The organism is Halalkalirubrum salinum (assembly GCF_005543295.1).
Lineage (GTDB): Archaea > Halobacteriota > Halobacteria > Halobacteriales > Haloferacaceae > Halalkalirubrum > Halalkalirubrum salinum.
This window is the reverse complement of the sequence record NZ_SRSG01000004.1, coordinates 1-50,805: the sequence shown is the minus strand read 5'-3', so window position 1 is coordinate 50,805 and position 50,805 is coordinate 1. Positions and strand designations below refer to the sequence as shown.

Sequence of the window (50,805 nt, the reverse complement as noted above, 5' to 3'; positions counted from 1 at the left end):
TCGCTATAGTTCGGTCAAGTTCTTCTACAGCCAGTACCCCTCAGTAAAATTTCACAAATAGGGTCTCCAGATTCACACTTCGCTTGGAAGTACGTCAGAGACGACCAGTACTAGTCCTCAGAAGAGGAAGCGTTGTCAGCCTCGCTTCCTTAGACAGACAACAGAATCTACTCTCGTCTACTAAGCAAATCTACTGACCGAATTAATCACAAGTACCTGAGCAGATTGCCATTCGGCAGGTCTGGTTCAGCGTGGCGTCAACTATTATTGATTCTAACCCATTATTTGTATATGGGCATCCTGGTCGCAATCAGCGATGACAGCCAGTTTGAGACCGTGTTAACCGTCGGAGTACGACTGGCCCCAGGGTTAGATGAAAAACTGTATGTGACGCACATAACAGAGACTGAGAGTGCATCGAACGACGAACGAGCGTTCCGCGATGAGGTTGGGGATTGGCTGTTAAATTCCGATCTCTCCGTTGACGCTGAACTTGAACTCGAGCATCTGAGTCGCGATGGACTCCGGTCAGGGACAACGATCGGCAAGCAGCTTCTCGAAATCGCAGAAAGCGATAATATCGACCATATTGTGATCGGGCATCGAGCAAAAAATCGGCTGGCCACAGTTCGTGAAGGACATACCGACTTCGTGGTTGCCGAAGAGGCAGCAGTCCCGGTAACGATCGTCCCGGAAGCCTTCGAACCGTAGCGATAGTAACGTTTGCAACTCTTTGCAACAACCACCTCGAAATGCAGTCTGAGAGTGCGTGAGCCAGTAGTTCCTGAATCGAAGCGAGAACATAAGTGCAAACGCTACTACAACTCAGTGGTCTGTGCTCGCAGTGAGGCGGACGGAAGTGGTATCGGGAGTCGATGACCCCACGTGAGAAACTCAATCTCCGGTTGCTCCCTCCCGAATCGCAGTGTTCGCGACCGTGACACCGCCCGAGAGTGCAGTATTTGGATAGGGAATGTCGATCCCCTCGGCGTCAAATCGCTGTTTAACCCGCTCGGTGAACTCCGCAGTTGTGACTCCGTAGCTGCTTTCGGAGGGGTCGATCCAGAGTCGTCCCGAGAGGATAACTGCTGAGTCACCGAGCTCCGTGACTGGTGCTGATGGCTCGGGAGTCTCAAGCACGCCGTCGATGTGAGTTCCCTCCTCGATGATGACGTCTCGTGCCTGGTTGATGTCCGCATCGTATCCGATTTGGAAGTCGATCGACACTCGCCGCCGATCGTTCGCCGCGTTGTTTATTATCGCTGCATTGGCGAGATCGGAGTTTGGTACGGTGACCAGTTGGTTATCGAACGTGTCCAGTTTCGTCACCCGCATTTGGATCTCTCGAACCACACCCTCGTTGTCGTCCCACTCGATCCAGTCACCGACCGTGAACGGTTCGTCTTTGACGATGAACACACCAGCAACGAAATTCGCGATGAGATCCTGTGCAGCGAAGCCGACTGCGAGCGTCAGTGCCCCACCCAAGGTTGCGAACGCGGCGAGGACAGTGCCAAAGCCAGCAACCGTCGCGGCCAGCGCGACCGCAAAGACCGCCGTCACCAACACGGTCATACTAACGGTAAATCCGATCAGCGTGTCGTCGAAGTTACGCCGTTGAAGTCCGTTTTTGACTGACCGAATCATGATTGACCGCCCAACCCGGTAGACAACCAGGAACACGATGAGGAATATCACTGTTGTCGTGACTGCGCTGAGAATTGTTGGGACGAACTGTTGCAGATCGATCGAGATGCCCTGTTGCATTGGTAACATTCTACGTGCGCTACGGCGGCAATTGGTAAGGTAATAAATGTAGAAACATTCGTCAACCCAGAAATTCAAGTGGCGATCAGTGGTCGTCGAAACTCCCGGCAGCCGATGTGGAATAGAATTCTTATACGTCCACTTAAATGTGTTCTTAATTGTTATATTATGCAGTCTAAGGACTCATAAACTGAATCTTGTTGGGTAAAAAGTAGGTTTGAGGGGATATTCAGTTGGCATTTGAACTCACAAATTTATGTTACTTACTGACTCTTATTATCAGAAAGACCACAACACGTACAGATGAAAGATCGTCCCAGTTCTTACCCTAGTAAAGCGAATTTAATTTGAGTTATGAACGCTATCACGGCGATCGAAACCAGGCCAACCCACGCGAGGAGTTACGCGATACGATCTTCGCTTGGCTTGCCTCATCCTTTGACACAAACACCCAGCACGCGTCATCTCGGAGCACCTATTTCAGGGCGCCAAACACCGCCAGTCGACGGCATGCTTCGCGGTCAGCGTCGCAACAACGGGTCTCGGGTATGAGTAGCCAACAACTGCCTGAAGAGTGGTTCATCAAGGACTCACGAATCAACGCGGCGGTCTCTTGGTTACTCGTCGGCGCGCTCGTCGTCGTCGCAATAACTGCGCTCTTCGATCTCCTGTTTGTCCGCATGGCACTGATAGCTCTCGCAGTATTCGTCGCTGTCATCCCGGCGATCGTCAGCGGAACATGGACCCGAACGGTCCCGTGGCCGCTCCTTTTGCTCTGTACGATCCCGCTTTCAATCGGGGGCATTGGTCTGAGTTTCCTCTCCGACTTCATCACTGGTCTCAGTGTCGCCGCGTTGGGAATGCTCGTCGTCGTATCATTGCAGTTGACGGGGCAGGTGCGGATGACGCCAAACTTTGCCGTGTTTTTTGTGGTGCTTGCCACACTGGCGACAGTGGGCTTTTGGGCGGTCGGCTCGGCAGCTTCGGCTCAGTATCTCGGAACGTCCTTTGTCGAGACCAACGACGAACTGATGATTATCTTCACTGCCGCGACGCTCGCAGGGTTCGTCGCTGGCGGCCTCTTCAGGGTGTACTTCGGACGCCGACTCCAGGCTAACCTCGATCGTCTTGGTGGGGAAGGGGTGAGTGCTTCATGAGCAACAGAGCTCGCGTGCTCGTCTCCAGACGCACACAGGCCGGACTCGTGCGGCTTCTCCAAGCGATGATGGTTGCACTGCTCGGTATCGGACTGTACGTTGGGGACGCCTCGATCATGACCAATGCCACGATCGGGCTTCTCGTCACGCAGTTACCAGCAATACTGGAGCGGAGGTACGAGATCACGATGAACGTGGGGCTCGTTCTCTGGATCACCCTGGCGATGTCGCTACACGCGCTCGGGACGGTGCCGCTTCCCGGCCTCGATTTCGAAAGTCTGTACGGTGCGACATGGTGGTGGGATCACATGACCCACGCACTGTCGTCGTCGCTGGTCGTCGGGTCAGCCTACGCAATAACGCGAGCTCTGCAAGAACACACCGAGCACCTCCACATGGGCCCGAGGTTTACGCTCGTGTACCTCCTGATTTTCGTGATGGCCTTCGGCGTCTTCTGGGAGCTGATCGAGTTCTACGTTGCGATCGGTGCACAGGTGCTTGGTATTCCCCGAGTGCTTACACAGTATGGCCTCGATGACACCGTCCTCGACCTCATCTACAACTCGATCGGTGGCTTGCTGGTCGCTATCTTCGGGACGACGTACCTGACCGGCGTCTCCGATCAAATACGGGACCGACTCGAGGCGGGGTCGGCGAATCGCTGATCGCTATTGCTCGTCGAGCTTCCGGCGCACGCTAAAGGCCTCGTCTCGGCCGTCCAGTCGATCGATGCCGTCGAAACGACGCAGCACGGCCGAGGCCCGTCACCAACCACTCCGTTTAGGAGTCGAACTCGATGTTGCGCGGGAGAAACGCTGAAACGACGAGCGTGAGCAACACGAAGAGGACGAGAAGGAGCAACGTCGCTCGCTGTGCGCCGACCATGGCAGCCTCGAAGATCCCTTCGAGCAGTTCTTGCTCGGCAGTAGTTAGTCCTGCCAGGAACGCCTCACGAGTTGCCTCCGTCGCCGTCTCGGAGGCTTCTTGAAGTGCCCGAGCGAGTTCGTCCCGTCGTGCGATCGACACGGCGACGTCACTCGCCCGGAGGACGCCGTCAGTAACACCCTGGTAGAACTGCCCGAGGAGGAACGCTCCCACGACGGCAGTTCCGATCGCGTATCCGAGCATCCCGGTCGCGTTCATGAGGCCGGACGCCTCAGCCGAGTTCGCCTGGGGGACCGATGACAGCGTCATATTGACCAGTTGTGGCATCAACAATCCGACGCCGATGCCGATCACCGCCATCGGAACCGCCATCCCCACGATCGTCTGATCAGGGGCCGTTCCTACAAACAGCAATGCCAGCCCGACACCGACGAGCACGATTCCAATTTGGATGAGCGTCTTCGGCGAGACGTAGGCGCGCCAGCCGGTGGTAAACGTCGAGACGAGCAGTGTCCCGACAGAGAACGGAAGCATGGCGACGCCGGCCGCGAATGCCGTGTAGCCGAGCCCGGACTGGAGAAACACCGGAACAACGAAAATGAATCCAGCCATGACCAACGACCGCACGCCGAAAGTGAGGGTTCCCGCGGTGAACGCGCGGTTTGTCAACATCGAGATCGGGACGAGCGGTGAGCCGCCGGCCTGTTCGAGGCGGCGCTCGTACTGAGCGAACGCGGCGAACGCAAGCAAGCTCAGCCCGACTAACCAGACAGCCGGCGATGTCCCAAAGGGATTGAATTGGACACCGAAGGCGACGAACGGCCGTGTCGCGACCAGCCAGCCGAACTTCCCAGCGAGAAGGAGGCCGACGACGAGCGACGTCGCAGCGATCATCGAGAATGCTGTCCCGCCGAGATCGAGAGAGTCGCGACCCTGACCCAATGGGGCTGCGCTCACGTAGCGGACGAACACGAGGGCGACGACAACAACGACCGCCTCAAGCGCAAATCCCCACCGCCAGCTAGCGAAGGTTGTCAGGGCACCACCGACGATCGGCCCGACAGCCGCTCCTGTTGCGTTTACGCCAGCCAGTAGTCCAAGTGCTTTCGCCCTATCCTTCCCCTCGTAGGTGACCACGAGTATCGTAAACGTCAGGGGCATGAGCACTGCCGCCGCAGCACCTTCGATGACAGACCAGCCCAGATACAGGACCACTGGACTCCAACTGATTGCAGCCAGCAACGTCCCGACGGCATAGATCACGAGCGTAACCTGCATCAGCCGCCGGACGCCGTAAATCGAGGGGAGTTTGCCAGCGGGCAGCATCAACGCGGCCATCACGAGCGAGTAGAGCGCGATCGCGCCCTGAACGACTGGGACAGTTGTATCGAAGTCTGAGACGATAGCGGGGACGGCCACGTTCATCAGCGTCGAGTCGATGACGGCGATGAACATCGAGAGACTCACTGCAATAGCTGGGCCCCAGTACGAGAGTGTGTCCTGAGACGATCTCGAGGGAGTGTCTTCGCCTTGCCGTTCTTCCCGATCAGCGCTCATTGGGACGCTCCGTCCGACTGGCAATCTGCCAGATGGTTCTGGTATCGAGACCCAGCGACACAGTCCTACACGCTGAAACAGTCAGTCCGTAACCGCCGCGGTTACGACAGTCCCCGCGGGGCCGTCGCAAGCGGATTCTCGAGCGATCGCAAAAGCCGGAGAGTCCACGTATCGAACCGGGCTGTGAGTGGTTAGACATCCGGGGGACAGACAGGCCGCGAGTGTAGTTTTCGAGCAATACCTGGAGCAGTTTTTGACTGAGACGAGTGTCTGTTTTTTTACCCTGAGAGTTCCTCTGCGGCGAAGGTCTCGCGCAGGTTGGTTTCGTCCTCTGGGGAGAGGTTCGTCTCGATAATCTCGAATTCGTACTCGAAGTCCGACAGCTCGTCTTCGATACGCTCGAGATTGCCGTCCCGGCTCAGCAGGAACAGCGCAGAGTTTCCGGGTTCGATCGCGTCCCGAACTTCTTTGATAAAGTCGTCGTCAATGCCGATGTCACCGAATTTACCGGCGATCGCGCCACTGGCAGCGCCGGCCAGGAGGCCGAGCCACGGGGCGAAAAACAGCAATCCGATCAGCATCCCCCAAAAGGCACCGCCGACAGCCCCTGCGCCGACGAGGCTGTGGGCTTGTTTGACTTTGGCGCGTCCTTTTTTATTGCGGACAACGACTGCAGCGTCCTCGAGGGTGATCAACTCCCGTTTTTGGAAGTGGTACATCCGGTCGCGCATCGCCTCCGCACCGTTCATGTCGTCGAATCTGAGTACTACAAGCGAACTCATCGCTCTGACTTAGCGGCCATTGAAAATAGTTACTATACTAATAACAAGGATATGGTAAAATTAACGCAAAACACGATCTCATTTTATTCTCTCAACAGGAGTTTATTCAGCGGACGTGTGGTTTCGGTATCGATATAGATCCGTGATCATCTTCGCTGCCGTGGCGATGCGTGCTGTTATTCCTCCGGGCCACGAATGGCCGAACCATGGATATAGACAGTGGTGTCAGTGCCGGCGCCGCCTGCTGGCCAGCGGATGCGGTCTCGTTACACTTGCCGGATTAGCCGGGTGTACAACGACAGAAGACACACCCACGAACAACGATTCGGATGCCGACGCAGACTCTGACACAGCGATCGTAAACGACGTAGATGCGGAGGATCTCGGTCTCCGTGAAGCCAATGTCGTTGACGTCACGTTCGAGCGTGAAAACGGATCGTATACGTTCGACGTAGCGCTGCATCACGATGACGATGGTGAGGACGGATACGCGAACTGGTGGCAGGTTGAAGCGCTTGACGGGACGCGACTCGGTCGGCGTGAGCTGCTGCACGCACACTCCCAGCAGCCATTCACCCGCTCTGAGACGATCGAGGTTCCCGACGAGGCGACCTGCGTCGTCGTCCGCGGACACGACCAGACACACGAATACGGCGGGCTGGCAGCAGTGGTCGATCTCACATCAGCAAAAATACAGCTGATCGATCAAGGCCCGGAAAAACAGCGGTTTGAGGCTGAGCAGTGCCCCTGAGCCCGGCAACTATTTTTTTGAAATCGCTCGCAGCAGCGGCGGGGCAAGCAGATCAGTCAGTTTGCCATACCCGACGTATAGGACGAGTGCCTGAATCAGGACGATCACAAGCACAGCGATCGCCTGGGCGGTCGGGCTCAATCCTTCGATTCCGATCATCGCGTGAACCCCGGTTGTATGTGACTTGATAGGTGCATAGGTCTGTTAATCCGCCTTGACAGCGTTTGTCTCGCTCGTGCTGGATTCGCTTCGCCAGACGCCCTGAAGGTACGCGCCGAGCAGCATGCCGGCGATCGCGACGAGGATCGGGTAGTTGCCGATCCCGACGCTGGCGTAGGCCGCGCCGGGACAGATCCCAGAGATTCCCCAGCCAACACCGAAGATCGAGCCGCCGATCAGGACGTTCCGATCGAAGGACTTCAGCCGGCGGGCGTAGCTCTTGCCGGTCAGGGGGGCACGTCGGCCGCTCCACGTTGCGATCGTGAAGACAATGCCTGTGACGATCGCCGCCCCGAACATGACGAACAACAGCCCGAAGTCGGTGAACTGCAGGAAGTCAAGGACGACCTCTGGGCGGGCCATGTGGCTGTAGCCGAGCCCAAACCCAAACAGCAGGCCGCCGAGAACGACTACCGGCATGAAGGCGGGATGTCGCCCGCTCATGGGCTCACCCCGGCAGCCATGAGCAGTTGTGCGGTGACGATCGCCGTCAGGAGGAACGTCACGACGCCGACGAGGGAGGTCCGAGACGCCGATCCGACGCCACAGACGCCGTGGCCCGAGGTACAGCCCTTGCCGATCCGGGTTCCGATTCCGACGAGGATCCCGCCGACGAACAGTCGGCCAAGACCGACATCAGTGGTCCAGATTCCGTCCTGAAATGCCAGCGCCCAGATCGCCGCGCCGGCGACCGTCGCGAGCGCAAAGACGATCCGCCAGTCACGGGAACTGCGGTACTTACTGAACCGGGAGCGATCGGAGACGTACGAGAGCGTCGACTCAAGCGTTGTGCTCGCGCCGGCGATGATCCCCGTCGCGAGGTAGATCGTCGCCACGCCGAGCCCGACGAAGAGGCCGCCGATCGCGTACCGGCTGATCCCGTTCGGGAACAGTGCCTCAAGCGAGGCCGCCTGGAGGAGTTCGACACCAGAGACTATCGAGAGCACGGTTTACTCCTCGGTTAGCGCGCCCTGACTCGCCGCACAGTTGTTCGGACCGAGTTCGAGGGTGAACGCCTCCTCGTCGTCGACAGACTGCTGGCCGAGGTTCGTCTCGATGATGTCGAGGTAGTTCGCGGGTCGTGGGGGCATGTCCGAGAGGATGAGCTCGACGAACGCGTCTTCATCCATCCGGAGTGCCTCCATCGACTCGACGAGGTCGCCGATCGTCGCCGTGTAGGTCTTGTCGGCCGCTGGCTCGGCCGCGTCGCTGAAGTGTGCCCCACCGATGAGGGTGTCATCAGGGAGCGTGAGCACCTGTTCCTGCAGGGACTCGTACAGCATGCGCGCGGCCTCAGGTGCGCCCTCGTCGCCCTCTTCGAGGTCTGGGCGGGCAACGCTCTCGGTGAACAGGCCATCACCCGTCGCGAGCAGGGAGTCGCCAACGAGATACGAGGTCATGCCAGTCGTGTGTCCCGGCGTGAACACCGTCTCGATATCAATCGAGCCGACCTCAAAGACGTCACCGTCTTCGGTCAGCGTCATCTCGTCGGCGTAGGTTACACCGCGATCGACCGCTGCCTGTGAGATCACTCCTTCGACGCCTTCTGCAGCCAGCGCGCGGAGCCCGCTGATGTGGTCGGCGTGGATGTGCGTGTCGAACGCGTAGTCGAGATCGACGCCTAACTCCTCGGCATCCTCGAGATAGCGATCAGTGAACGCCCGCAGTGGGTCGATGACTGCAGCCGCCTCGTCGTCGTAGACCATGTACGCGAGACACCCACTCGAGGGGCGCTGGTACTGCAGAAGCGTCCCTGGTCCGTCGTAGTTCGTCACTTCGACGGCCTCGTAGATGCTCGCCCAGCCGTTCATCCCCTCTGCGAGGTTATTCACGTCGTAGCCGAGTTCGAGCAGTTTTCCGCCGACAAACTCGCTTGCGCCACCTTTCGCGCAGACGATCGTCACCAGACGGTCATCTGGGATCGGCTCGAGGACCGACTCATCGACTTCTTCGTCGAGGAAGTGGAAATACGGAACATTAATTGACTCGACAGACTGGCCGTCGATACGCCACTTTTCGTACTCTGATTCCATTCGGACGTCCAACAGCGTGATCGGTTCGCCAGCGTCGATCGCGGCTTTCAGTTCGTGGGGCTCAACCGATTCAACTGGCTCTGCCGGCGTCGGGAAATCCATTTCTTGCATTGACAGTAGTGTCTATACTGCACAATAATATAAATGTTGTGTACTCGGTGCAAGATAACACGAGAGCTTCAAATCCTCCCATGAAAGAGGAATGTATGTTAATAGAGGCATAGATCGGGAAATTTTGGGACTGCGTATTGCAGCATGGTTTTGTTTTGTGGGCACAATAATTATACCGCTCAGCGCGTACACACGCACATGAACGCGATCGAGTACGCCGAGACGATCGACGCAGATCGACACGTCGAGACGCTGTTATCGCTGTTGTCGATCGACACGCAGAATCCCCCGGGGACGACGCGGGAGAGTATCGACGCGATCGGCGAGCGGCTCGGATCGCTGGGCATTGAGACCGAACGGATTACGGTCGATCCAGAGAAGCCGAACCTCCTCGCGCGGATTCCCGGTGCGAGCGATCGGACGCTCCTGTATCAAGGCCACGTCGACACCGTGCCGTTTACCGCCGAGGAGTGGGCCTTCGACCCGCTTGGTGACAGAGACGACGATCGGATCTACGGCCGCGGCGCGACGGACATGAAAGGCGCTGTCGCGTCGATGCTGCTGGCGGCCGAAGCGTTTGTCCGCGTGGACGAAGTACCACCGCTGTCGATCGCATTTCTGTTCGTAAGCGACGAGGAGGTCGCCGGCGATGCAGGTATGCCAGCTGTGCTCGAAGCAGGGGCAATCGACGCCGAAGCCTGTGTAGTGGGCGAAACGACGAGTACAGACGGCCGATACTCGACGACCGTTGCCGATCGCGGCAGCATCTGGCTTACGCTGACGGCGACTGGAGAGGCGGCTCACGGCTCGCGACCCATGCTCGGGACAAATGCGATCAACGCGCTGTGTTCGGCACTTGAAGCCCTTAACCGACGGCTCCCTGCACGCCGGTTTGAGTTTGATCCGGCCGTGCGAGCCATCATCGACGAGTCGATCGACTACTACGCAGACACTCTTGGCGAGGCGGCTGCGCGTGAGCTCTTCGAAGGGCCGACAGTGAACGTGGGGACGATCGAGGGCGGCGAAATGGTCAACAGCGTTCCAGAGCATGCGACCGCGCGCGTGGATATCCGCCTGAGCGCGGGTGTGGATACGCCGACGATTCTCGGCGATATCCGCGAGTGTCTCGACCAGTTCGAACAGATTGAGATCACTGACGTTTCCTGGAGCATCGGCACCTACGAACCGATCGACGGGCCGATCGTTTCGGCGATTTCGGCGGCCGTAGAGACGGTCGTAGGTGAGCCGATTGTCCGTCGCAGCGCAACCGGCGGCGGCGACGTCAAGGCACTCAGAAACGCCGGGATAGAGACGGTTGAGTTTGGCGTCGGGACTGATACCGCGCACGCTGTCGACGAGTACACGACGGTTGCTGCGCTCATTGAGAACACAACGGTGTTCGTCAGACTGCCGTGGGCGCTTGCGAATGCGTGGGGGGTCTCGTCTGATAAGGAACGATCACTATCCAAATCGTAATTGACTCACTCCACGCGCCTAATATTCTCGTATGAACAGTCAACGCTCCCAACGCAAAGTCGAACAATGAACCCTCGTCAAGCAGATACGATCGTTGGCGGACTGCTCGCAATTGTCCTCGCATTCGGCGGGGCTCTGAGCTGGCAGGCCTACCAACAAGGTCGTGCGATCGAAGAGTCGATGGGTTCGATGATGGATTCGTCGATGGGAACAATGCACGGCCCAGATCCGTTGTGGTACGTGTTTGGGACGCTCCTTATCGTAGCCGTGATTGGGAGTGTCTATGCGTTGATTCGGAGCAACCTCTCTGATGCAACAGAGACCGAAAACACCGCACATGCGGATCGGAACCTACCCTCCGAAGAGACGGGCTCGTCGGTCGGTCCTGAAGGAACGGCTTCGACAATGGATATTGCAGACGCACAGGATGGATCGACCAATCTTGAATCAAATCCACAGACGCGTGTCCTTGATCTCTTACCGGATGACGAACGACGCATCCTCGAGCCTGTTTTGCAGTCTCCCGGAATCACACAGATCGAATTGCGCGATCGATCCGATTTCTCAAAGAGCAAAGTGAGCCAGACAGTGCGATCGCTCGAAAAACGCGGCCTGTTGTACCGAGAACGACAAGGTCGGACCTATCGCATCTATCCGAGCGATGACCTGCAGCAACAACTTGACTAGACCACATTGGGCCTAGCAGACCGACGAAACCTCGGAGTATACGACGCCGTCAGATTCACCGGAGTTGCCCGTACTTAGGGTGGGCTATACCCGTGGTAAACTCATCGGTTAGGAATCCCAAAACCGACGGTCCAGACCTGAAGAAACTGAGTGAGGAGTCGGTTGATTGGTTGGGTGAGAGATGCCGAAATCGCTGGCTGGCTACGATACTCCCTCTCTCACTCACTGGACTCGAACTGGACTTAATCGCTAAAATGTACTAAACGCTACCGCCGTTGTGGTGGCACGAGCAAGACGTTTCCGTTCGCGCGGCCGACGATTCGCTCTGAAGTTCCACCCAAGAGCAGCCGCCGGAGCCGGCTGCGACCGCGCGAACCGATCAACGTGAGCGTCGGCGACACCGCAGATTCGACCTCAAGAATGTCTGTGACTGGTTCGCCCTCGCGGACGATCGTTTCGACCTCGATCCCCCACGCTTCGAGTGTGGCGGCGTGCCCCTCGAGTCGATCGATCGCGTCCGCCCGAGCGTCTTCCATGTCAGTTTCGCGGCGTTCGTTACGCGGCAAGACGTGCAACAGCGTGGCGCGTTGGGTCGCATTTCGCAGGACTGAGAACTGCTCGAAGGCCCGATCGGCGTTTTCCGAGAAGTCGGTTGCGAACATCACATCACGAAACAGGTGCTTTCTCGCAACCTCATAGTCGCCGTTCACTTTCGAGATCCGCTGTAACAACAGCGGCCGAACGGCGGTTCGGGCAACGTTTCTGGCGGTGCCGCCGATCACGCGATCGCGCAGCGGACTCTGCCCGCGCGAGCCGACGATTATCAGGTCGGCGTGGACCGCCTCTGCGACGCCGTTGATTCGCCTGTGGGGCGTCCCACGAACAATATGTGTCTCGACATCGAATCCGGCCTCCGAAAAGATCGATTCCTGTCGGCTCAAGAGTCGTTTTTTGGTTTTTCGGTAGTCGACACCAGGCATCCCATAGTGCATGTCCGAGCTAATGACCGTTACGAGGTGGATTTCACGAACGCCGATCCGATCAAGACACTCGAGACACGGCTGCGTCCGCACGGCCGCTTGCGAGGCCTCCGAGAGATCGGTCGCGTACAACGCCTTCATGACCACCTGTAGGCACCCAATCAATATAATATTGTGGTTCTTGCACCATACCAACACTTTTACACCTCCGATGCGTAGCAACGCGTATGGCTGATTCGGTATCTGAGATGCTCCGCGAGGAGATGGAGTGTGAGGGGCTGTTTGAGTGTTTCCATGGGCTCAAACCGCTAGATGAGCGGTGTTTCCGGGCGATCGCCGCGTACGACGCGCCGTTGACCGTAGACGAGGTTGCCGAGGCGGTCGATCGAGAGCGATCAACCACGTATCGATCGATCCAGCGGCTCTTAGCCTCCGGGCTGGTGCAAAAAGAACAGCGCAACTACGACGGCGGCGGCTACTACCACGTGTACCGCGCGGCTGCTGCCGACGAGATCACCGACGAAATGCAGGCAATGCTCAACGCGTGGTACGCAAAAATCGGCCAGTTGCTCCAAGAGTTCGAAGAAAAGTACAGTTCGATCGACACCAATCGATTAAGCGACACCGACCAAGCCTCAACATAACGTCTAAACAGCCGATGTCTAACCGATCGTGGGTCTTATTCCCTTTACATAGGAACGGCCGACAGCTATTATGGGAGAACCACGCAATAACCACCTATGTACAGTGATATCTTGCTTCCGACAGACGGGACCGACGGGGTTGATGCAGCGATCGACCACGCAATCGACGCGGCATCAAGATACGACGCTACGCTTCACGTGATACACGTGGTTGACGCGTCAACCTACGAAGCGTACACTGGCGATGAGTATGTCCACGAATTCGAGGGGCTGGAGTCGGGACTCGCACAAATGGGACAGGACGCGATCGATGAGATCACCGAGCGTGCGGCATCAGAGGGTGTTGTGGTCGTGGATGCACTGATCCACGGCACCCCACACGAAGAGATCCTCCGCTATGCTGACGATTGCGGGATCGGATTAATCGTTCTTGGCTCTCGTGAAGAATCTGGGGAGTACCGGCGACTGCTCGGCAGCGTCACCGAACGGGTTGCTCGCATGGCACCACAACCGGTGACGATCGTAAAGGCGAACCACACGTAGCGAGTGTGGTATTGTGCGATCATCACACAATACTTTTCACCAGTGCGGATAAATCAATAGCTGATGAGAGCTTCGGACATTGCGTTGGCCGTGTTTACGTGGATCCCGTTTGAATGGGAGACAAGCCGGAACAGTCTCGCCGGTTGCGCGCCGCAGGTGTGTGTATGACCCCACAAGAACTCCGCGCGGACATCCCCGCGCTGTCGCAGGCAACGTATCTCAACTACGGCGCACATGGCCCTAGTCCTCGGTGCGTCGTTGATGCCGCTGCGGCAGCGTTAGAAGATCACGAGTACAACTCGGGTGTGAACGACCCATACGAGGTCGCCTTCGGGGCGTGCGATCGGATCCGCGAACGGATTGCAGGCTTTCTCGGCGCAAAATCCCACGAGATCGCGCTGACCGAATCGACGACCGACGGGATCAATCGCGTTGCGCTGGGAATTGACTTTGAGCCAGGTGACGTTGTCGTGCGAACTGACCTCGAACACCCAGCAGGCGTATTACCCTGGAAACAACTCGAACGTGACGGTGTCGAGACACGAGTGATAGAGACGACCGACGGGCGGATCGATCGGGACGAATTCGCTGCGGCCGTGGCGGACGCGCGGCTGGTGTGTTTCAGTGCACTGACCTGGACACATGGAACCGTACTGCCGGTCGCAGAGTTCGCATCGATTGCCCACGAGAGTGAAACGTTTGTGCTCGTCGACGCCGTCCAGTCGCCCGGCCAGATGCCGGTCGACTTCCACGCATGGGGGGCCGACGCGGTCGCTGCGGCCGGCCACAAGTGGCTCCTTGGGCCCTGGGGATCGGGCTTTCTCTATGTTGACGAGGACGCTGCAGCGGAGATGCGCCCGGGGGCAATTGGCTACCGCAGCGTCGAGACGCCCACAGACGAGGAAATCACATACAAGCCGGGAGCGACCCGATTCGAGATTGGGACGACGTCGATTGCCCCACACAGCGGGCTCGTTGAAGCGATCGACGCGGTCGAGGATCTCGATGTCGAGACGATTCGCGGCCAAATCGAGACGCTCACCGATCGGTTCAAATCGCACTTCGACGACGATGAGCTCATCAGTCCGCGATCGTTTGAATCCGGACTTGTGTCTGTACGCGTGGACGATCCTGAAACCACGGTTGAGCGACTAGCCGACGATGACATCGTAATCCGATCGTTGCCCATGGCCAACACAGTTCGGGTGTCGATCCACGCCGTCTCGACTGCAGCGGAGGTCGATACCGCAGCCGAGGCGATTCGACACAACTGAGACGCCCGTTTCGACATGGACCATTCGGTTGGCGTCCGTTTTGTGCCACTGGGCTTGCCCCATCTACTGGGAATCCCATTGCAGGTATATGGTTGTTCACAGCAAACAATTATACAGAAGGGTGATGTTCAATCATGTCCACACAACGTACGACCGGCACTCACAAATCGGACCGCAGTAGAGAGCGTATCTCGTCTCATAATACACAATATCTCGCACGGTACACGATCGAGCGCGTCGACGTGACACACGAAGAGTGGCTCGTCGACTGGCTGCTCTCGTGGATCGACTGTCCGGGCGTCGCTGAGGTCGTTGTCGACCGAACGCGTCTTTCTGAGGGGGTCCAGTTCGACGTCTCAATAACGATTGAACCCGTCGAGCCGTTTATCGACCACGGCTGTCCCCCAGCACTAGTAGAACTTCTCGAAAGTGAACTGTCTCGTGTTGGCGGAGAGATCGAAGCAACGGTTCTACCGGGTGGCTGATCAGTGAATGGCTCGTTTAATATGTTCTGTGCGTAGATAGTGAGACACGCTGTGGCAGTACCCCGAATATATATTCTTTGCCGCAGAGATCTTAGACATGACTGAACGGCTGGTACTTCCGATCGACGGCTCAGAGGCGGCATGGGACGCGCTTGCGTACGCGATTTCAGCCTATTCCCCGAGAGAAGTACATCTATTGTACGTTATTTCCGGGCCGACAAATCATCCGTACCACGGCGATGGCTCGATCGTCGAAGATGAAGTCTTTGCCGCCGAACGCCGCTACGCGGAAGAACTGTTCGAGACTGGCCGAGATCGAATCGACGATTCTGCCCTCGACGTTACCACGGCGATCCGGTTCGGCCAGCCACCCCATCAGATCGTCAAATACGCTGACGAACACGACTGCACCGCGATCGTCATGGGAAGTACGGGACGTGATGGGGCTGCGCGGGTGCTTCTCGGAAGCGTCGCCGAGACAGTTGCCCGCCGGGCGTCAGTTCCCGTTACTGTTGTCCGTTGATCGGAGTTGACATCGTAATGTTCGTTCCGTCACTATCGCAGTGATGGCCGACCAGTACTGAGATATTGGTATCGTCCCGATCTACTGATCGGCCCGGTAGATCGATCGGGTGTGACCTGATCAATGAGACTTGACGCGTAGTGACCGTTGAGCGCCCATTTACCGGACAATATCTCCGATAATTTGAGTTATTGGTCGGGACAAGTAGGGTATATTTATGCGAGTTCATATATATGGGGTATATAATGGCTAGTTACACGGATTCGATCGAAATCCAGAACGTTGTTGGATCGACCGGTATCGATCAAGAGCTGGATCTGGAGGCCCTTTCGATGGACCTCAGTGGGGCGAACTACGACGAAGAAAACTTCCCTGGCCTCGTGTTGCGGATGAACGATCCGAAAGCGACCGCGCTCATCTTCCGCTCCGGAAAGATCGTCTGTACCGGCGCGAACAGCATCGCGACTCTCGAGGAAGCAGTCGGGATCGTCTTCGAGCGCCTCGGCGATCTCGGAATCCCCGTTCCCGACACCCCAGATCTGACCATCCAGAACATCGTCTCGGGCGCAGATCTTGGGTCCCAGCTCAATCTCAACGCAATCGCGATCGGCCTCGGGCTGGAAGCCGTCGAATACGAGCCCGAGCAGTTCCCCGGACTCGTCTACCGGATGGAGGATCCAAATGTCGTGGTGTTGATGTTCGGCTCGGGCAAACTCGTCATCACGGGTGGGAAGACGCCAGAGGATGCCGAACGCGGTGTCGAAGCCGTCGCCGGAAAGCTGAGCGATCTCGGCCTGCTGTAGCCAGAAATAATCGACCTACAACGGTTTCAAAAACAATACTGTGAAGCGCGATCAGTAGATCAGAACGGGAATAGCGACGCAGCGTCGGGATCGCGCTCAAGCAGCTCGATCTCGTGGCCGTCCTGGTCTTTGGTGAACGCATAGAGAGTATCACACGACTCGGGATCGCGGTAGTCGGGTGCTTCTCGAAGCATCAGGTTCTCCCAGTCTGCTTCGAGGTCGTCGACACGCACACAGAGGTGTCCCCACGCGTCGCCCATCGTGTACTCGCGACCGTCGTAATTGTAGGTGAGTTCGAGGCTCATCGCCTCTTTTGGGGCGTCCTCAGGTTCGACAAAGAAGTTCGCGAAGGTATCGGCCTCCCACCGGCCAACATCGACGTAGTCGAACTTTCGGACCCAGTACCCGAGCGCCTCGTCGGCATCTTCGACGCGGATCATCGTGTGATCGATGCTCCATTTCTCGCCGTAGTCGCGCTTGACGATCTCGATCTCGTGTCCATCGGGGTCTTTGACAAACGCGTAGCGGTTCCCGCAGGATTCGGGATCGCGGTAGTCGTCGACGCCGTTGTCCATCAGCTCCTCGTACGACGACTGGAGTTCGTCTTCTGGGACGCGAACCGCGATGTGGCCCCACGCGTCACCGATTTCGAGGTCATCGCCGTCCTCGTTGTGGGTCAACTCGAGATACGCGCCGTCCTCGTGCATGTTCTCGGGCCCGAGGTAGACGATCGTGAAGCCGTCGCCCTCGTAGCGATCTTTCTCCTCGTAGCCGAGGTTTGTCCCGTACCAATCGAGCGATTCCTCGAGGTCCGAGACGCGAATCATCGTGTGATCAATAATGCCAGTCATACAATACATCAATCGATCGCACGTTGCAAAAACGTATTGAAGGGCGATCGTTTTCTTTCGCGGCATTGTAACGGCACGTATGCCACGACTCATCGATCACGACGCGACCGGACCGCGCTACCTTGACGAATCTGATATTGACGACGAGAAAGGCGATATTGCGATCTGTATGTGCGGCCTCTCAGAGTCGTACCCGTTCTGTGATGGATCGCACAATCGCACTGCAGACGAGTCGGACGATCACTTGTATCGCTACCACAACACAGAAAAATCGAGGCAGATCGTCGATCGAATTGTCTACGCTGATGGAACTGAAGAACGGTTCGAAGCGGAGTACTGACCAAGCGATTGCGCGACCGTGTGTGAGTTCCTCACTCGTGGAAAAATCACAGACAGCGATCGAATCATAACCCTTAACAGTACCAGCACTGTTGATTCATGTAGCGGGATGGGATAGCCAGGAGATTCCGCCGGGCTCATAACCCGGAGATCGGTAGTTCAAATCTACCTCCCGCTACTTTTTGCACACATCTAATAACTGAGTTGTCACTCAATTTCGTCCAGACCGGTCCGCCCAAATCTACTGTCTTTCGATCACTAGTGCTTGTTTGTTTGCACCAGCGCCAACATGTATCAGTGATCCTATCACTGACATCGGCCATCGTCGCCGTCGTCGTTTTCCGCTTGATCGTTCAGCGCTGTGCCTGATTACCGGGAACGTATGTTTCGACGTGAGGGTTTTGCAGGTCTACGACTTACTAATACTGTGTCACCGATCGCTGCTGTCGTGTTTGATCTGGACGGAACGCTCTGTACACACAGTCAGCCAGCAGAGCAACTGTACGAAGCAACGTTCACCGCTGCGGGCATCGATCGGTTTGGCACACCGGATCAGCTCTGGGACGCACTCAATGGCTCGCCGCCACCGGACGACGAACGCGGCTACCTCGCCGGGGGGTTCGTAACGGTCGCCGCACAGGAGGGGCGGACACCGATCGACGGCCTTGCGCTCGCTGAGGGATTTATCAGTGCCGTCGATCGGAGCGCGGTGTCATTTACCCCACATGCGCGGACAGTGCTCGATCGACTCGCCAATGAGGTCCCGCTCGGATTGCTCACCAATGGCCCCGAACACAGACAGCGGCCAAAAGTTGACGCGCTCGGCATCGAGCCGTACTTCGAAACAATCGTTTACGCGGGTGATCTCCCGCGTCGGAAGCCGAACGGCGAGCCGTTTCACACAATAGTGTCGGCTCTCGATGTCGACGCTGCAAACACGTTATATGTCGGCAATTCTCTCCGACTTGATATCGCCGGCGCACAGGGCTGTGGGATGCAGTCGGCATGGTACGCACCAGCGGGTGAGCCCCCGGATCCGTACAGACCCGAATACGTGCTCCGATCGCTCGCTGAGCTTGTGGAGGTCGTCGAATTGTGACTGAAACCCAGCGAAGTGACCTCAACTGCCTCCTCAACACGATCGGCCCAGATGCTACGATCGAATCCGTCAAGCGACCCGAGCAGGGAAACCACAAAGACACAACCGTTGTCTCACTTTCGAGCGGCCAGACGGTCGTCGTCCAGGCGTCGCCCGCCGGAACAGACGGGCAAAACGATCTCAAAACGGAGGGCGCGCTTATGCGAGCAATTGCAGCACAGACCACCGTTCCCGTTCCCGAAGTGATCGCGGCACCCACGATCGACACACGCCAATACCTCGTGACGGAGTACATCCCAGGTGATGATCTGCACAAGCGTTTTGTATCGATCCCGGAAGCAACGAGGCGGTCGATCGCTCGATCGGTGGGTGAGATACTCGCCTCGCTGCACGAGGTATTCGTGTTCGATCGCTGCGGTTCGCTCACGACCTCCGATGCCAGCGAGATCCGTGTGCAGAATGGGGACGTGCCTGCAAGGTGGCTGTCAGCGCACGCGATCGCAGGGATCGATCGGCTTCCAGCACAATTTGACGATCTTGCAGATCGAGCGCGCGATGCCGTCGAGCACGGGAGACCCACAAGCGATGCAATCAGATTGTATCCGTGGGACCTTCGCCCCGGAAACGCGATCGTCCGTGACGGTGAGATTGTGGCGGTGCTCGATTGGGGTGGGCCGATCGCCGCGCCAGTTGGGCTGTCGATCGCCAAGACCGAACACATGGTCGCGCGATGGTACGGGGGAAACATCGACGGACTCACCGTTGCGTTTCGTGACGGATACCGATCTGTTCGAGGGTACGTACGCCCGACTCAAGCCGAACGGATCGCCGCTGTTGCCCATGCTGCCGTCGATTCCAAGGGCGTCGTTACGCGACCGGGGTACCCCGAGCGGACCGGCGATCGTGCAATCGAATTTCACCGGGCGTCGCTTTTCGACGCGCTCTCGTCGCCGTAGTACTCGCGTTCGATCCGGTCGTCGAACAGCGCCGACAATAGCTTTGTCACCGGTCCAGGGCCGTCGGTTTCTGGATCGATCGCGATGCCGTCGACTCGATCGACTGGTCGAAGCTCCCAGGTGCTGTTGGTCACGAAGACCTCGTCAGCCGATCGGATATCGTCAGGTCGATACCGACCCGTCTCGACCGGGATCCCCTCCGATTCAGCCAGTTCGATCACTGTCTGTCGGGTGATTCCAGGGAGGATCGGCCCGTCGAGTGATGGGGTTTTGAGCGCGCGATCGTCGACAAAAAAGAGGTTGCTCGTCGCCCCCTCGGCGACATTCCCGTTCGTATCGAGCATCAGTGCCTCGTCGGCGTCGCTCACCCGGAGTTCGAGGCGGGCGAGAATGCCATTTAGGTAGTTGTGGGTTTTTGCCCGCGCCGGCACGGCCTGGTCTGGGATGCGCTTGGTCTTCACCGTCTGTATTGTCGCTGGACCGTCCCAGACAGACGATCCTTCCCGACCGCCGCGATCGAGCGGGCTCACGTACACGACGACGGTCGGATCGACGACTGGATCTGGCGTGAGTTTCCCGGGCTGGACGCCACGGGTGACAGAGAGTTTGACGTATGCCTCCGAGAGATTGTTTGCGGCCAGCGTCTTGTCGATCCGGGCTTTGAGTTCCGATCGATCGAGACCGTGGTCAACTCCGAGAATCGAACACGTTTCGGCGAGTCGATCGGCGTGTGCCTCCCACGCGAATATCGATCCGCCGTACGCCCGCATCGTCTCGAAGGCCCCATCGCCGTACATGAAGCCGCGATCTCGGACTGAGACAGTTGCCTCGGCGGCCGGGACGATCTCCCCATTGACGTGATACTGAAGCTCGTCTGAATGGCCGTCCTCAGACATGCTCCCAGGACCACTCCTCGCCGCGGTCGTGTCGATCACGCCAGGTCGCACACAGCGCGATGAAGTTTCGCACCATCGGCTTCCCGGCATCTGTGAGGATGCTCTCTGGGTGGAACTGGACACCAATGTGTGGACGATCGCGGTGGCGAACACCCATTACGACCTCGCGTTCGTCTTCGGTTCGTGCGGTCTCGTACAGCTCTTCGGGAAGATCTGGTCGATCGACACACAGTGAGTGGTAGCGTCCAACGTTGAGCTGTGGCGGAAGCCCCGCAAAGATCCCGTGCCCGTCGTGGCTGATCAACGAGGGCTTGCCGTGGACGACATCGGGTGCGTGGCCGACTCGCGATCCGCGTGCGGCACACAGCGCCTGGTGGCCCAGACACACCCCCAGAATCGGCCGATTGAGCTCGTAGGTGGCGATCGAAACGCCGGCCTCCTGTGGCGTTCCGGGTCCCGGCGAGATCACGACGCCGTCGGGGTCAAGCGATCGAATGTCTTCGACGGTCACCGCGTCATTGCGCCGGACAGTCACGCTGTCGGCGAACTCGCCAACGTACTGGACGAGGTTGTACGCGAACGAGTCGTAGTTGTCAATCACGAGGAGTTCGGTGTCGGGAATAGGCCCCCCGATAGCGTGTTGGGTTGCGTCCGCGCGGTCTGTGCTCATTGTGACACCTCCTCGATCGTCAGTCGTTGATCAGACAGCGCCTCGTCGATCGCAGTCACGAGTGCTTTGCCTTTCGCAAGCGTCTCATCGTACTCAGTGTTCGGGAGAGAATCGTGAACGATGCCAGCGCCGACGCGGAGGTGGTACTCCTCGTCGTGGCGGGTGAGCGTTCGGATGATGATGTTCAGTGTTGCATTCCCGTCGAATCCGAAGATGCCAATGCCCCCGGTGTAGGGGCCTCGCTGAGTCGTTTCCATCTCGTCGATGATCTCCATGGTCCGTGGCTTGGGTGCACCAGTGATCGTCCCGCCAGGGAACGCCGCGGCGATCGCATCCGCCAGCGAGTACGCTGGTGCGAGCTGGCCCTCGACGAGGGACACGAGGTGCATGACCTCCGAGTAGCGATCGATTCGGCGATACTCCTTGACGTCGACCGAGCCGTACGCACAGATCTTCCCGAGGTCGTTGCGTTCGAGATCGACCAACATGGCGTGTTCGGCTCGCTCTTTCTCGTCGTTCAGGAGGTCTGCTTCGAGCCGCTCGTCGGCTTCGGGGGTCTCTCCTCGGGGACGCGTGCCGGCGATCGGTTCGGTCACGATCCGGTCCGCGTCGCGTTCAATCAGCAGTTCCGGGCTGGCGCTAACGAGGTCGGTCCCGCTCCAGCGATCGCCGTCGGCAGCAGACGCCCGGCCTGAGAATTCAACCAGCGCGGAGTACGGCGCGGGGTTTACTGTCCGAAGGGCGTTGTACGCCTCGACAGGATGCACCGCCGCCGGCGCGACGAGTCGCTGGGAGATGTTTGCCTGGAAGGTGTCGCCGTCGCGGATGTATTCTTTGACGCGGCGGACGCGATCGGCGAACGCCTCTCTGCCGGTATCGCTTTCGAACTCTGCGGTTTCGGCCTCGACAGGCGCGGACCCAACTGACGGATCTCCCTCGTGGAGTCGGCCGACGAGCGATTCAGCGCGATCGATCGCCGCCTCGTAGACCTCGTCTGCGTCGGTCTCGGCGTCGATCACTGGACAGACGGTCACCAGAACCCGAGTCTCTTCGCCGACATCATCTGTGTGCCACGCGACCAGCTGATCGAACTTCGCGACAGCCACCCGTGGGATCGATCGATCGTCGACGGCTGTCTCGGGTAAGTCTTCCAGTTCGCGAGCAATATCGTAGGAAAGCCAGCCGATCGCGCCACACGGGTAGGGGACCGCTGTCGTCGATCGATCGACCGCCTCGGTTGCAAGAAATCCCTCCAGCGCTTCGAGCGACGGGGTGAGTCGGCGATAGTCGCCGTGGGTTCCGGCGTCGTCAGCGGCCGCCTCCCAGACGGCCGCTGTTGCACTCACGGTGAGCCGATCGATCGGATCGACACCAAAGTATCCCCAACCGTCCTGTCCGCCAGTCGTTTCGAGAAAGACACCGCCCGGGCCCTCGCGTGCGCGACGGTACGCCGAAAACGGATCGTCGACGACAGTTTCAACCTCGATTGGGACTCTTGTTCCTACGGTGACGTCGTCGGCGACCGATCGGAATTCCGATCGATCGGTGACGACGGTGGTGCGACTCATACCCTTCCTATCATCGCAGAACGCCTAACAGTTTCGCGGTGGCATATTCCCGTGGTATATATTCACGTGTCTATCGCTCCGGGTTTGGTACGTGTCGGTCGCTACTCGTTTTCTGCCCGTTCGATCCATGTGCTGACGATCTTCTCGGAGACGTCGATTTCATCCGCGAGCGTGTTAGCGTCAGAGGTAGCGAGTTCTGTGACAGTGTGCACGTCGGCGTCTGCGAGTCGATCAGCGTACGCAGGGCCAATTCCCTTGATCGTGTCGACTGATGTCTCTTCGTCTTTGCTGTCATCTTCAACCGTCTCATCGTTTTCGTCTTCAACCGCGTCGTCGTCGCTTTCGTCTTCAACCGCGTCGTCGTCGCTTTCGTCTTCAACCGTCTCATCGTTTTCGTCTTCAACCGCGTCGTCGTCGCTTTCGTCTTCAACCGCGTCGTCGTCGCTTTCGTCTTCAACCGCGTCGTCGTCGCTTTCGTCTTCAACCGCGTCGTCGTCGCTTTCGTCTTCAATCGCGTCGTCGTCGCTTTCGTCTTCAATCGCGTCGTCGTCGCTTTCAGCTTCAGTCGTATCTACATCCTCGGACACGTCAGTGTCTTCATCCGTAGAGACGTCAGTATCTTGATCCGTAGAGACGTCTGGTTTCGCATCCGCGTCGTCGTCTTCGTCGTCCTCAGAGAGCGACAGATCGTCGCTCTCCGGACCTGCCGCTTCAGCGGGCTCAGCAGCGTCCTCGGGCTCGTCGGGCTCTTCAACCAGTGAGCCAGTCGAGGCGGCTGCCTCGGTCTCTGTGGCGATCGGCTCGTCGTCCGCCCCGGACTCGCTGTCGGCCGCCTCAGATTCAGCCGTAGTCGCTGCCGGTTCGTCGGCAGTTCCTGTTGTTTCGGCGTCGTGTTCGACGGTAACGGTCGTCTCGTCTCTCTCAGCAGCCTCCCCAGAATCGAGTCCAAGGATCGATTTTAGCTTCTGCAGCAGACTCATTGAATTCTGATACGATGGGGCGGTATATAAAAATGAATCACCCATCGATTGGCCACCCGGGCGGTTCTGCTCGGCCGCCAGATAGCTGCAATGGATCGTGTTCGCTCAGAGCCGCGATCGCAGCGCCTCGTTCATCGCGTCAACGGGACCATCCTCGCCGCTCCAGATCTCGAACGCAGCCACACCCTGAAACAGGAGCATCCACGCACCGTCGATCGTCTCCGCACCCGCATCGCTCGCCTCACGGAGCAACCTGGTCTCCAGCGGGGCGTAAACCGCGTCGAGGACGGTCAAATCGTCGTGAAGCACCCCCGCAGGCACCGGTGTCTCGTCACTCTCCATGCCAACGCTCGTCGCGTTGACGAGAATATCGGCTGTCGGAACGCGCTCAGAAAGGGTGTCCAGCCCACCGGCAGATGCCCCCGGAACCGCCGCTGCGAGGTCGATCGCCCGCGACTCAGTTCGGTTCGCAATGTGAACGGACGCCCCGGCGTCTGCGAGCGCGAACGCGGCCGCTCGGCCTGCGCCCCCGGCCCCGACGACGACCGCGTCCCGGCCGTCGATCGACACGCCGTGGTGTTCAAACGACCGCGTGACGCCGATTGCGTCGGTGTTGTATCCCTGCGGGGTCTCGCCGGTGAAGTCGATCGTGTTCACCGCACCAATCCGTTCGGCGAGCGGCTCGGGGGAAACCACGTCCAGAACGTCCTGTTTGAACGGGACGGTGACGTTCAGTCCCGCGACTCCGAGTGTTTCGGCCGCAGATACCGCCTCTGGAGCCGAGCCGATTGCCGGCTCGAATGTGACGTATCGCGCGTCGATCCCAAGCGCCTCGTAGGCCGCCTCGTGCATCGGTGGCGAGAGCGAATGGCCAACTGGGTTGCCGATCAGTCCGTAAACATCCATATCGGTACGTCCACACAGCGGATCAAAAACGGTGGCTATTCGAGCGTAGATCGCGTTTTATTGGCTGTGATCGGAATCGTCGTCAGCAACGCAGACCACGCCTCCACGCACATCGGCGAGAAACTACTCGAGGTGAGGTCGTGGACCGAACACGAGGACACAGACACCCCCGACGATCGCGGCGGCGGAACGTACTACACCACACCGGGCTTCGAGCTGCGAACGTTCGAGGAGCTACACATCTACCTCGGAGACCCCACACCAGCGTTTGCAGCGCCCGAAGCGCTCGAGTGCATTATTTTCGTCTCGAGACACGCCGGCAACACCGGCAAACTCCTCACCGCACACGTGACGGGCAACTTCGGTGCTGCTGAGTACGGCGGCACCGACGGCGGACTCACACGGGCGGCACCGAACACCCAGAAGGCGATCGTCGACGCATTCGATCGATTCGCGCCGGAAGACTACGATCTCGGGATCGAGTGTACCCACCACGGACCTTCGGAGCTGTCAGTCCCGTCGTTGTTCGCAGAGGTGGGCAGCGACGAGCCCCAGTGGCGCGACCCAGACGCCGCAGAGGCCGTCGCTCGCGCGGTGCTTGCTGTTGGCAGGACGCCGGCCGATCGCTTTGACGACACCGCCACCCCCAGACACGTCGTCGGTTTCGGCGGCGGCCACTACGCCCCGAGGTTTACCCGAATTGTGACCGACACCGACTGGGCTGTCGGCCACATCGGTGCCGATTGGCAGCTCGAAGCGATGGGGCCCGTCGAGGAAAACCCAGAGGTGATCGAGCGCGCATTCGAACAAAGCAACGCCGAACACGCCATCGTCGAAGGAACGAAACCTGCCCTGACGGCAACAATCGAGGACCTCGGCTATCACGTCGTCTCTGAAACCTGGGTTCGAACGGTCGGCGATCGATCGCTTGAACTCGTTTCGGAACTGGAGTCAGAACTCTCGCCGATCGACAACGGTCTCCGATTCGGCGACGTCAGCGTAGAATCTGCGGATGCAGTCGATATCTGGCCACTGCCAGCCGAGCTGGTTGCGGCTGCCAGCGGCGTCGATCTCAACGCGACCTACCAGGCCGTCAAGACGAACGCGGTCGCCTTTGAGACCACAGAGGGCGCAACCAAACCGACAGATAGAGTTGCGATTCCGACCAAAGACAGTGAGGACACTCCAAACGAACACTACGACGCGATCGTCGACGAGCTGATGGGCGTGCTCGAACCGAAGTACGACTCGATCGAACGCGGCGGTGAGGACAGCGAGGACGGCGATGACGGCGAGACGGTGATCGCGCGGACAACTGGCTTCGATCCATCGCTCGCAGAGACGCTTGGAATCCCTGAAGGCCCAGCATTTGGCAAGCTCGCCGCGGGACAATCCGTTGAGGTTGACGGACGAACGATCGACCCCACGGCAGTGACGACAGAACAGGTCGATCGCTTCCCCATCCCGTCGACAACCGAGAACTGTTGAGTCGGTAAACCGCTGAGAACGTCTCTGTGAGTGTGTCAGACGGAGGTATGACGAAGGGGAAAGGTAAATAGGCTTGGTCAGTAATCCTGTTGCATACTATGGATTCTATCGTCGAGGATGCGATCGAAGAAGCCGAAGAAACACCGGAAGGGTCGGCCGAAGGGTTCGACACCTCCGGCCAGAACGCAGCGCCCTCCCCAACGGGAACGATGACCGACGACGAACTACGCGACGTTTTAGCGGATCTGCAAACTGATATCACTGTCGTTGGCTGCGGTGGAGCCGGTGGAAACACCGTCAACCGGATGTTCGAAGAGGGAATTACAGGGGCAAAGCTTGTCGCCGCGAATACCGATGTTCAGCACCTCGTCGAGATCGAAGCGGACACGAAGATTTTGATGGGCCAACAAAAGACCCAGGGTCGCGGTGCAGGATCGCTTCCGCAGGTCGGCGAAGAGGCGGCGATCGAGTCCCAAGAGGAGATCTACGACGCAATTGAGGGCTCGGATATGGTGTTCGTCACCGCAGGCCTCGGCGGTGGGACTGGAACCGGCTCTGCGCCTGTCGTCGCAAAAGCCGCCCGCGAGTCGGGCGCGCTCACGATCGCGATCGTTACGACGCCGTTCACTGCCGAGGGAGAGGTTCGCCGGACGAACGCCGAAGCGGGGCTCGAACGCCTCCGTGACGTGAGCGACACCGTGATCGTCGTCCCAAACGATCGCCTCCTCGACGCGGTCGGCAAACTCCCCGTCCGGCAGGCGTTCAAAGTGAGCGACGAGGTGCTCATGCGATCGGTCAAAGGGATCACCGAACTCATCACCCGCCCGGGCCTCGTCAACCTCGACTTCGCGGACGTTCGGACCGTGATGGAAAAAGGCGGCGTGGCGATGATCGGCCTTGGAGAGTCCGATACCGACTCGAAGGCCCAAGAGTCGGTCAAGAGCGCGCTCCGATCGCCGCTTTTGGATGTCGACATCTCTGGGGCAAACTCCGCGCTCGTGAATGTCACCGGTGGCAACGACATGGCGATCGGCGAGGCCGAAGGCGTTGTCGAGGAGATCTACGACCGGATCGACCCTGACGCTCGAATTATTTGGGGAACGTCGATCGACGACGAACTCGAAGGCAAGATGCGGACGATGATCGTCGTGACCGGCGTCGAGTCCCCGCAGATCTACGGCCGCAGCGAGGCGATGCAGGCGAAAGTGGCACAGGCCGACGATGAGGATATCGACTACGTCGAATAATTTTCACAGATTGATATACTGGCCTCGGACCGGGCAAATCAACAACTAAAAAAGCCCGGACGCCGAACGATCGGCCAATATGGACGTTCCGTACGATCTCAACAGCTACATTCGGGTTCTCAAACTGGCAAGTACGCCCACCTGGGAGGAGTTCTCGCAGGTATCGAAGATCGCCGCCGCCGGGATCTTCCTCGTCGGCTTCATCGGCTTCGTGATCTTCGCAATCATGAGCGTCTTGCCCGGAGGGTTCTGATGGGCCTGTTCGCCGTCAAAACCACCGCGAGCCAGGAACAGACGGTCGCGGACATGATCGCGAGCCGAGAAGAGGACGAGGTACACGCGATCCTCGCACCCGACCAGCTGACGAGCTACGTCATGGTCGAGGCAGACAACACCGCGGTGTTAGAGCGCATCCTCGAAGAGATCCCCCACGCCCGGACGATCGTCCCCGGGAACTCCTCGCTCACGGAGGTTGAACACTTCCTCTCGCCGACTCCCGACGTCGAAGGGATCGCCGAGGGCGATATTGTCGAACTCATCGCCGGGCCGTTCCAGGGCGAGAAAGCCCGCGTCCAGCGGATCGACGAGGGCAAAGATCAGGTGACTGTCGAACTCTACGAGGCAACGGTTCCGATTCCGGTGACCGTTCGGGGGGATCAGATTCGGGTCCTCGACAGCGACGAGCGGTAATCGATTCCTACTCGTCCTGTAATTCCGCGAACACTGCTCGAAGATCGACCTCGTCTTCGACGACCTGTTTGATTTGTTCTCGTCGCCGAACATCCGCGGAGTCCGCGTCGTACGCGCGAACGAACTGCGCACGGGTGTGTTCGTCGAACGCATGCCGGATCGCGACGTAGCCGTCGTAGGTGAGCGTGTTGCAGACTTTACACTCGTGACGATCGTGCTCTGTCGCCTGGTGGAGGATGAGCGATTCTCCGTCCTCGAAAACTCGTTCACAGTCGCCGATCGCACATTCCCACCCGGGCATATTCGTGGGGATGACCGCCGGGGGTATAACCGTTTTTGTGTTCGTTCGGTTATACCGACGATTCAATGGTTGTTTTGTGTACGATCGGTTATATTGACGAACCAGTAGCGATTTTCCTCAACTGTGAAATTACAATTCGGTTTCAGGTACGTCAATCGTGCTATCATAGTCCTGATTTTTCGACTTGAATATCGTGATTTGGTCTCGTGGCAGCTCAACTGTGACCATCTCACCAGGCTCCGGAGGAGAGTTTGACGCCTCTACGACGAACGCATCGCCAGATATGCTTTTGATTCTCACGTCATAGCGGCAGCCAACATCTGCGACAGACACGACTTCACCAGTGAGTGAATGTGCGAAATCATTACCGCCGGTTGGACCGGTGGACGACAATGCGAGGTCGGGTGGACGGACGTGGCACATAACACGTGCTCCCACTGAAGCAGTTGTTTCTCTATTGGGCAGGACCAGTTCTTGATGGCCTACTCGGAGGGTCAGTGGCCGCTGAGACGCAATTACCGCCGGGAAGACGTTCGATCGACCAAGGAATGACGCGACGAACGGGGTTGGCGGAGATTCATATAGCGTCCGAGGCGTGCCAGACCCTGAGACGTGGCCGTCGTTTATCACAATGAGTCGATCGGCAAGTGCCATCGCCTCTTCTTGATCGTGAGTGACAAATAGGGTCGTCACACCAGTCTTGTTTTGTATGCGTGCAATCTCCTCGCGTAGTTGTGTACGTAACTGGCGGTCGAGTGCGGACAGCGGTTCGTCGAGTAACAAGACGTCTGGCTCTGGGGCTAAGGCTCGAGCCAACTCGACCCGACGTTGTTGACCGCCACTCAGTTCTGATGGGTACGCCGTCCTTTGCTCAGAGAGATCAACGAGTTCGAGATACTGGCTCACTCGTTCGTCCAACTGGTTCGGTTCAATGCCACGGGCCTTGAGACCATAGGCGACGTTCTTGCTGACGGTCATATGTGGGTACAGCGTCGATTGCTGAAACACAACCCCCACATGGCGATTTTCAGGGGGCTCTCTTGTCACGTCCCGATCACGGAGTAATACCTGTCCGGCAGTCGGTTGGACGTGACCGGCGATCGTCTGCACGATTGTCGTCTTCCCACAACCGCTTGGACCGAGCAGGGCGACAAGTTCGCCTTTGTTGAGTCCGAACGAGACGTCCTCAATTACCAATTCATCACCGTATCGGTGTGTAAGCCGGTCGAGTTCAAGGATCATTGGTCGATCACTGTCGGGACGCGACCGAACCATTGCACTGCGGTGAGGACCACAAGCGTAATTCCAAGAAGTGCCAGTGCCAGCGGAACGATCGCATCGATTCCCCCGGCGATAAAATCAACCCAAATGCGGGTCGGCATCGTTCGAGGATTGTACGCGACCATCATTGTCGCCCCAAACTCCCCGATCGCTCGTGCAAACGTAAGGATGATACCCGCGATGATTGCGCCGCGAGCGAGCGGGAGTGAAACGTTCCAGAATGTCGAAAGTGGTCCGTAACCGAGCGATCTGGAGGCGTGCTCTAATCGTTCGTCGACCGCACCGAATCCAGCACGGGCGGTAATGATCACGAACGGAGCGGCGACAAACGTCTGTGCGAGGACCACCCCGATCAGACTGTTAGTGAGTGAGATACCGATAGCTGCCGCCGCAGAACCGATCGGAGTGAACCGGCCGATAGCAGTGAGAATCATCGCCCCACCGACGACAGGTGGTATTATAAGCGGCAAGATTACGAGCGCTTCAATGAACCGTTTGCCGACAAACGACGTTCGAGCGAGGACGTACGCGAGCGGGACGCCAAAAACGGTTGCAATGAGTGTTGAAATCGGAGCCGTAAGCAGCGAGTTTCGAATAGCTACCTGCGCTTTCGGCGTAGACAACTCTGTGATGGTGTTTGCTGCGCCAGTCCGTGCGAGAAATGCGACGAATGGGATAGCAAAATAGATCAAGACAAGCGCACCCAAAAGCGCAGGAATAAGCAGTTCTGGCAGTCGGTCTGATTGCTGACTTCGAGAGCGGCTGATGAGGCTCATATGCTGATCTCCGCTGGAACGTCTCCTTCTGGACGAGGTAAGTTATCTCCGACTGTCAGCCCAGCATCGACGAGCAAAGCTGATTCGTCGAGAAGAAACTGGACGAGTTCACGGCCAGCATCAGGGTTGTCGGCCTCTTGATTTACTGTGGCGTTGTATAATATTGGTCTCCCTTCTACGGTGTATTCTTCTTCATCCGTCGTGAACTCAACCGTTGCATAATGGTCAGCTAACTCAGGCTGGGCGAAATTATACGCCTGGGGGAACTCAAAGAATGGCATGTCGTGATCGACCGCCATGTTATGATAGACGATTGCCCCAGCCCGAGATCCTGTTTCCACGCCAGCCATCATCTGTGGTTCTTCGGGTTCCTCGTAAACAAGATCCATCATCTTGTCTTGAAATCTGTCGAGGTTGTGTTCGTTTTCTGCGAGTTTGAACGCTTGGACAGCGCGATAGCCGAGCGGATCGAGGTCGGGGTCCCCAATTGAAATATCGCCGTTGTCCGTTTCAAGCGCCAGTTTGTACCAGGGCTCACCGCGATCGAGTCCCCGTCCGAACCCCGTCTCTTCATTATACCCGATACCGAGGCTGTTCGTAGCAAACTCAATATCCCAGTCGGTGAACTCACCGTATAACCGGTCCCGAAGGAGCGTTGCGTCGGCGCTTACGATAACGTCAGGATGTTTCGTTTGATCTTCGACCATCCGCATCACGGCATTGGCTCCGTAATACTCTCCTTGAACCTCGATCCCGGTTTTATCTTTAAATGCTGGTCCGACGTAGTTTTCAAACGTATGTGCGAGGCTTCCGGCCGACAATACACTCACCGGGCCAGAGCTGCCCGCTAAACAGCCAGCAAGACTGGTTCCAACAAATCCACCCGCTGTGAGGAGGGCTGCACGACGGCTCATTTTGGCTCGGCCCTGATCCCCAACGAGACGCATAGAAGTGTATCTGGACTACAGACTCATATAATCTAATACGATTACAACATGGTGAGAATATAATTAAATTTGGTTTCTAATTGCGGGTGAACACCGGGGGAATGCGATCACTATTGGTTAGTCGTTGAGTTCTGATTGCGCTGGCGACCGAGATACCAGCCGACGGCCGCACCGCCGATCGATCCAAAGACGACCGGGTACACAATCCCTGCGAGCACGATCGCCGCGAGCTGGTCCGGACCGGCCGTAGCCGACCCGGTAGTCACCTCAAACAGGAACACACCAGCTACTGTAGCGACCAGGTATCCCGGCACCAGCACGACTCCGGCACGGATTCCCGACGTGGCATCGGCCGCGTGGGTGTACGCCGCCGTCGCGGCACCACCGAGACACAGGAGGGCGATCGGGATCGCGTACAACGCAGCCGTGAACCCGTCCTCGCCACCGACGTAGTTGGCGGTGACACTCCCCACGATCGGGAGATTCTGGAAGACAGTGTCGACGAAGTGTGCGTTATAAAACACCCAGCCGACGATCTCGTAGGTCGCGGCGTCGCCGGACAGCGCCTCAACGATCCGATTCAGCCCTGAGTTTCTGATCTCATCGGCAGCAACCACGTACGTGAATACGTATCCACCGAGCCACGCCACAAGTCCGGCTGCAACACCGGCGACGATCGGCATCTCACTATCCTCAGAGACGCGAGATGAATCGGACGCTTCAGACCGCTCGGTCGCACTCATGCGGTGTCCTCCTTCGAACCGCTCGCGTCGTTTTGCGCGGTCGTCTGGGATTGGTCACGACCGGTGCGATCGGGCTCGCCGACGACCGACCGCGCGATCAGTTCGGCGCTTGGGTCGATCGCGGCAAACAGCCGCACAGCGATAGCAACGAGGGCCGTGATCGAGAGGAGTAAGAAGGCGGCGTCGTACGTCCAGTACAGTCCCTCAAGGTATGGCAGTACAATGGCTGAGAGCCCGCGATGCGCGAGGCCGATCGCCGTCAGAATGACGAGCCAGTACGCCACCGACGCGGCGTTCTCACCGACGGCTTGCGGCGAGCCGATCGTGGACTGAACAATTGAGGCGATCGACGAAGCGGCCATGAGCAACGCGCCGACGATGCTGAGCGTGACGATCGCCGTGATTATCGCGGCAAACGGGACGGGTGTCAGCGGGACCAACTGCTGGGTTCCCGGCAGCAGCGTGATCAAGTAGACGACAAATGCGAGTGCGATCGCCGAGAGGAACAGCTTACTCGTCGATTTAATATTCTCGTATTGGTCGTCTTTCGGTGGGGGGTTCGAATTAGGCGTCATGCGATTGGCAGTTGACTGCCTGAGCACTTAGTGGGTCGACTTCGTTTGCCCGAGTTAGTCGAAATTCACGCGAATTTAGGTGCCGTCCAATATCCCCTTCATAACCCTTTTATTTCATAGTTGAGTCAGTGTGTTCACAGATGTTCCCCTTAGTAGCCTTACAGGCCGGTGCAAACGCGATTGCTGGGCTGTTCGGCCTATTGATCCTCGTGGCACAGATCGCGCTGATCTGGTGGACCTACACTGACGCGCAGAAACGAAGCGACCAGCCGGCGTTCCTGTGGGCGATCGTCGTTTTCCTCGCACCAATTCTCGGGATCGTCCTGTATTTCCTGCTCGGCCGAAACTGATCGCCGAACCGTTTTGTCTACTCGGTCTAAAACCGAACCGATGACCGACGGGAGCGAAATCACATCAGTTGACGCGGTGCCCGACAACGGCTCGTACCTCTTTACAGTCCGATCACCCCGCGGCGAGGCCGAAGAGGCGATCCTCGTTCGGTGCGAGGACGGCGTAGAAGGGTGGCTCAACTTCTGTCAACACGAAACCGACCAGCGCCTCGATCGGGGCCGCGGCGCGGCCATTCGTGACGGCGAAATCATCTGCCCGAAACACGGCTCGATGTTCGATAGCTGTTCGGGCCACTGTGACAATGGAAAAGCAGCCGGGTCGACGCTCGTCGCTGTTGACGTAGCTGTCGAGGATGAAACGGTGTACCTGACGGATCGTGGCTACACATATGCCCACGACGGCGGGATCGACGACGACGATGACGACATGCCGGGGTCCTCCTCACACCTGACGTTCTGAGACGGACTCCGGTACGCGTTTACGCTGACCGACCCAAAGAGTGACCGCTCAGTTTCGAATTTCGGGTTCACCGTTCGTCGTCGCATCGCTGAACTCCGATCGAAGCGAGTACACCCGTTTTCGCGCGTCAGGAATGTAGACGTCTTCGGTGACTGCATCGATCGACGAAAGATCGTCAAGCGCGCTTCGAACAGTCCGTGGCGCGAGAAGCGACTCTTCGGCCAGGGCTTTCTGTGTCATCCCGCCGTTCCACTCGAGGATCTTGAAGACAAGTTTTGCGCTTGGGGGGAGGTTGTGTATCTTGTCGCGCATCATGTATGCTATGGAGTTTGGCTGGAATGATACCATTAACGCGGTTGTACGTGGTATTTGCACAACCGGTACGTGGTAATTGTACAACCGGTACGTGGTATTTGCACAACCGGGCGGAACGTCGGGTGTTGTACATGGATACGAGGCACTCTCGGGAGTGAGTCACGATTATACGATCCGTTTACAGCGATTCCCGCGGTCACACGCTTAAGTACGATGCCGCACAACGCTGCCTGTGAGCGAACATCACGAGAGAACGCTTGCGGGTCGACTCCGAATCGATGAGTTCTCCGCAAGATCGCTCGCGGCCCGGGCTGCGAGCGCCTACGAAACACTCCTCGCTGAAGGCCACGATCCAGCCGATATCCTCGTTCTCAAGCGGTTTCCGAGTGGTACCACGGCGTTCGAGCGCGACCTCGCCGCGGAGCTGTCGATTCCAGCCCGGCCGAACGTCGAATCAGTGCTCGATCACGCGGCCTCGATCCACGCCTACGCCGCCCCGGATGAACAGGTCCTCTCAGACTACGAGCGCTACGAGTTGCTCCGGACCGTCATCAATGGGTGGAACTGGTCAACGCCGTACCTCAAACGGGCCGCCGAGGCGGAGTCGTTCGGTCGCGACGTCGGCCGGGTTCTCCTCGTCGCGAGCTGGGGTGGATTCGGCGATCGAACCGACGACGATCCGACAATGGCCGCCGCGATCGAAGAACTCGAAGCGGTCCAAACAAGATTTCGGGAAGCACTAGCGGAGCGATCGTCGCTCGAACAGGCCCAGCTGGTCGAACGAGCCCGTGACGCCCTCTCGACGCCTGCTGTCAGCGAGTTCGTGTCGGCGCTATTCGACGCCGTGCTCGTTGTCGATTTCGAGGAGTTCGGCTCGCTCGAACGATCGTATCTCTCGGCACTAACGACGGACGCGGAGCTGTACTGTCTCGGTGAACGGGACGCGAGCGTCCAGCGGATCTGGAACGAAAGCGGCTCGGTCGAGTCGATCGGGACGGCCGCGGGACTGCAGTGTGTGCCGACGGAGTTCGATTCCGAGGCGCTTTCGGACCCGGCGGCGATCGGCCGCTGGCTCGCATCCGGGGCCTTGCCCGATGACCGCGATCACACCGCCTATCGCGTCGCTGCGGAGACTTTTGCGGCTGAACTTGAGGCGATCGCCGAAGAGATCGAGGCGCTTCGAGACCAGGCGGGCTATCGCTACGAGGATTTTGCCGTGTTGCTTCGCGACATCAATCAACCGGTTCACGAGGCCCGGTCGATCCTTCGCCGTGCCGGCGTCTCGACGGCATCGGCAACTGTCGAGGGACTCTCAGAGGATCCCGCGATTCGTGAGATTCACGCACTGATCCGGGTGTTGGCTTCCGACGATGCCGAGGCAATGGCGACGCTCGAGGGGCGGACCACAGTTGACGCGGCGTTGCTTGAGACGATCCGCGCGGAGCCGACGATCGCGGGAGCGATCGATCGCTGGATCGTCGAAACAGACCTGAAAGATCGGATCGCCGACGAACGCGAGGTCGACGCCTACGGCTCCTATCGCAACATCCGAGAGATCCGCGACATTGCCGCCTTCTTCGACGGCGCGGACTTCCTGGCCGGCGGCTATCAGTCATTCTTAGAGACGCTCGAACGGGCGATCCAGTACGTCGCACCGGATCAGTACACGACAGAGCTGTCTGTCGAAGAAAACGGCGTCCTCGTCGATCCAATTCGGGTCGCAAAGTACGACTCGCGGTCGATCGTCTTTCTCGTCGATGTCGTCGAGGGCATCTATCCGCCCGACACACAGACACTTACCCGACTGTTTCCGACCGACTGGGTCAAACGATCGGCGGCGTATCCCGGTGTGACAACGCTCGGTCCCACAACGGTGTCAACGTCGTTTTCGGCGGTCGAGACGCCCGATCGCAACGCCTACGACGCCTACTACACTGCGCTTTCGCGGCGACAACTCGCTGTTGGTGCTCGGGTCGGGACCGACCGGCTCTACCTCTGTACGGCCGATCGTGGCACCAGATCGCTCGGTCGACGGCGACATCCCTCGCGGTTCCTCCGCTCGTTAGAGGCGCTCTCGCAGGTCACGATGGCGGCTGGATATACCGTCGACGCCGCAGGGCGATCCAACGGAACCCGCGGTGGGAGCGATTCACCATCTCATGAACAACCAGAGATCACCCGATACACGCCGACCGGTGTCGCTGCTGCGGCGATACAAGAGCCGTGGCGATCGCTTTCGGCGGTCGAGCGGGCGGCGAGTCTCGGCGATCGTGCGGACATGCGCACAATCCGCGAGCGGTTAGCGGCAATCGCTGAACTGTGCGACCGCGAGGACGTCGAGCCGCGGTTCCGCGACGCCGTCTACACGCAGATCGATATGGCCAACGGCGATATTGGGACTGCGGAGGAACGCTCACAATGAGCGAACCGATCGCGATCGACGAGCTGACGACGTATCTCGCCTGTCCGAGGCAGTACGAATACCGCTATCGCCTCGAAATAGCTCGCGACCCTGCCATCCAAGCACGCGAGCGAGCGCTTGCGGCAGTTCGGGACGCGATCACGGCTGGACTAACGCACAGTGGCACCGTCGAGGATCGAATCGACGAGGCACTGAGCCGTCTCGCCGAAGAGGCGATCGACGACAAAGCCGTCAACGTTGACTGCCGGGAGGCGATTCGATCGTACCTCGATCAGTACGCAGATAGCCACGGGACCGGGGTGTATGCGAGCGACGAAATCGCGACCCTCGGACTGGGTGGTCATGAAATCGACTGTCCGATCGACGCAATCGTCTCGATCGACGACCAACCAGTCGTCCTGCAGTATCAATTTGACGTTGACGACGTGGCGTTCGATGGCGCGAGAAACACAATTTCAAAACACACTGGAGGCAACATGTACATTCCAGGGCCTGCCGGGAGCGTGCTCAGAGCGGTTGCAACCATGGAGGCGCTCGCGACGGGCGATCGGTTCGCCACTGACGGCGCACCTGCGGGAAAATCCCCGGTTGGGTTCGCGTACGTCGGACTGACCCAGACGGTCAGGCCAAGCGTCCCCGAAGCAGGCGACGCGAGTGAAATCGAAATTATTCCCGAAATCCGTCGGCTCGACGCAGCCTACGAGGCCGAACGTGACGCGGCGCTCTCGGTGCTCGACAACCTCATCACGTGGCTGTCCGCACAGGCGTACGACCCTGGCGATCGGTTCGCCGACATTCGGAAGACGGTGTGTGGGGACTGTTCGTACACCGGCATGTGCTCGCCGTACATCAACGCGGAGGTGCGATTCGAATGACCGACGACTTGCCATCGAGCCCACGACTCAAGGGCAATCAGCCGAACGTTGCGTCCGCACAGGCCGAGCAGATCGTCGTCGACGCCGGTGCAGGAACTGGAAAGACGACGACGATGGTCGCGCGGATTGATCGGCTCATCGACGAACGCGGCGTTGACCCGAACGACGTCCTCGTGTTGACGTTCGCGAACAAGGCTGCCCACAGTGCGGTCGAGCGACTGACAGACACGATCGAAGACGCGAGCGCGTACGACATCGACGCCTCGACGTATCACTCGTTTTGTTATCGGCTGTTGCGCGAGTACGCGTATGCCGTCGGACTCGATCCGGAGTTCGAACTTCTCACCGATGATCGAAAACGAGCGGTCATCGCCGAAATTCACGACGGACTCACGCTCAGCGATGTCAGCCGTGATCGGGCGACTGCGGACGATCTTTACCAGTTCATCGAATCGTTCAGCCGGGAGGGGATTAGCCCCGACGATATTGAAACACACCTGCCGGATCGAGAGACGCTGATAGCGTGTCGATCGGTCGTCCGCGACCTGCGATCGACCGCAGACGAGCAGTTCGGCCCTGACAGCGACGGCGCGCTCGCGTTCACGTCCAGTGGGGGCCACGGTCGTCTCGTCGAGCGACTCGAACGATTCGAACAGGTCCTTCGATACCGCAGCACCTCGATCGACGAGGGCGATCCGTTCGGTCAGGAGGTTCGGTCGTACCTCGATGATTGCACGGATATCGTTCGCTCGTTGATTGAAACGCTGCCGCAGAAGGGGAGTGACTGGTCGCGAGTACCCTCTGGGCTGTTCGGAACGTGGGGTGGCGCCCACGGCGGGACGTTGCGGGACACCGCACAGACGCCGATTGTCCGGCTGGGCTCGTACATCGAGCTATTCCTGCGAGCGCACGACTTCCTCGAGGGATACCGTCGGTACGAGTCGCGGTTACAAGAGCGAGGGGCCGTCGACTACAACGGCCTGATCCGCCGCGCGACGGCACTGCTGGAGAGCGATCTCGGTGCAGACGTGTGCGATCGCTACGGCTACGTCTTTTGTGACGAGTTCCAGGATACCGACAGCGCACAGTTGGCACTCATCGATCAGTTGGCCACGGACGCAGACCTGTTCGTGATCGGCGACGCCGATCAGGCGATATACGAGTGGCGCGGGGCCGATCCGACGAACATCACCGACATCGAATCCGCATTCCCGGGAATCGAATCGATGGCGCTGGAGTTGAATTTCCGCTCGCGGCAGCCGATCTTGGACCTCTCAAACGAGCTTCCGGGCAGTACGAAGACGCTCACCTCGGATCGAGGCCGCGGCGAGCGATCGATCTGTACTGTCGAGGCCGACGGCGACCTCGAGACGCAGGCCGCACAGGTCAGCGCGACAGTGTCGGCGCTTTTGACCGACGGGTTCGACGAGATCGACGGCCACGACCTCGATGAACTCGCGGTACTCGTCAGAAAGAACCGCGAGGCGGAGGCCGTGTGTGCGGCACTCGCCGAAGAGAGCATCCCGCACGTCAGAGCCGGCGGCTCCTCGTCGTCGCTCCCGCCGGGGATACAGACGCTCGTCGCGTATCTCCGGCTCATTGTCGACCCGAGCGACGATCGCCACGCGATCCGGATTCTCAAGCTGGTGTATGGACTTTCGGATGGAGACATTCGCGCGCTGGCCGACGAGGCGGGGACGATCGTCGATGCTGTCGGATCGATCGAGAGGACTGCCGTCTCGAACCCAGATGGGCTCACTCGTGCACGGGAGGATATCCCCGCGCTCGTCGACGCTGTGCAGACGGACTCAGTCTCGGCCGTCTACGCCGAGCTTCGTGAACGGACCCGGATCGACTGGACGTTCACCGACCGCGACCGCAGGCTCCTGCCAGCGGTTGAATCCCGAATCGACGCGTTCGAGGATGCGCCGATCGAAACCCGGCTGTCGACGGCGTTCATCGATTACCTCGCAGATCCGGCCGCACTCACGAACACCGAGCAGGGGCGCGATGACGGTGGCGATCGAAGCGAAGATGCGGTCGACGTGATGACGGTCCATCAGGCCAAAGGGCTCGACTTTCCCGTCGTCTTGGTGCCGTTTCTCGGCCCCTCGTGGGCGCCGCCGCCGAGCTTCCGGCTCTGGGGTGAACGCACGGACTGGTCGGTGTTGCGCCGGCGGATCGAGTCGCCAACAATCGACCCGCTAACCGAGCCGCTCTCGGCGGCAGCGGTTGCCGAGCAGTGGCGCGTGCTCCACGTCGCAATCACCCGCGCTCGCGATCGGCTTGTCCTCTTTGGGAACAACGACGATACCGCGACGGTGCCAGCGGCGGAGCTCGACGAGTTGCTCCCGCCGTCGATCGGGTGGCGACACGGCGGACCGTCGGTTGACACGTGGGACGCGGTCACCGACGCCGTCGAGACGATTCAGGCGGACGATCCGACGGCAGTGTGTGATCTGACGACGGCCGTCGAACAGGTTCGAACGACGACCCGCGAACAGATCACCTGGTACGACGGCACGCGAGCGAGTCCCGATCGAGCAATCACAGAGATCCGCCGGCTGACCCGACAGCTCAAGCGGGGAACGCTGACAGCAGACGCCCCCGCGGACTCACCGTACCAGGCGACGCCAACTGCCGGCGAGCGTGCTGATCGGCTGCCGCGGGTTCACAGCCACACGTCGCTGGAAGCGTTCGGGGACTGTCCGCGAAAACACTACCTCGATCACGTCGTGTATGGGTTCGATGACCCGCCGCTGGCGGCTACTGCTGATCGTGACGGACAGGATGCGGTCTCCCAGCGGGCGATCGGAACGCTGTTTCACGAGGTTAGAGAGGACTGTTACTGGCGGGGATACACGGAAAAAGCCGAGTGGGACGCCGCCTGTGAACGGATCGCTCGCCAACAGTCGCTGTCGGCAGCAGTGCCTGCGACAAAGGCGTGTATCGATCGCTACTTCGAAAGCGTGGTCTCCGAGTGGTCGATCGTGAGTTCGGAACTGCCGTTTTCTCTCGACGCGCTGGCAGCGCGGACCGGCGCGGACGGGATCACTGGCTACGTCGACGCGGTGTATCGAACTCCGGACGACGACCTCGTCGTGATCGACTACAAAACGACTGATGCGGATCGCTCGATCGAAGACAGCGCTCAGCTCGTGTTGTACCTGTTGGCCTGTGATGCTCGATTCGACGAGCCGATCGCCTCAGTTGGGTACCTCTCGCTTGGCGAGTCGGGTCCACAGCTCACGCTGTTCGATCGCGCCGAGGTGTTCGAGCAGATCCCGGAGCTAAAATCGACGCTCGAAGCCGCAAACAGCTCCGACTACAAGACAGTGACACCGGGGCCGTACTGTCAGTACTGTCCACATCGATCGCTCGGCTGCGGCGACGCGTATCTTAACAACAGCGCTGAACGCTGACCGAAAACGTGCCCGTCGATCACTCCGAATCCGCGAGTATTTGCCCGCCGAGGCAAAAGAATCGATCATGACCGAGCTTTCCTTCGACGAAGACGGCGTCGATGTCGTCTATCAGGGCACCGAATTCCGCCTCGAGAAGTCGCTCATCGAGGAGGCGACAGAGAAGTCCTATCCAGACGTGACCGATCATGAGGTGTTGAAGATTGTCGAAGAGAGCCCTGATCTCACCGGTGAGCCACGACGGGTACAGGACATTCTGCGGACGTAGGCGTGTCAGCCAGCCGCCCTGAAACGGACCGCTCGCAGGATCGAAAGGCAGTTTCCCTGCGGCCGTGAACGGGTGGGTATGCTTTCGATCGCCCTTGCCGGCAAGCCGAACGCCGGGAAGTCAACCTTCTACACTGCGGCGACGCTCGCAGACGTCGACGTCGCCAACTATCCGTTTACCACGATCGACCCGAACCGGGGCGTCGCGACCGTCCGGACCGAGTGTCCGTGTCTCGACCTCGATGAGCGCTGTGGGAACGACCGCTGTCGCGACGGTAAGCGCTACGTCCCGATCGAACTGATCGACGTCGCGGGACTCGTTCCCGGCGCACACGAAGGGCGAGGTCTGGGGAATCAGTTCCTCGACGAACTCACGAACGCCGACGCGATCGTCAACGTCTTAGATGCCTCTGGGGCGACGAACGCCGAGGGCGAACCGGTCGAACCCGGCAGCCACGATCCAGTTTCGGATGTCGAGTTCATCCGCGAAGAGCTCGACCTGTGGCTCGCGGGTATCATCGACAGGAACTGGGAGTCGATCGAACGCAAGTCGCGATCGCCGGATTTCGACATTGACGAGGCGCTCGCAGAACTGTTGACGGGTTTTGGTGCAACAGAACACGACGTTGCGGCGAGTCTCAGAGCGCTCGAGTACCCCGAGGACCCGATCCAGTGGACCGACGAGCACCGCGAGGCGCTTGCGACCGACGTTCGCGAGCGGACGAAGCCGATCGTCCTCGTCGCGAACAAAGCCGACATCGCCGACCGAGAGACGATCGATCGGCTCCGAGCGGCCGCCGAATACGTTGTTCCCGCGACCGCAGACGGCGAGTTGGCGCTGCGACGAGGCGCAGAGGCTGGCGTGATCGAGTACGATCCTGGCGACCCAGAATTTACGATTGTCGGCGATCTGAGCGACGAGCAGACCGCAGGGCTTGAACGGATCCGCGAGGTCATGGACACCTACGGTGGGACGGGGGTTCAGACCGCACTTAATACCGCAGTGTACGATCTGCTCGAGCACCTCACCGCGTTCCCAGTGCAAAATGAGTCGAAGTGGACTGACGGGACCGGAACAGTCCTGCCTGATGCCTTCTTGCTCCCACAAGGGTCGACACCAAAGGACCTCGCGTTCGCCGTTCACACGGATATCGGCGAGGGCTACCTTCACGCGGTCGACGCGCGATCGAAGCGAAAAATCTCCGACAGCTACGAACTTGACGAGGGCGACGTCATCAAGGTTGTAAGTACTAATTGAAAGTGGCCTGTTGGGTTGCCTGTTTTTATCCGTACCGAGTGTGCGAATCCGATCGCTCACCTTTGTAGACGATGAGATAGGTGCTCAATTTCACTATTGGGTGACCAGAACGACCCCAATAACGGCGAATGATATCCCAGTAAGCCTCGTTAGTGTAACCTCGTCTCCGAGGACGACCATACCAATGATGGCTGCAACGACGAAGTACATCGCACCAATCGTGGAGACGATCGTCGTCGATCCGCCAGAGAGGCCGACGTACATCGAAATAAGGCCGATCCCAGTGAACAATCCAGCCGCGCCAGCGAGCAAGCCACCTCTGACAGTAATTGACAGCGATGCGTCTGAAAACAGGATCAATCCAAGTGCAAAGGGCGCCGCGACGAGGTAGGAGATCGCAGCGGCCGTCCTTGGGTCAATGGACTCTGAGGCAGCGTTGCCCAAGACCACCCAAATTCCCCACGTTACCATTGTAATTGACCCAAAGAAAACAGCCGAATTTATTTCGGGAAACCCTATCTATGCCCATATTACGACCTTATTGCTAAACAATACCGGCTTAAGAGTATATGATTTTTAAATAGTGCTTTCACACTCCCAGCGCGCACTACTGCTGTTTTGTATTGTATGGGCGGTGTACGTGCAGTAGTGGTGGGCGACAATCGTGTGCTTCTGTCCAATATATAGCGCTCCCAATGCCCATAGTCACATAAATATAATATATCCGATAATTTTATTTTTGCCAGCGATGAGAACCAAACGATGGATCCCCGCTTGCGATCGGCCTGTGAGATCGTCCGGACCGAGCGCCGGCGAATCGACGATGAGGCGGCAGCGTTTCGCTCGTTTATCCGTCGGATCGATCGAGTCGACACGCCCACCGCGTCAGGTCCCTGTGCGACTCATCAAGGAACGGTCATGGGATCGTCAAATCAACAGGAAAGCCTGTCAGCGGTTCGATCGGCGTACGCAGAAACCGTGATGGCAGTCCCGCATTTCGAAGCTGACTACGGCGAGTCGTTCCGAACACATTTTGCCGCGGAGTTCAGCTCCGAGCTCTTTGCCGCGCTGTCGAGCGCTCCCGTCCTCTCTCCGGAACTAAAGAACATGGTGCTTTCGGGTGCCAGACGGTGCCGCAAAGAGCGAGTGGAGTTCCGCGATCGCCTCAAGCGTGAGTATCAATCGATTCGACACATTGGCCGGGAGATCGAAGCGATCGAAGATCCGCTGGACGGTCACGTCTCCGGAGAGTCCTTCGGCGGGTTGGTTGCACTGCATCGATACAGTATCGATGCGTGTTCAGTGCTCGACGAACTTGCTGCAGACCGACAAGCCGAGATCGAACAGATCAACCACGGGATGAACACTGACATCCCCAGCATACAAACGTATTTGTACGCCGATCCGACGTATCCGGCGCTGACTGCGATCGCCGATCGTGCGCGATCGATCACCGAATCAAAACGACAGATCGAACGCGAAATAACAGCACGATAGCGCGTCGACTTCGTTTTTCTCAACACGAGGGCCTATACATATGTATGTCGAGCACATATTATTGTGTGTGTCTATCACCCAGTCGGGTCTCGGACGGTTGTCGTACCGCGTGATGCGGTGGCTCGTCCTCGGGGCAGCCTACTTTACCATCGTGCTGTTTGTGATCGGCCTGTTCGATATGATTCTTGGGCTGTACGAACTGCTCTCTAGTGGGCTGTTTACCGACCCGAACGCGGTGATTGAACTCCTCGATACTGTGTTGTTACTGTTGATTATTATCGAAGTGCACCGTACCCTGATCGCGTACGCCAATGACGAACCGGTACTCGAGATCGTCGTCAGCACGGCGATCATTGCCGTCGCGCGGGACGTGATCGGATTCCGCGCTGAGAGCTTCGCCACCGGCCAAGAGGCGCTTTCGATCGCCGCCGCCTCCGGTGTGTTGCTCCTCGCGCTTGTGCTCGTGTACGCCGCGGTCAAACGGATCGAAAGACCGGGCAACCGATCGTCGTCCGGAGAAGTGTAGTGCTGCTTGGCTGAGCTAACAACTATCTGAGGGCCGGCTGTCTGAGCCAAGAAGTTTCTGAGCACCGACTGTCTGGGTCAACAACTGTCTGAACACCGGCGGTCTGTGGTCTCCACCCACGTTTTTGTACGAACCCGACCAATCGGTGGTATGGCAGAATCGGCGGATATCGACGTGCTCTCTGAACTCGCACAGCTCCCGACCATGGCCCATCCGGTGCTCTCTCCAGGCGGGGATCGAATCGCGCTCTACTACGACATCTCTGGCCGGAACGAGGTTTACGTCCTCGACACCGAGACCGGGAAACTCGCCCAGCGATCGGACGGCGAGGTGCCGCGAAATGCCCGGTGGTATCTTCGCTGGGACGCTGACGGCGACCGTGTTCTGTTTCATAACGACGACGCTGGCAACGAACAAAACGATATTCACGCCCTCGATGCGGACGGCACTGTCGAGCAACTCGTCGAAATGGACGGCCAAGCGTCGATCCACGACGTCGGCGAATCCCACCTGCTCTTTGGCTCGAGCCGCGACGGCCAAATGAACGTCTATCGGTACGACTTCGACACCGGGGCCGTCACGAAGCTGACCGAGTACGATCGAGCCGTCTGGACCTCGCACCTCTCCCCAGATGAGGAACGAATTGCGTACGCAACGAACGAGACCGACGACTACGATAATCGCGACGTGTACGTTGCCGATATCGACGGATCGAATCCCCGAAACCTCGAGATCGGAGCGGTCGGCGCAGAAGCAACGCCCATCGAGTGGGACGCGAGCGGCTCGCGGTTGCTCGTCGGGGACAACTCCGAGGATCTCGGACGGATCGGCGTCTACGATTTTGACGAAGATGCAGTCACGTGGTACGCCGAGACGGAGTACGACGAATCCCCGGTAGCGTTTCTCCCAGATGGCGATCGCGTCCTCGGGGTTCGAAGCCGCGACGCGATGACGCTGCCAGTCGTGTGGGACCTAAACTCGGGGGCTGGCCGCGAGCTGGACGTTCCTGATGGCGTCGCGTCGTTCGTAGCCAGCGCTGATGAGCCGCTCACAGCCGATGGCCGGGTCGTGTTTCAGCACACAACGCCGACGCGCCGGCCTGAGCTACTGGCCTACGATCTCGAAACAGACGAGTACGAGGTGCTGCTCGAAGCGGAGTACGGTCCGTTCGAGCCGGAAGACTTCGCCGACGCGACATACTTCACGGTCGATTCGGACGGCGTCCCGGAGACCCCCGCTGCGGCGATCGACCACGAGCCAGCTGAAGAGCTATCGATCGGCGCGCTGTTGTACGACTCCGGCGAACGTCCCTCGCCGCTCATCATCAATCCACACGGCGGACCACGTGCGCGGAGTTCGAAGGCGTTCAACCTCTACACGCAGGTGCTCTGTGCGCGTGGGTACTCGGTACTACAGGTGAACTATCGTGGCTCGACTGGACGTGGCCGAGCGTTCGTTGAGGCACTGATCGACGACTGGGGTGGGGCCGAACAGGGTGACGTGGTTGTCGCCGCCGAACACGCGCTTGAAACGAACGAGTGGCTCGACGACGATCGCGTCGCCGTCTTCGGCGGTTCCTACGGCGGCTACTCTGCGTACTGGCAACTAGTACAGTATCCCTCACTCTACGACGCTGGTGTCGCGTGGATCGGACTCACCGATCTCGAGGAGATGTACGAGACGACGATGCCACACTTCCGGACAGAGTTGATGATGAAGTACCTCGGAACGCCCGAAGAGAACCCGGCGCTGTATCGCGATCGAAGCCCGCTGACGCATGCGAAAAATCTCGACGCACCGCTGTTGATGATTCACGGCGTGAACGATCGCCGCGTGCCGGTGTCGCAAGCACAGCTGTTCCGCGATCGGCTCGAAGAACTCGACTACGAGTTCGGCTCCGGCGGGACTGTTGAGTACGAGGAACTCGGCGAAGAAGGTCATGCCTCGACCGATCAAGACCAGAAGCTCAGGATGTTTCGGCTGCTCGATGAATTCCTCACGCGGCGGCTCGCAAACGGATCAACCGACCAAACAAGCAATTAGTAGACGGATACGTCATCGAAGCGGCTGTCATAAAGCAAATTTCGGGGATGCGTGGGTTCTGTTCCCGACAACAGCAGTCGGTCGATCTTTCCCCACGAGTTTTCGAAGCCGAGATGCGCAAACTCGATCGCAGCCTGAACACGATGAGACGCGCCAGTTCGGTGGATTGCTCGTCGATCGACACCCGATTTGAGGGCATCGACGAGCGCCGCATGCGAGTCGATCTCTGTGTCGAACGCGGTCCATGCCTCCCCAATAGTTCGCTGTAGATGTGCGTACGACGATCCGTAGCCGGGGTCGTCGAGGTCACTGGCGATCCGCTGGCCACGGCGGTTCTGGTGTGGAAACAGCTTCGCGTTGTACGTTTCGATCGCGTCGATGCGATCGGCGTGAGCCGTGATTTCAGGACGGTCCAGGCTGACATTCATGAACTCAGGATGCGGAGCGAGGACGGCAGCGTCTTGCCGTTCAAGCTCCGCGAAGGCGCCCTCGAGGGTAATGAAATCCGGGATTGGGTCTGAAAGCCCGACCGCCAATATGTGGTGACGGTTCTGCCAGTCTCCCGTGAATATTTCTCGAGCGGGAACGACGAGCAGTTCGTCGTCGCTGTACCGTTCTGCCCGCGATCGGATCTCTGGAAGCCGAACGAAGTGCGGCGCGTAGACGAGAGCGTCGATCCCACGAGCTTTCGCGCGATCGACGACCGCCGTCGAGAGGACCTTCACGTGCATATCGACGCGGCTCGTAGCTTGCTCGCTCACATATAGTACTCAACGGCGATCGTGTTATGGCCATCGAATTCAGCACAGGGCAGAGCCAGGGGCTCGATGGGACGGGAGGTCTATTTCGGCGAAGGCCTCTTGACCGGTTCCACGGACCTTCGATCGACAGTTGTGCCGAATGCTGCGTCTCAAAAAACGAGAATCATCGGAGAAATAATGCTCTCTTGAGGTAATATATCAGTATGAACAAATATATGAAAACGTTCGTTAGCCTGTTCGCCGGCCTCCTCGGATTCGTGGCAGTCGGAGTCGCTGTGACAGAACTGCTCGACCCCTACATCTGGCCATCGCTGATGCTCGGATTGCCCATTGGACTCGTAGCAGGTATCGCGTTCATTCCACTCACGTATCTGGGAATCACCTATTGGGAGGAACGGCGAAACACTGGAACCGCATCACAGGAGACAGTACGCCGGTTATGGACGACGGTGGCGGCACTCTTCGGCTTCCTTGCTGGTGGTGGGGTCGCTGTCGCCATCCTCTCAGCGCAGGCGATGGGACTCGCCTCAGCGATCCTGTTAGCTGGATTCCCTGTCGGGATCGTGTCAGGTGCCCTCGTTGGCTACCTCGTCTACCGGCGAGACTGGACGCGTCAAGACCCACCTGCCGCATCGGTTCAATGAGATCCGATGAAACGGCTTCTGGGCGATGAGACCGAGCGCCGCTCGAGTTGCCCCTACGGGGGGCTATTCTTTCCGGATCGCGGTTAGTGTACCAGTGAACTCGCGGTTAGTATACCTGTGATAACATATTTCATATCTTATTAATATACTCTGTCAGCATTCCATCTGTATGGATCCGAAAACCATGCTTCGTTTTGAGGGTATTGCGTTGTTCGGTGCGGCGACCGCAGCGTACTTTGGGCTCGGTGCACCGGTGTGGCTGTTCGTGGTGCTTGCCCTTGCCCCAGACATCTCCATGCTCGGCTACCTCGCTGGGCCGCACACGGGGAGCCGTCTGTACAATGCATTCCACACCACCGTTGTGCCGATCGCACTCGGGGCAATTGGTTTCTGGGCGGGGATGGCTCCGATCACCTGGGTCGCGCTCGTCTGGATCGCCCACATTGGGATGGACCGCGCTGTTGGGTACGGATTAAAATTCCCAACCGGGTTCAAACATACCCATCTCAGCCCCGAAGTCAGCCACAGTGAAACGGTCCGCAGCCGCGAAGATTCTATCCCCGTTGGAAACGACTAACGAGGTCGATTTCGAGCATCACTCTCATCTCTAAATGTCAACAGCATATTATAAATAAAATCGCTGATATTCCGCGTCGGACACCCACAAAATAAGTTCTCGTCGTATATTGTCCGTCGCATCCTTGAGCGGAGTACAGTCATCCGTCTTCTCTTCCGCCATCCTCTTGTCCTCGATTTCGGATGATCGTCGGGTCCATTGAGTTCTCGGACAGTCGGCCGATCTGCACTCGACGAGGTACCCCCATCAGTGTCTAATCCGCGAACGTTTAGCCGCGTAGGGGCTTGGACGCAACATTGTGCCACACCAATTCGTGTTGGGTTCACAGCCCCCAAAAGAACGCGATCCCGAGAGTCGTAACCACTGTGAGAATAAGCTGGAGCGGCGCACCGACGCGAGCGAAGTCGGTGAACTTGTAACCTCCCGGCCCATACACCATCAGGTTCGTCTGGTATCCGACGGGCGTAAGCAACGGGGTGCTGGCGGCGAAGGTAACTGCAAGCGCGAATGCGAAGGCATTGACATCGAGGCGTGTGGCGACGTCAACTGCGATTGGAAGCATCAACACAACGCTAGCGGCATTGCTTACGATCTCGGTGATTAGCGCTGTCCCGAGGTAAAACACACCGAGAAGAACAATTGGAGGTAGCAGTACGCTGGCAGCTGTGATGCCGTCCGCAAGCAAGTCTGACGTTCCAGAGGCTTCGACCGCGATACCCAGAGGAATAACACCTGCGAGGAGGAAGATAACGTCCCAGTCAACGGCGTCGTAGGCGTCCGCCGGCCGAAGAATCCCGGTGAAAAACATAGCGACGACGCCGGTCAACGCGCTCACCACGATGGGCAGAAGCTCCAGCGCGGCCAACCCCACGACACCAGCGATGATGCCGATGCCGATGGGGATCTTCGATCGATCGAATTCCTCCCACTGTCCCTCCCCGGACACGATAATAGTTCGATCAGCACGCAGGCGCGCAACGCTGTCCTCGTTCGCTTGCACCAGGAGAACGTCACCCGACTGCAGGCTCACGTCTCGAAGTCGCTGCCTGATAACCTCGTTACCGCGTCGAACCGCCAGCACAGTCACGTCGTTCTCCTGCTCGAAATCCGAGGCGCTACTCTGTTTGCCTGCCCACCGTCGTGGCAGTAACACGATTTCCGTGAGGGCCTCTGTGTCATCTGATATCTCCTCGTCTGTGTCCTCGTCTTCGTCCGTATCCGACTCATCCGACCTTGCACTTTCGCTAGGCGGGTTCCACGAATGCTGTTCCGATGTAAATCCGGCGGGAAGCGGTTCGTCCCCGCTCTCGGCGTCTTCAATCACCTCGGGGAGGAGTTTGAGGTTCTCGTCCTCGATGACCTGCATAAGCGTCTCCTGATCCGCCCGTACCGACAGGACGTCGCCAGCATTGATCTGTTCGCGTTGGAGTCCCTGAACGATCGTCCGCCCGTTACGCACGAGTTGAAACACGTCCAAGTCGAGGTCGTTACTGCGGATCTCTCGAACCGGTGAGCCGATCAGCGGTGAATCCGCCAGGACTACGACATCGGTCAGGTAATTTGTCATTCCGAAATCGTCGGTCGATGAGTCGCTGGCTCGAATCCGTGCCGGGGTGAGATAGCGGCCGATCGTGAGTAGGTAGACGATGCCGACAGCCAGGACGATAACGCCGAGCTGTGTGAACTCGAAAAGCGAGAACGGCTGGGCGTTTGGCCCGCCAACCTGCGCCCAGACGTCGCTTGCGAGGAGGTTTGTCGAGGTTCCAATAACGGTGAGGGTTCCACCGAGCATCGCGGCAAACGAGAGCGGTATGAGCAGCTTCGATGGTGACGTGTTCGTCTTCCGGGCGAGATTCATCACCGCGGGGATCAACACGGCGACGATGGGCGTATTATTCACGAAGCCTGCTGGGGGACCGGCAAGCCCGACGATCGCCAGAAGCTGGCGAGTCTCGCTATCGCCCGCGAACGACTCCATTCGGCGAGTGAGAATTTGAATCACCCCAGTCTGTCTAACGCCCTCGCTCAGAATGAACATCGCCAGTACGGTCAGCGTCGCCGGATTCGAGAACCCGGAGACACCTTCCTCGGGGGAGACTCCTGTCCACGATCCTAAGAGGATCAACGCGACCATGACTGCGATCGCCGTCGCGTCGATGGGAACCGGTTGGAGAACAAAGAGAACGAGCGTAACGGTGACGATAGCGAGGACCACGAGGACGTCGATCGGGAGGGGCGGTTCGATCGGGAGTAGTTGAGCGAGAGAGGCGAAATAGAGAGATTGAATCAACATAGTAGAAGCCCATTGGTCTTTAGCTAAGCCTCAGCAGTCGGTTGGATGGTGGTAGCAAGCCGTTCTTGGAGGATTGGTCGCTGCTTGTGGATCTTTTGAGCGTCT

General features: G+C 58.8%; 55 protein-coding genes and 1 tRNA gene. 32 read left to right on the top strand and 24 right to left on the bottom strand.

The features are described 5' to 3' along the window. Positions 1-291: 291 nt before the first annotated feature. Positions 292-711 carry a universal stress protein gene (locus E5K03_RS01370; RefSeq protein WP_138004583.1) on the top strand — a complete coding sequence of 140 codons (420 nt, stop codon included), beginning with the start codon at positions 292-294 and terminating at the stop codon, positions 709-711. A gap of 183 nt (positions 712-894) precedes the next feature. On the opposite strand, the gene E5K03_RS01365 is transcribed toward E5K03_RS01370, so the two are convergent. Continuing rightward, positions 895-1,776: a mechanosensitive ion channel family protein gene (locus tag E5K03_RS01365; RefSeq protein ID WP_138004582.1), complete on the bottom strand. Its 882-nt coding sequence runs from the start codon at positions 1,774-1,776 to the stop codon at positions 895-897. Between the two features lie 539 nt (positions 1,777-2,315). On the opposite strand from E5K03_RS01365, the gene E5K03_RS01360 reads away from it, so the two are divergent. Together E5K03_RS01360 and E5K03_RS01355 are read left to right on the top strand one after the other, a co-directional pair. Further along, a complete protein-coding gene (locus E5K03_RS01360; RefSeq protein WP_171006566.1) occupies positions 2,316-2,924 on the top strand; it encodes a hypothetical protein in 609 nt (202 codons plus the stop codon). Continuing rightward, positions 2,921-3,589: a hypothetical protein gene (locus E5K03_RS01355; RefSeq protein WP_138004581.1), complete on the top strand. Its 669-nt coding sequence runs from the start codon at positions 2,921-2,923 to the stop codon at positions 3,587-3,589. Before E5K03_RS01360 ends, E5K03_RS01355 begins: the two co-directional genes overlap by 4 nt. A 115-nt stretch (positions 3,590-3,704) precedes the next feature. On the opposite strand, the gene E5K03_RS01350 is transcribed toward E5K03_RS01355, so the two are convergent. Both E5K03_RS01350 and E5K03_RS01345 read right to left on the bottom strand, forming a co-directional pair. Further along, positions 3,705-5,366 (bottom strand): MFS transporter, encoded by a 1,662-nt coding sequence (locus E5K03_RS01350; RefSeq protein ID WP_138004580.1) that lies wholly within the window; start codon positions 5,364-5,366, stop codon positions 3,705-3,707. A 278-nt stretch (positions 5,367-5,644) separates the two neighbouring features. Beyond that, positions 5,645-6,115, bottom strand: coding sequence for a DUF1269 domain-containing protein (locus E5K03_RS01345; RefSeq protein WP_138004588.1), 471 nt, complete (start codon positions 6,113-6,115; stop codon positions 5,645-5,647). A 175-nt stretch (positions 6,116-6,290) separates the two neighbouring features. Here E5K03_RS01345 and E5K03_RS01340 point away from each other — a divergent pair, with 175 nt between their 5' ends. Beyond that, positions 6,291-6,899, top strand: a complete 609-nt coding sequence (locus E5K03_RS01340) for a hypothetical protein (protein ID WP_240729911.1) — start codon at positions 6,291-6,293, stop codon at positions 6,897-6,899. A 9-nt stretch (positions 6,900-6,908) separates the two neighbouring features. On the opposite strand, the gene E5K03_RS17050 is transcribed toward E5K03_RS01340, so the two are convergent. The 4 genes from E5K03_RS17050 to E5K03_RS01325 are packed head-to-tail and all read right to left on the bottom strand — an operon-like array spanning position 6,909 to position 9,262. Then, entirely contained in the window at positions 6,909-7,058 is a 150-nt protein-coding gene (locus E5K03_RS17050) for a DUF7512 family protein (RefSeq protein ID WP_171006565.1), read from the bottom strand. A gap of 45 nt (positions 7,059-7,103) precedes the next feature. Beyond that, the gene (locus E5K03_RS01335; protein ID WP_137199134.1) at positions 7,104-7,562 is read right to left on the bottom strand and encodes a YeeE/YedE family protein; all 459 of its coding nucleotides are present in this window, start codon (positions 7,560-7,562) and stop codon (positions 7,104-7,106) included. Further along, a complete protein-coding gene (locus E5K03_RS01330) occupies positions 7,559-8,056 on the bottom strand; it encodes a YeeE/YedE family protein (RefSeq protein ID WP_137199297.1) in 498 nt (165 codons plus the stop codon). The genes E5K03_RS01335 and E5K03_RS01330 overlap by 4 nt, the downstream gene beginning before the upstream one ends. 12 nt (positions 8,057-8,068) lie before the next feature. After that, positions 8,069-9,262, bottom strand: coding sequence for an MBL fold metallo-hydrolase (locus E5K03_RS01325; protein WP_138004579.1), 1,194 nt, complete (start codon positions 9,260-9,262; stop codon positions 8,069-8,071). A 198-nt stretch (positions 9,263-9,460) separates the two neighbouring features. Here E5K03_RS01325 and E5K03_RS01320 point away from each other — a divergent pair, with 198 nt between their 5' ends. Further along, on the top strand, positions 9,461-10,738 hold the full coding sequence (locus tag E5K03_RS01320; protein WP_138004578.1) for a M20 family metallopeptidase: 1,278 nt from the start codon (positions 9,461-9,463) through the stop codon (positions 10,736-10,738). Between the two features lie 66 nt (positions 10,739-10,804). Further along, complete coding sequence (locus E5K03_RS01315) at positions 10,805-11,425, top strand: helix-turn-helix transcriptional regulator (RefSeq protein ID WP_138004577.1); 621 nt, start codon at positions 10,805-10,807, stop codon at positions 11,423-11,425. 266 nt (positions 11,426-11,691) lie between these two features. Here the strand turns inward: E5K03_RS01315 and E5K03_RS01310 are convergent, their stop codons facing one another. Continuing rightward, positions 11,692-12,546, bottom strand: coding sequence for a universal stress protein (locus tag E5K03_RS01310; RefSeq protein ID WP_138004576.1), 855 nt, complete (start codon positions 12,544-12,546; stop codon positions 11,692-11,694). Positions 12,547-12,632: 86 nt separating this feature from the next. On the opposite strand from E5K03_RS01310, the gene E5K03_RS01305 reads away from it, so the two are divergent. The 6 genes from E5K03_RS01305 (at position 12,633) to E5K03_RS01280 (ending at position 16,677) form a co-directional block, all read left to right on the top strand. Beyond that, entirely contained in the window at positions 12,633-13,049 is a 417-nt protein-coding gene (locus E5K03_RS01305) for a helix-turn-helix domain-containing protein (RefSeq protein WP_138004575.1), read from the top strand. Positions 13,050-13,145: 96 nt separating this feature from the next. Beyond that, positions 13,146-13,592, top strand: coding sequence for a universal stress protein (locus tag E5K03_RS01300; RefSeq protein WP_138004574.1), 447 nt, complete (start codon positions 13,146-13,148; stop codon positions 13,590-13,592). Between the two features lie 164 nt (positions 13,593-13,756). Further along, positions 13,757-14,866: an aminotransferase class V-fold PLP-dependent enzyme gene (locus E5K03_RS01295; RefSeq protein WP_138004573.1), complete on the top strand. Its 1,110-nt coding sequence runs from the start codon at positions 13,757-13,759 to the stop codon at positions 14,864-14,866. A gap of 134 nt (positions 14,867-15,000) precedes the next feature. Then, entirely contained in the window at positions 15,001-15,351 is a 351-nt protein-coding gene (locus E5K03_RS01290; protein WP_138004572.1) for a hypothetical protein, read from the top strand. A 97-nt stretch (positions 15,352-15,448) separates the two neighbouring features. After that, positions 15,449-15,874 carry a universal stress protein gene (locus E5K03_RS01285; protein ID WP_138004571.1) on the top strand — a complete coding sequence of 142 codons (426 nt, stop codon included), beginning with the start codon at positions 15,449-15,451 and terminating at the stop codon, positions 15,872-15,874. 245 nt (positions 15,875-16,119) lie between these two features. Then, on the top strand, positions 16,120-16,677 hold the full coding sequence (locus tag E5K03_RS01280; RefSeq protein ID WP_137199144.1) for a TATA-box-binding protein: 558 nt from the start codon (positions 16,120-16,122) through the stop codon (positions 16,675-16,677). Positions 16,678-16,736: 59 nt separating this feature from the next. Here the strand turns inward: E5K03_RS01280 and E5K03_RS01275 are convergent, their stop codons facing one another. Next, entirely contained in the window at positions 16,737-17,528 is a 792-nt protein-coding gene (locus E5K03_RS01275) for a VOC family protein (RefSeq protein ID WP_138004570.1), read from the bottom strand. Between the two features lie 79 nt (positions 17,529-17,607). On the opposite strand from E5K03_RS01275, the gene E5K03_RS01270 reads away from it, so the two are divergent. The 4 genes from E5K03_RS01270 to E5K03_RS01255 all read left to right on the top strand — a co-directional run bounded on the left by E5K03_RS01270 (position 17,608) and on the right by E5K03_RS01255 (position 19,922). Beyond that, entirely contained in the window at positions 17,608-17,868 is a 261-nt protein-coding gene (locus tag E5K03_RS01270) for a CDGSH iron-sulfur domain-containing protein (RefSeq protein WP_138004569.1), read from the top strand. 102 nt (positions 17,869-17,970) lie between these two features. Continuing rightward, positions 17,971-18,045: transfer RNA gene (locus tag E5K03_RS01265), tRNA-Met, on the top strand. A 249-nt stretch (positions 18,046-18,294) separates the two neighbouring features. Continuing rightward, positions 18,295-18,966 carry an HAD family hydrolase gene (locus tag E5K03_RS01260; RefSeq protein ID WP_138004568.1) on the top strand — a complete coding sequence of 224 codons (672 nt, stop codon included), beginning with the start codon at positions 18,295-18,297 and terminating at the stop codon, positions 18,964-18,966. Next, a complete protein-coding gene (locus E5K03_RS01255) occupies positions 18,963-19,922 on the top strand; it encodes a phosphotransferase family protein (protein ID WP_171006564.1) in 960 nt (319 codons plus the stop codon). Before E5K03_RS01260 ends, E5K03_RS01255 begins: the two co-directional genes overlap by 4 nt. Here the strand turns inward: E5K03_RS01255 and E5K03_RS01250 are convergent. The 5 genes from E5K03_RS01250 to E5K03_RS01230 all read right to left on the bottom strand — a co-directional run bounded on the left by E5K03_RS01250 (position 19,883) and on the right by E5K03_RS01230 (position 24,942). Then, positions 19,883-20,818 (bottom strand): aminotransferase class IV, encoded by a 936-nt coding sequence (locus E5K03_RS01250; protein ID WP_138004566.1) that lies wholly within the window; start codon positions 20,816-20,818, stop codon positions 19,883-19,885. The genes E5K03_RS01255 and E5K03_RS01250 overlap by 40 nt on opposite strands. After that, positions 20,811-21,488 carry an anthranilate synthase component II gene (locus E5K03_RS01245; protein ID WP_138004565.1) on the bottom strand — a complete coding sequence of 226 codons (678 nt, stop codon included), beginning with the start codon at positions 21,486-21,488 and terminating at the stop codon, positions 20,811-20,813. Before E5K03_RS01245 ends, E5K03_RS01250 begins: the two co-directional genes overlap by 8 nt. Further along, on the bottom strand, positions 21,485-23,056 hold the full coding sequence (locus E5K03_RS01240; protein WP_138004564.1) for an anthranilate synthase component I family protein: 1,572 nt from the start codon (positions 23,054-23,056) through the stop codon (positions 21,485-21,487). Before E5K03_RS01240 ends, E5K03_RS01245 begins: the two co-directional genes overlap by 4 nt. 101 nt (positions 23,057-23,157) lie before the next feature. After that, the gene (locus E5K03_RS01235) at positions 23,158-24,036 is read right to left on the bottom strand and encodes a helix-hairpin-helix domain-containing protein (RefSeq protein WP_138004563.1); all 879 of its coding nucleotides are present in this window, start codon (positions 24,034-24,036) and stop codon (positions 23,158-23,160) included. A gap of 105 nt (positions 24,037-24,141) precedes the next feature. Further along, positions 24,142-24,942: a shikimate dehydrogenase gene (locus E5K03_RS01230; protein WP_138004562.1), complete on the bottom strand. Its 801-nt coding sequence runs from the start codon at positions 24,940-24,942 to the stop codon at positions 24,142-24,144. A gap of 66 nt (positions 24,943-25,008) precedes the next feature. Here E5K03_RS01230 and E5K03_RS01225 point away from each other — a divergent pair, with 66 nt between their 5' ends. From E5K03_RS01225 to E5K03_RS01210, 4 genes are all read left to right on the top strand, one after another. Next, positions 25,009-26,430, top strand: coding sequence for a D-aminoacyl-tRNA deacylase (locus E5K03_RS01225; protein ID WP_138004561.1), 1,422 nt, complete (start codon positions 25,009-25,011; stop codon positions 26,428-26,430). Between the two features lie 98 nt (positions 26,431-26,528). Continuing rightward, positions 26,529-27,677, top strand: a complete 1,149-nt coding sequence (gene ftsZ, locus E5K03_RS01220; RefSeq protein WP_138004560.1) for a cell division protein FtsZ — start codon at positions 26,529-26,531, stop codon at positions 27,675-27,677. A 79-nt stretch (positions 27,678-27,756) separates the two neighbouring features. Next, entirely contained in the window at positions 27,757-27,930 is a 174-nt protein-coding gene (locus E5K03_RS01215) for a protein translocase SEC61 complex subunit gamma (protein ID WP_137199170.1), read from the top strand. Then, a complete protein-coding gene (locus E5K03_RS01210; protein ID WP_138004559.1) occupies positions 27,930-28,367 on the top strand; it encodes a transcription elongation factor Spt5 in 438 nt (145 codons plus the stop codon). The genes E5K03_RS01215 and E5K03_RS01210 overlap by 1 nt, the downstream gene beginning before the upstream one ends. Before the next feature lie 7 nt (positions 28,368-28,374). On the opposite strand, the gene E5K03_RS01205 is transcribed toward E5K03_RS01210, so the two are convergent. The 6 genes from E5K03_RS01205 to E5K03_RS01180 all read right to left on the bottom strand — a co-directional run bounded on the left by E5K03_RS01205 (position 28,375) and on the right by E5K03_RS01180 (position 32,990). Further along, a complete protein-coding gene (locus tag E5K03_RS01205; RefSeq protein WP_138004558.1) occupies positions 28,375-28,668 on the bottom strand; it encodes a DUF7565 family protein in 294 nt (97 codons plus the stop codon). A gap of 129 nt (positions 28,669-28,797) precedes the next feature. After that, the gene (locus E5K03_RS01200) at positions 28,798-29,910 is read right to left on the bottom strand and encodes an ABC transporter ATP-binding protein (protein WP_138004557.1); all 1,113 of its coding nucleotides are present in this window, start codon (positions 29,908-29,910) and stop codon (positions 28,798-28,800) included. Further along, a complete protein-coding gene (locus E5K03_RS01195; RefSeq protein WP_138004556.1) occupies positions 29,907-30,725 on the bottom strand; it encodes an ABC transporter permease in 819 nt (272 codons plus the stop codon). The genes E5K03_RS01200 and E5K03_RS01195 overlap by 4 nt, the downstream gene beginning before the upstream one ends. Then, positions 30,722-31,639 carry an extracellular solute-binding protein gene (locus E5K03_RS01190; RefSeq protein ID WP_138004555.1) on the bottom strand — a complete coding sequence of 306 codons (918 nt, stop codon included), beginning with the start codon at positions 31,637-31,639 and terminating at the stop codon, positions 30,722-30,724. The genes E5K03_RS01195 and E5K03_RS01190 overlap by 4 nt, the downstream gene beginning before the upstream one ends. 143 nt (positions 31,640-31,782) lie before the next feature. Next, complete coding sequence (locus tag E5K03_RS01185; protein ID WP_138004554.1) at positions 31,783-32,415, bottom strand: hypothetical protein; 633 nt, start codon at positions 32,413-32,415, stop codon at positions 31,783-31,785. Next, positions 32,412-32,990 (bottom strand): hypothetical protein, encoded by a 579-nt coding sequence (locus E5K03_RS01180; RefSeq protein ID WP_138004553.1) that lies wholly within the window; start codon positions 32,988-32,990, stop codon positions 32,412-32,414. Before E5K03_RS01180 ends, E5K03_RS01185 begins: the two co-directional genes overlap by 4 nt. Before the next feature lie 140 nt (positions 32,991-33,130). On the opposite strand from E5K03_RS01180, the gene E5K03_RS01175 reads away from it, so the two are divergent. Both E5K03_RS01175 and E5K03_RS01170 read left to right on the top strand, forming a co-directional pair. Beyond that, positions 33,131-33,340, top strand: a complete 210-nt coding sequence (locus E5K03_RS01175) for a PLDc N-terminal domain-containing protein (RefSeq protein ID WP_138004552.1) — start codon at positions 33,131-33,133, stop codon at positions 33,338-33,340. 40 nt (positions 33,341-33,380) lie between these two features. After that, positions 33,381-33,800: a Rieske (2Fe-2S) protein gene (locus E5K03_RS01170; RefSeq protein WP_138004551.1), complete on the top strand. Its 420-nt coding sequence runs from the start codon at positions 33,381-33,383 to the stop codon at positions 33,798-33,800. Positions 33,801-33,848: 48 nt separating this feature from the next. Here the strand turns inward: E5K03_RS01170 and E5K03_RS01165 are convergent, their stop codons facing one another. Further along, positions 33,849-34,148: a winged helix-turn-helix transcriptional regulator gene (locus tag E5K03_RS01165; RefSeq protein ID WP_240729910.1), complete on the bottom strand. Its 300-nt coding sequence runs from the start codon at positions 34,146-34,148 to the stop codon at positions 33,849-33,851. A 199-nt stretch (positions 34,149-34,347) separates the two neighbouring features. Here E5K03_RS01165 and E5K03_RS01160 point away from each other — a divergent pair, with 199 nt between their 5' ends. From E5K03_RS01160 to E5K03_RS01140, 5 genes are all read left to right on the top strand, one after another. Next, positions 34,348-36,537 (top strand): hypothetical protein, encoded by a 2,190-nt coding sequence (locus E5K03_RS01160; RefSeq protein ID WP_138004550.1) that lies wholly within the window; start codon positions 34,348-34,350, stop codon positions 36,535-36,537. Next, a complete protein-coding gene (locus E5K03_RS01155) occupies positions 36,534-37,412 on the top strand; it encodes a hypothetical protein (protein ID WP_138004549.1) in 879 nt (292 codons plus the stop codon). The genes E5K03_RS01160 and E5K03_RS01155 overlap by 4 nt, the downstream gene beginning before the upstream one ends. After that, entirely contained in the window at positions 37,409-40,834 is a 3,426-nt protein-coding gene (locus E5K03_RS01150; RefSeq protein WP_138004548.1) for an ATP-dependent DNA helicase, read from the top strand. Before E5K03_RS01155 ends, E5K03_RS01150 begins: the two co-directional genes overlap by 4 nt. 67 nt (positions 40,835-40,901) lie before the next feature. After that, entirely contained in the window at positions 40,902-41,102 is a 201-nt protein-coding gene (locus tag E5K03_RS01145) for a DUF5800 family protein (protein ID WP_138004547.1), read from the top strand. Positions 41,103-41,180: 78 nt separating this feature from the next. After that, on the top strand, positions 41,181-42,359 hold the full coding sequence (locus E5K03_RS01140; RefSeq protein ID WP_138004546.1) for a redox-regulated ATPase YchF: 1,179 nt from the start codon (positions 41,181-41,183) through the stop codon (positions 42,357-42,359). Between the two features lie 93 nt (positions 42,360-42,452). Here E5K03_RS01140 and E5K03_RS01135 read toward each other — a convergent pair whose 3' ends face one another. Next, positions 42,453-42,878: an EamA family transporter gene (locus E5K03_RS01135; RefSeq protein ID WP_138004545.1), complete on the bottom strand. Its 426-nt coding sequence runs from the start codon at positions 42,876-42,878 to the stop codon at positions 42,453-42,455. Between the two features lie 243 nt (positions 42,879-43,121). On the opposite strand from E5K03_RS01135, the gene E5K03_RS01130 reads away from it, so the two are divergent. The 3 genes from E5K03_RS01130 to E5K03_RS01120 all read left to right on the top strand — a co-directional run bounded on the left by E5K03_RS01130 (position 43,122) and on the right by E5K03_RS01120 (position 46,425). Beyond that, positions 43,122-43,856, top strand: a complete 735-nt coding sequence (locus E5K03_RS01130; RefSeq protein ID WP_138004544.1) for a DUF7260 family protein — start codon at positions 43,122-43,124, stop codon at positions 43,854-43,856. A gap of 112 nt (positions 43,857-43,968) precedes the next feature. After that, the gene (locus tag E5K03_RS01125) at positions 43,969-44,382 is read left to right on the top strand and encodes a phosphate-starvation-inducible PsiE family protein (RefSeq protein WP_138004585.1); all 414 of its coding nucleotides are present in this window, start codon (positions 43,969-43,971) and stop codon (positions 44,380-44,382) included. A gap of 150 nt (positions 44,383-44,532) precedes the next feature. After that, positions 44,533-46,425 carry a S9 family peptidase gene (locus E5K03_RS01120; RefSeq protein ID WP_138004543.1) on the top strand — a complete coding sequence of 631 codons (1,893 nt, stop codon included), beginning with the start codon at positions 44,533-44,535 and terminating at the stop codon, positions 46,423-46,425. Here the strand turns inward: E5K03_RS01120 and E5K03_RS01115 are convergent. Then, positions 46,422-47,156 (bottom strand): PHP-associated domain-containing protein, encoded by a 735-nt coding sequence (locus tag E5K03_RS01115; protein ID WP_138004584.1) that lies wholly within the window; start codon positions 47,154-47,156, stop codon positions 46,422-46,424. The two genes, E5K03_RS01120 and E5K03_RS01115, sit on opposite strands and share 4 nt — an antisense overlap. Positions 47,157-47,401: 245 nt before the next feature. On the opposite strand from E5K03_RS01115, the gene E5K03_RS01110 reads away from it, so the two are divergent. Beyond that, positions 47,402-47,830, top strand: a complete 429-nt coding sequence (locus tag E5K03_RS01110; RefSeq protein ID WP_205742933.1) for a hypothetical protein — start codon at positions 47,402-47,404, stop codon at positions 47,828-47,830. 169 nt (positions 47,831-47,999) lie between these two features. Further along, positions 48,000-48,407: a DUF4260 domain-containing protein gene (locus E5K03_RS01105; protein ID WP_138004541.1), complete on the top strand. Its 408-nt coding sequence runs from the start codon at positions 48,000-48,002 to the stop codon at positions 48,405-48,407. A gap of 322 nt (positions 48,408-48,729) precedes the next feature. Here the strand turns inward: E5K03_RS01105 and E5K03_RS01100 are convergent, their stop codons facing one another. Beyond that, positions 48,730-50,700 carry an SLC13 family permease gene (locus E5K03_RS01100; RefSeq protein ID WP_138004540.1) on the bottom strand — a complete coding sequence of 657 codons (1,971 nt, stop codon included), beginning with the start codon at positions 50,698-50,700 and terminating at the stop codon, positions 48,730-48,732. Between the last annotated feature and the right edge of the window lie 105 nt (positions 50,701-50,805).

Bases quoted from the DNA above. Each gene is read 5' to 3' on its own strand.
- E5K03_RS01115 (WP_138004584.1), bottom strand. From the start codon at position 47,156: ATGCACGTGAAGGTCCTCTCGACGGCGGTCGTCGATCGCGCGAAAGCT.
- E5K03_RS01280 (WP_137199144.1), top strand. From the start codon at position 16,120: ATGGCTAGTTACACGGATTCGATCGAAATCCAGAACGTTGTTGGATCG.
- E5K03_RS01110 (WP_205742933.1), top strand. From the start codon at position 47,402: ATGAAAACGTTCGTTAGCCTGTTCGCCGGCCTCCTCGGATTCGTGGCA.
- E5K03_RS01310 (WP_138004576.1), bottom strand. From the start codon at position 12,546: ATGAAGGCGTTGTACGCGACCGATCTCTCGGAGGCCTCGCAAGCGGCC.
- E5K03_RS01325 (WP_138004579.1), bottom strand. From the start codon at position 9,262: ATGCAAGAAATGGATTTCCCGACGCCGGCAGAGCCAGTTGAATCGGTT.
- ftsZ (WP_138004560.1), top strand. From the start codon at position 26,529: ATGGATTCTATCGTCGAGGATGCGATCGAAGAAGCCGAAGAAACACCG.
- E5K03_RS01350 (WP_138004580.1), bottom strand. From the start codon at position 5,366: ATGAGCGCTGATCGGGAAGAACGGCAAGGCGAAGACACTCCCTCGAGA.
- E5K03_RS01175 (WP_138004552.1), top strand. From the start codon at position 33,131: ATGTTCCCCTTAGTAGCCTTACAGGCCGGTGCAAACGCGATTGCTGGG.
- E5K03_RS01120 (WP_138004543.1), top strand. From the start codon at position 44,533: ATGGCAGAATCGGCGGATATCGACGTGCTCTCTGAACTCGCACAGCTC.
- E5K03_RS01300 (WP_138004574.1), top strand. From the start codon at position 13,146: ATGTACAGTGATATCTTGCTTCCGACAGACGGGACCGACGGGGTTGAT.
- E5K03_RS01320 (WP_138004578.1), top strand. From the start codon at position 9,461: ATGAACGCGATCGAGTACGCCGAGACGATCGACGCAGATCGACACGTC.
- E5K03_RS01145 (WP_138004547.1), top strand. From the start codon at position 40,902: ATGACCGAGCTTTCCTTCGACGAAGACGGCGTCGATGTCGTCTATCAG.
- E5K03_RS01360 (WP_171006566.1), top strand. From the start codon at position 2,316: ATGAGTAGCCAACAACTGCCTGAAGAGTGGTTCATCAAGGACTCACGA.
- E5K03_RS01270 (WP_138004569.1), top strand. From the start codon at position 17,608: ATGCCACGACTCATCGATCACGACGCGACCGGACCGCGCTACCTTGAC.
- E5K03_RS01230 (WP_138004562.1), bottom strand. From the start codon at position 24,942: ATGGATGTTTACGGACTGATCGGCAACCCAGTTGGCCATTCGCTCTCG.
- E5K03_RS01315 (WP_138004577.1), top strand. From the start codon at position 10,805: ATGAACCCTCGTCAAGCAGATACGATCGTTGGCGGACTGCTCGCAATT.
- E5K03_RS01150 (WP_138004548.1), top strand. From the start codon at position 37,409: ATGACCGACGACTTGCCATCGAGCCCACGACTCAAGGGCAATCAGCCG.
- E5K03_RS01155 (WP_138004549.1), top strand. From the start codon at position 36,534: ATGAGCGAACCGATCGCGATCGACGAGCTGACGACGTATCTCGCCTGT.
- E5K03_RS01215 (WP_137199170.1), top strand. From the start codon at position 27,757: ATGGACGTTCCGTACGATCTCAACAGCTACATTCGGGTTCTCAAACTG.
- E5K03_RS01290 (WP_138004572.1), top strand. From the start codon at position 15,001: ATGTCCACACAACGTACGACCGGCACTCACAAATCGGACCGCAGTAGA.
- E5K03_RS01180 (WP_138004553.1), bottom strand. From the start codon at position 32,990: ATGACGCCTAATTCGAACCCCCCACCGAAAGACGACCAATACGAGAAT.
- E5K03_RS01305 (WP_138004575.1), top strand. From the start codon at position 12,633: ATGGCTGATTCGGTATCTGAGATGCTCCGCGAGGAGATGGAGTGTGAG.
- E5K03_RS01235 (WP_138004563.1), bottom strand. From the start codon at position 24,036: ATGAGTCTGCTGCAGAAGCTAAAATCGATCCTTGGACTCGATTCTGGG.
- E5K03_RS01365 (WP_138004582.1), bottom strand. From the start codon at position 1,776: ATGTTACCAATGCAACAGGGCATCTCGATCGATCTGCAACAGTTCGTC.
- E5K03_RS01250 (WP_138004566.1), bottom strand. From the start codon at position 20,818: ATGTCTGAGGACGGCCATTCAGACGAGCTTCAGTATCACGTCAATGGG.
- E5K03_RS01335 (WP_137199134.1), bottom strand. From the start codon at position 7,562: ATGAGCGGGCGACATCCCGCCTTCATGCCGGTAGTCGTTCTCGGCGGC.
- E5K03_RS01240 (WP_138004564.1), bottom strand. From the start codon at position 23,056: ATGAGTCGCACCACCGTCGTCACCGATCGATCGGAATTCCGATCGGTC.
- E5K03_RS01205 (WP_138004558.1), bottom strand. From the start codon at position 28,668: ATGCCCGGGTGGGAATGTGCGATCGGCGACTGTGAACGAGTTTTCGAG.
- E5K03_RS01210 (WP_138004559.1), top strand. From the start codon at position 27,930: ATGGGCCTGTTCGCCGTCAAAACCACCGCGAGCCAGGAACAGACGGTC.
- E5K03_RS01165 (WP_240729910.1), bottom strand. From the start codon at position 34,148: ATGGTATCATTCCAGCCAAACTCCATAGCATACATGATGCGCGACAAG.
- E5K03_RS01130 (WP_138004544.1), top strand. From the start codon at position 43,122: ATGGATCCCCGCTTGCGATCGGCCTGTGAGATCGTCCGGACCGAGCGC.
- E5K03_RS01170 (WP_138004551.1), top strand. From the start codon at position 33,381: ATGACCGACGGGAGCGAAATCACATCAGTTGACGCGGTGCCCGACAAC.
- E5K03_RS01370 (WP_138004583.1), top strand. From the start codon at position 292: ATGGGCATCCTGGTCGCAATCAGCGATGACAGCCAGTTTGAGACCGTG.
- E5K03_RS01295 (WP_138004573.1), top strand. From the start codon at position 13,757: ATGACCCCACAAGAACTCCGCGCGGACATCCCCGCGCTGTCGCAGGCA.
- E5K03_RS01100 (WP_138004540.1), bottom strand. From the start codon at position 50,700: ATGTTGATTCAATCTCTCTATTTCGCCTCTCTCGCTCAACTACTCCCG.
- E5K03_RS01185 (WP_138004554.1), bottom strand. From the start codon at position 32,415: ATGAGTGCGACCGAGCGGTCTGAAGCGTCCGATTCATCTCGCGTCTCT.
- E5K03_RS01345 (WP_138004588.1), bottom strand. From the start codon at position 6,115: ATGAACGGTGCGGAGGCGATGCGCGACCGGATGTACCACTTCCAAAAA.
- E5K03_RS01105 (WP_138004541.1), top strand. From the start codon at position 48,000: ATGGATCCGAAAACCATGCTTCGTTTTGAGGGTATTGCGTTGTTCGGT.
- E5K03_RS17050 (WP_171006565.1), bottom strand. From the start codon at position 7,058: ATGATCGGAATCGAAGGATTGAGCCCGACCGCCCAGGCGATCGCTGTG.
- E5K03_RS01140 (WP_138004546.1), top strand. From the start codon at position 41,181: ATGCTTTCGATCGCCCTTGCCGGCAAGCCGAACGCCGGGAAGTCAACC.
- E5K03_RS01190 (WP_138004555.1), bottom strand. From the start codon at position 31,639: ATGAGCCGTCGTGCAGCCCTCCTCACAGCGGGTGGATTTGTTGGAACC.
- E5K03_RS01285 (WP_138004571.1), top strand. From the start codon at position 15,449: ATGACTGAACGGCTGGTACTTCCGATCGACGGCTCAGAGGCGGCATGG.
- E5K03_RS01200 (WP_138004557.1), bottom strand. From the start codon at position 29,910: ATGATCCTTGAACTCGACCGGCTTACACACCGATACGGTGATGAATTG.
- E5K03_RS01195 (WP_138004556.1), bottom strand. From the start codon at position 30,725: ATGAGCCTCATCAGCCGCTCTCGAAGTCAGCAATCAGACCGACTGCCA.
- E5K03_RS01355 (WP_138004581.1), top strand. From the start codon at position 2,921: ATGAGCAACAGAGCTCGCGTGCTCGTCTCCAGACGCACACAGGCCGGA.
- E5K03_RS01245 (WP_138004565.1), bottom strand. From the start codon at position 21,488: ATGAGCACAGACCGCGCGGACGCAACCCAACACGCTATCGGGGGGCCT.
- E5K03_RS01125 (WP_138004585.1), top strand. From the start codon at position 43,969: ATGCGGTGGCTCGTCCTCGGGGCAGCCTACTTTACCATCGTGCTGTTT.
- E5K03_RS01275 (WP_138004570.1), bottom strand. From the start codon at position 17,528: ATGACTGGCATTATTGATCACACGATGATTCGCGTCTCGGACCTCGAG.